At 45.0% G+C, this 57,671-nt stretch carries 57 protein-coding genes (2 of these 57 cut by a window edge); 34 read left to right on the top strand and 23 right to left on the bottom strand.

Translation table 11 applies throughout. The annotated features are described in order from the left end of the window. Both D0C36_RS06655 and D0C36_RS06660 read right to left on the bottom strand, forming a co-directional pair. Positions 1 to 928: the 5' portion of a DNA polymerase beta superfamily protein gene (locus D0C36_RS06655; protein WP_233524428.1), read on the bottom strand. Its footprint begins 140 nt before the window's first position; the window shows 928 of its 1,068 coding nt (coding positions 1–928); it begins with the start codon at positions 926 to 928; the stop codon falls past the left edge of the window. Continuing rightward, positions 925 to 1,677 (bottom strand): nucleotidyltransferase domain-containing protein, encoded by a 753-nt coding sequence (locus D0C36_RS06660; protein WP_147321944.1) that lies wholly within the window; start codon positions 1,675 to 1,677, stop codon positions 925 to 927. Before D0C36_RS06660 ends, D0C36_RS06655 begins: the two co-directional genes overlap by 4 nt. Before the next feature lie 92 nt (positions 1,678 to 1,769). On the opposite strand from D0C36_RS06660, the gene guaA reads away from it, so the two are divergent. The 4 genes from guaA to D0C36_RS06680 all read left to right on the top strand — a co-directional run bounded on the left by guaA (position 1,770) and on the right by D0C36_RS06680 (position 8,356). Then, positions 1,770 to 3,299 (top strand): glutamine-hydrolyzing GMP synthase, encoded by a 1,530-nt coding sequence (guaA, locus tag D0C36_RS06665; RefSeq protein WP_117390766.1) that lies wholly within the window; start codon positions 1,770 to 1,772, stop codon positions 3,297 to 3,299. After that, on the top strand, positions 3,256 to 4,512 hold the full coding sequence (locus D0C36_RS06670; RefSeq protein ID WP_117390767.1) for an ABC transporter substrate-binding protein: 1,257 nt from the start codon (positions 3,256 to 3,258) through the stop codon (positions 4,510 to 4,512). Before guaA ends, D0C36_RS06670 begins: the two co-directional genes overlap by 44 nt. Beyond that, entirely contained in the window at positions 4,509 to 5,708 is a 1,200-nt protein-coding gene (locus D0C36_RS06675; protein WP_117390768.1) for an RsmB/NOP family class I SAM-dependent RNA methyltransferase, read from the top strand. The genes D0C36_RS06670 and D0C36_RS06675 overlap by 4 nt, the downstream gene beginning before the upstream one ends. A 239-nt stretch (positions 5,709 to 5,947) precedes the next feature. Further along, positions 5,948 to 8,356, top strand: a complete 2,409-nt coding sequence (locus D0C36_RS06680; protein ID WP_117390769.1) for an ABC transporter permease — start codon at positions 5,948 to 5,950, stop codon at positions 8,354 to 8,356. A 172-nt stretch (positions 8,357 to 8,528) separates the two neighbouring features. Here D0C36_RS06680 and D0C36_RS06685 read toward each other — a convergent pair whose 3' ends face one another. From D0C36_RS06685 to D0C36_RS06695, 3 genes are all read right to left on the bottom strand, one after another. Beyond that, positions 8,529 to 9,098, bottom strand: a complete 570-nt coding sequence (locus D0C36_RS06685) for a MarC family protein (protein ID WP_117390770.1) — start codon at positions 9,096 to 9,098, stop codon at positions 8,529 to 8,531. A 3-nt stretch (positions 9,099 to 9,101) separates the two neighbouring features. Further along, positions 9,102 to 10,268 (bottom strand): MFS transporter, encoded by a 1,167-nt coding sequence (locus D0C36_RS06690; protein ID WP_117390771.1) that lies wholly within the window; start codon positions 10,266 to 10,268, stop codon positions 9,102 to 9,104. A 73-nt stretch (positions 10,269 to 10,341) separates the two neighbouring features. Further along, a complete protein-coding gene (locus tag D0C36_RS06695) occupies positions 10,342 to 11,859 on the bottom strand; it encodes an amino acid permease (protein WP_117390772.1) in 1,518 nt (505 codons plus the stop codon). 398 nt (positions 11,860 to 12,257) lie between these two features. Here D0C36_RS06695 and D0C36_RS06700 point away from each other — a divergent pair, with 398 nt between their 5' ends. Both D0C36_RS06700 and D0C36_RS06705 read left to right on the top strand, forming a co-directional pair. Next, on the top strand, positions 12,258 to 12,458 hold the full coding sequence (locus D0C36_RS06700) for a hypothetical protein (protein ID WP_117390773.1): 201 nt from the start codon (positions 12,258 to 12,260) through the stop codon (positions 12,456 to 12,458). Beyond that, the gene (locus D0C36_RS06705; RefSeq protein WP_117390774.1) at positions 12,459 to 12,716 is read left to right on the top strand and encodes a type II toxin-antitoxin system RelE family toxin; all 258 of its coding nucleotides are present in this window, start codon (positions 12,459 to 12,461) and stop codon (positions 12,714 to 12,716) included. It begins immediately after the preceding gene. 75 nt (positions 12,717 to 12,791) lie between these two features. Here D0C36_RS06705 and D0C36_RS06710 read toward each other — a convergent pair whose 3' ends face one another. The 4 genes from D0C36_RS06710 to D0C36_RS06725 form a co-directional block, all read right to left on the bottom strand. Further along, the gene (locus D0C36_RS06710) at positions 12,792 to 12,986 is read right to left on the bottom strand and encodes a hypothetical protein (RefSeq protein WP_147321945.1); all 195 of its coding nucleotides are present in this window, start codon (positions 12,984 to 12,986) and stop codon (positions 12,792 to 12,794) included. A 143-nt stretch (positions 12,987 to 13,129) separates the two neighbouring features. Beyond that, entirely contained in the window at positions 13,130 to 13,384 is a 255-nt protein-coding gene (locus tag D0C36_RS06715; protein WP_147321946.1) for a hypothetical protein, read from the bottom strand. A gap of 7 nt (positions 13,385 to 13,391) precedes the next feature. Then, complete coding sequence (locus tag D0C36_RS06720; RefSeq protein WP_117390777.1) at positions 13,392 to 13,727, bottom strand: hypothetical protein; 336 nt, start codon at positions 13,725 to 13,727, stop codon at positions 13,392 to 13,394. 65 nt (positions 13,728 to 13,792) lie between these two features. Continuing rightward, entirely contained in the window at positions 13,793 to 16,036 is a 2,244-nt protein-coding gene (locus D0C36_RS06725; protein ID WP_117390778.1) for a sodium-translocating pyrophosphatase, read from the bottom strand. A gap of 217 nt (positions 16,037 to 16,253) precedes the next feature. On the opposite strand from D0C36_RS06725, the gene D0C36_RS06730 reads away from it, so the two are divergent. From D0C36_RS06730 to D0C36_RS06760, 7 genes are all read left to right on the top strand, one after another. Next, complete coding sequence (locus tag D0C36_RS06730; RefSeq protein ID WP_117390779.1) at positions 16,254 to 17,684, top strand: APC family permease; 1,431 nt, start codon at positions 16,254 to 16,256, stop codon at positions 17,682 to 17,684. Continuing rightward, positions 17,677 to 18,039 carry a hypothetical protein gene (locus tag D0C36_RS06735; RefSeq protein WP_117390780.1) on the top strand — a complete coding sequence of 121 codons (363 nt, stop codon included), beginning with the start codon at positions 17,677 to 17,679 and terminating at the stop codon, positions 18,037 to 18,039. Before D0C36_RS06730 ends, D0C36_RS06735 begins: the two co-directional genes overlap by 8 nt. A gap of 60 nt (positions 18,040 to 18,099) precedes the next feature. Then, positions 18,100 to 19,491: a D-alanyl-D-alanine carboxypeptidase/D-alanyl-D-alanine endopeptidase gene (gene dacB, locus D0C36_RS06740; protein ID WP_233524430.1), complete on the top strand. Its 1,392-nt coding sequence runs from the start codon at positions 18,100 to 18,102 to the stop codon at positions 19,489 to 19,491. Between the two features lie 275 nt (positions 19,492 to 19,766). Beyond that, positions 19,767 to 20,618 (top strand): bifunctional helix-turn-helix domain-containing protein/methylated-DNA--[protein]-cysteine S-methyltransferase, encoded by an 852-nt coding sequence (locus tag D0C36_RS06745; RefSeq protein ID WP_117391393.1) that lies wholly within the window; start codon positions 19,767 to 19,769, stop codon positions 20,616 to 20,618. A gap of 3 nt (positions 20,619 to 20,621) precedes the next feature. Next, complete coding sequence (locus tag D0C36_RS06750) at positions 20,622 to 21,329, top strand: 2OG-Fe(II) oxygenase (RefSeq protein ID WP_117390781.1); 708 nt, start codon at positions 20,622 to 20,624, stop codon at positions 21,327 to 21,329. 43 nt (positions 21,330 to 21,372) lie between these two features. Beyond that, on the top strand, positions 21,373 to 21,585 hold the full coding sequence (locus D0C36_RS24855; protein ID WP_262512196.1) for an Ada metal-binding domain-containing protein: 213 nt from the start codon (positions 21,373 to 21,375) through the stop codon (positions 21,583 to 21,585). Between the two features lie 223 nt (positions 21,586 to 21,808). Continuing rightward, on the top strand, positions 21,809 to 22,366 hold the full coding sequence (locus tag D0C36_RS06760) for a tetratricopeptide repeat protein (protein ID WP_147321947.1): 558 nt from the start codon (positions 21,809 to 21,811) through the stop codon (positions 22,364 to 22,366). Here D0C36_RS06760 and D0C36_RS06765 read toward each other — a convergent pair whose 3' ends face one another. After that, positions 22,367 to 23,323, bottom strand: a complete 957-nt coding sequence (locus D0C36_RS06765) for an MBL fold metallo-hydrolase (RefSeq protein ID WP_117390784.1) — start codon at positions 23,321 to 23,323, stop codon at positions 22,367 to 22,369. A gap of 27 nt (positions 23,324 to 23,350) precedes the next feature. Here D0C36_RS06765 and D0C36_RS06770 point away from each other — a divergent pair, with 27 nt between their 5' ends. Then, positions 23,351 to 23,668 carry a hypothetical protein gene (locus D0C36_RS06770; RefSeq protein ID WP_117390785.1) on the top strand — a complete coding sequence of 106 codons (318 nt, stop codon included), beginning with the start codon at positions 23,351 to 23,353 and terminating at the stop codon, positions 23,666 to 23,668. A gap of 1 nt (position 23,669) precedes the next feature. On the opposite strand, the gene D0C36_RS06775 is transcribed toward D0C36_RS06770, so the two are convergent. Continuing rightward, entirely contained in the window at positions 23,670 to 24,764 is a 1,095-nt protein-coding gene (locus D0C36_RS06775) for an AI-2E family transporter (RefSeq protein WP_117390786.1), read from the bottom strand. A gap of 137 nt (positions 24,765 to 24,901) precedes the next feature. Between D0C36_RS06775 and D0C36_RS24665 the strand changes: the two genes are divergently transcribed. After that, a complete protein-coding gene (locus D0C36_RS24665) occupies positions 24,902 to 25,078 on the top strand; it encodes a DUF6496 domain-containing protein (RefSeq protein WP_199501972.1) in 177 nt (58 codons plus the stop codon). 38 nt (positions 25,079 to 25,116) lie between these two features. On the opposite strand, the gene D0C36_RS06785 is transcribed toward D0C36_RS24665, so the two are convergent. The 7 genes from D0C36_RS06785 to D0C36_RS06815 all read right to left on the bottom strand — a co-directional run bounded on the left by D0C36_RS06785 (position 25,117) and on the right by D0C36_RS06815 (position 32,784). Next, complete coding sequence (locus D0C36_RS06785) at positions 25,117 to 25,635, bottom strand: hypothetical protein (RefSeq protein ID WP_117390788.1); 519 nt, start codon at positions 25,633 to 25,635, stop codon at positions 25,117 to 25,119. 26 nt (positions 25,636 to 25,661) lie between these two features. Then, entirely contained in the window at positions 25,662 to 26,171 is a 510-nt protein-coding gene (locus D0C36_RS06790; RefSeq protein ID WP_117390789.1) for a hypothetical protein, read from the bottom strand. A gap of 15 nt (positions 26,172 to 26,186) precedes the next feature. Further along, positions 26,187 to 27,179 (bottom strand): Gfo/Idh/MocA family protein, encoded by a 993-nt coding sequence (locus D0C36_RS06795; RefSeq protein WP_117390790.1) that lies wholly within the window; start codon positions 27,177 to 27,179, stop codon positions 26,187 to 26,189. Between the two features lie 19 nt (positions 27,180 to 27,198). Beyond that, a complete protein-coding gene (gene ligA, locus D0C36_RS06800) occupies positions 27,199 to 29,214 on the bottom strand; it encodes an NAD-dependent DNA ligase LigA (protein ID WP_117390791.1) in 2,016 nt (671 codons plus the stop codon). Positions 29,215 to 29,348: 134 nt separating this feature from the next. Beyond that, complete coding sequence (locus D0C36_RS06805) at positions 29,349 to 30,194, bottom strand: endonuclease/exonuclease/phosphatase family protein (RefSeq protein ID WP_117390792.1); 846 nt, start codon at positions 30,192 to 30,194, stop codon at positions 29,349 to 29,351. A gap of 224 nt (positions 30,195 to 30,418) precedes the next feature. Further along, complete coding sequence (locus tag D0C36_RS06810) at positions 30,419 to 32,509, bottom strand: hypothetical protein (RefSeq protein WP_117390793.1); 2,091 nt, start codon at positions 32,507 to 32,509, stop codon at positions 30,419 to 30,421. Between the two features lie 17 nt (positions 32,510 to 32,526). Then, entirely contained in the window at positions 32,527 to 32,784 is a 258-nt protein-coding gene (locus D0C36_RS06815) for a DUF3253 domain-containing protein (protein WP_117390794.1), read from the bottom strand. Positions 32,785 to 33,417: 633 nt separating this feature from the next. Here D0C36_RS06815 and D0C36_RS06820 point away from each other — a divergent pair. Further along, positions 33,418 to 34,326, top strand: a complete 909-nt coding sequence (locus D0C36_RS06820) for a serine hydrolase (RefSeq protein ID WP_117390795.1) — start codon at positions 33,418 to 33,420, stop codon at positions 34,324 to 34,326. 42 nt (positions 34,327 to 34,368) lie between these two features. Here D0C36_RS06820 and D0C36_RS06825 read toward each other — a convergent pair whose 3' ends face one another. Continuing rightward, on the bottom strand, positions 34,369 to 34,854 hold the full coding sequence (locus tag D0C36_RS06825; protein WP_117390796.1) for a VOC family protein: 486 nt from the start codon (positions 34,852 to 34,854) through the stop codon (positions 34,369 to 34,371). 215 nt (positions 34,855 to 35,069) lie between these two features. Between D0C36_RS06825 and yihA the strand changes: the two genes are divergently transcribed. The 7 genes from yihA (at position 35,070) to D0C36_RS06860 (ending at position 41,413) form a co-directional block, all read left to right on the top strand. Then, positions 35,070 to 35,699: a ribosome biogenesis GTP-binding protein YihA/YsxC gene (gene yihA / locus D0C36_RS06830; RefSeq protein WP_117390797.1), complete on the top strand. Its 630-nt coding sequence runs from the start codon at positions 35,070 to 35,072 to the stop codon at positions 35,697 to 35,699. 99 nt (positions 35,700 to 35,798) lie between these two features. After that, complete coding sequence (locus D0C36_RS06835; protein WP_117390798.1) at positions 35,799 to 36,653, top strand: UbiA-like polyprenyltransferase; 855 nt, start codon at positions 35,799 to 35,801, stop codon at positions 36,651 to 36,653. Then, positions 36,641 to 37,243 (top strand): Crp/Fnr family transcriptional regulator, encoded by a 603-nt coding sequence (locus D0C36_RS06840; protein ID WP_117390799.1) that lies wholly within the window; start codon positions 36,641 to 36,643, stop codon positions 37,241 to 37,243. The genes D0C36_RS06835 and D0C36_RS06840 overlap by 13 nt, the downstream gene beginning before the upstream one ends. 149 nt (positions 37,244 to 37,392) lie before the next feature. Beyond that, on the top strand, positions 37,393 to 38,325 hold the full coding sequence (locus tag D0C36_RS06845) for an NAD-dependent epimerase/dehydratase family protein (protein ID WP_117390800.1): 933 nt from the start codon (positions 37,393 to 37,395) through the stop codon (positions 38,323 to 38,325). A gap of 108 nt (positions 38,326 to 38,433) precedes the next feature. Continuing rightward, the gene (locus D0C36_RS06850) at positions 38,434 to 40,134 is read left to right on the top strand and encodes a M3 family oligoendopeptidase (protein ID WP_117390801.1); all 1,701 of its coding nucleotides are present in this window, start codon (positions 38,434 to 38,436) and stop codon (positions 40,132 to 40,134) included. Positions 40,135 to 40,197: 63 nt separating this feature from the next. Next, a complete protein-coding gene (locus tag D0C36_RS06855; protein ID WP_117390802.1) occupies positions 40,198 to 40,686 on the top strand; it encodes a glycosyl-4,4'-diaponeurosporenoate acyltransferase CrtO family protein in 489 nt (162 codons plus the stop codon). A 76-nt stretch (positions 40,687 to 40,762) separates the two neighbouring features. Then, positions 40,763 to 41,413, top strand: a complete 651-nt coding sequence (locus D0C36_RS06860; RefSeq protein WP_117390803.1) for a hypothetical protein — start codon at positions 40,763 to 40,765, stop codon at positions 41,411 to 41,413. Here D0C36_RS06860 and D0C36_RS06865 read toward each other — a convergent pair. Continuing rightward, entirely contained in the window at positions 41,410 to 42,105 is a 696-nt protein-coding gene (locus tag D0C36_RS06865; protein WP_147321948.1) for a phosphatase PAP2 family protein, read from the bottom strand. The two genes, D0C36_RS06860 and D0C36_RS06865, sit on opposite strands and share 4 nt — an antisense overlap. Before the next feature lie 49 nt (positions 42,106 to 42,154). Here D0C36_RS06865 and D0C36_RS06870 point away from each other — a divergent pair, with 49 nt between their 5' ends. Continuing rightward, on the top strand, positions 42,155 to 43,885 hold the full coding sequence (locus D0C36_RS06870; protein WP_117390805.1) for an amino acid permease: 1,731 nt from the start codon (positions 42,155 to 42,157) through the stop codon (positions 43,883 to 43,885). Positions 43,886 to 44,161: 276 nt separating this feature from the next. On the opposite strand, the gene D0C36_RS06875 is transcribed toward D0C36_RS06870, so the two are convergent. Then, on the bottom strand, positions 44,162 to 46,129 hold the full coding sequence (locus D0C36_RS06875; RefSeq protein ID WP_117390806.1) for a KUP/HAK/KT family potassium transporter: 1,968 nt from the start codon (positions 46,127 to 46,129) through the stop codon (positions 44,162 to 44,164). Between the two features lie 192 nt (positions 46,130 to 46,321). Between D0C36_RS06875 and D0C36_RS06880 the strand changes: the two genes are divergently transcribed. The 10 genes from D0C36_RS06880 to D0C36_RS06925 all read left to right on the top strand — a co-directional run bounded on the left by D0C36_RS06880 (position 46,322) and on the right by D0C36_RS06925 (position 56,848). Then, positions 46,322 to 46,825: a T9SS type A sorting domain-containing protein gene (locus D0C36_RS06880; RefSeq protein ID WP_117390807.1), complete on the top strand. Its 504-nt coding sequence runs from the start codon at positions 46,322 to 46,324 to the stop codon at positions 46,823 to 46,825. Between the two features lie 79 nt (positions 46,826 to 46,904). Next, positions 46,905 to 47,516 (top strand): fumarylacetoacetate hydrolase family protein, encoded by a 612-nt coding sequence (locus D0C36_RS06885; protein WP_117390808.1) that lies wholly within the window; start codon positions 46,905 to 46,907, stop codon positions 47,514 to 47,516. Positions 47,517 to 47,691: 175 nt separating this feature from the next. Beyond that, positions 47,692 to 49,398 (top strand): M23 family metallopeptidase, encoded by a 1,707-nt coding sequence (locus tag D0C36_RS06890; protein ID WP_233524431.1) that lies wholly within the window; start codon positions 47,692 to 47,694, stop codon positions 49,396 to 49,398. Between the two features lie 3 nt (positions 49,399 to 49,401). Then, positions 49,402 to 49,869: a thioredoxin-dependent thiol peroxidase gene (bcp, locus tag D0C36_RS06895; protein WP_117390810.1), complete on the top strand. Its 468-nt coding sequence runs from the start codon at positions 49,402 to 49,404 to the stop codon at positions 49,867 to 49,869. A gap of 66 nt (positions 49,870 to 49,935) precedes the next feature. Further along, positions 49,936 to 50,490 (top strand): RNA polymerase sigma factor, encoded by a 555-nt coding sequence (locus tag D0C36_RS06900; protein ID WP_117390811.1) that lies wholly within the window; start codon positions 49,936 to 49,938, stop codon positions 50,488 to 50,490. A 51-nt stretch (positions 50,491 to 50,541) separates the two neighbouring features. Further along, positions 50,542 to 51,468 carry a hypothetical protein gene (locus D0C36_RS06905; protein ID WP_117390812.1) on the top strand — a complete coding sequence of 309 codons (927 nt, stop codon included), beginning with the start codon at positions 50,542 to 50,544 and terminating at the stop codon, positions 51,466 to 51,468. Between the two features lies 1 nt (position 51,469). Then, on the top strand, positions 51,470 to 51,964 hold the full coding sequence (locus tag D0C36_RS06910) for a hypothetical protein (protein ID WP_117390813.1): 495 nt from the start codon (positions 51,470 to 51,472) through the stop codon (positions 51,962 to 51,964). A gap of 150 nt (positions 51,965 to 52,114) precedes the next feature. Next, a complete protein-coding gene (locus tag D0C36_RS06915) occupies positions 52,115 to 53,308 on the top strand; it encodes an aspartate aminotransferase family protein (protein ID WP_117390814.1) in 1,194 nt (397 codons plus the stop codon). A 251-nt stretch (positions 53,309 to 53,559) separates the two neighbouring features. Then, the gene (locus tag D0C36_RS06920; RefSeq protein WP_117390815.1) at positions 53,560 to 55,839 is read left to right on the top strand and encodes a glycosyltransferase family 4 protein; all 2,280 of its coding nucleotides are present in this window, start codon (positions 53,560 to 53,562) and stop codon (positions 55,837 to 55,839) included. A 4-nt stretch (positions 55,840 to 55,843) separates the two neighbouring features. Then, the gene (locus D0C36_RS06925) at positions 55,844 to 56,848 is read left to right on the top strand and encodes a glycosyltransferase family 4 protein (protein ID WP_117390816.1); all 1,005 of its coding nucleotides are present in this window, start codon (positions 55,844 to 55,846) and stop codon (positions 56,846 to 56,848) included. Between the two features lie 2 nt (positions 56,849 to 56,850). Here D0C36_RS06925 and D0C36_RS06930 read toward each other — a convergent pair whose 3' ends face one another. Further along, positions 56,851 to 57,228, bottom strand: coding sequence for a hypothetical protein (locus tag D0C36_RS06930; protein ID WP_117390817.1), 378 nt, complete (start codon positions 57,226 to 57,228; stop codon positions 56,851 to 56,853). 11 nt (positions 57,229 to 57,239) lie between these two features. Then, positions 57,240 to 57,671 carry the 3' portion of a hypothetical protein gene (locus D0C36_RS06935; RefSeq protein WP_117390818.1) on the bottom strand. It continues 246 nt past the right edge of the window, so 432 of the gene's 678 nt are visible here — the last part of the coding sequence; its start codon lies beyond the right edge, outside the window; the stop codon is at positions 57,240 to 57,242.

Raw genomic sequence — 57,671 nt, forward strand, 5'->3', positions numbered from 1 at the left:
ACTCAAAAGCGCCGGAGCGTATCTTGAGGAGAAAATCCCTATCACGGCGATGAACACGAACTTCGTGATGTAAGGCAATTTCCTCTGCCATGTTTAGCAATCTGAAAGTGTGCATCATGTTTTTGGCATCGTAATTTTTACCATGCGTTAATGTACTTTCGTACCGGGCCTGGTTACGCTTCTTTTCCCATTCAACATATTCCCTATAATCACGACAGTAAACAGAATATGCATCCTTATTGAAATTCATTGTGGCTAAAGGGTTAAAACCTTTTGGGATAGAACTCAACTGAACATCATCAGCCTCCGGGCCCGAAACGATGCCTTTAAAACTAACATCCGTATTAGCAGATGCTGCATAGATAAGATATACGTCTCTAAAATGCTCGATCTTAGTCAAACCACATTGCTGCTGTAATAAGTCGTGTCTTTTAAGCCAGTCTGATAAGATTATGCTGCCGTTATCCTGTATAACGTAACAAAAATCGAGTACAGACTTACGTTCCTTTTCAAAAGGATTATTTATTTTTTTGTTTAAACCTTTAGCTTTCTTTATCTGTGTTTGTGCATACCCGGCAAATGTATCAAGGCACAGTTTTGACAGAAAATCTGCGGGCTTTATTAGCTCTAATACCGGATGCTTGTATATGATATGCTGCTTGGGCGTGTTTAGCAATTCAAGTATATTAGGATTGTTCTTCGTCAACAATTCCAGGAAGCGCTTTATTTCAAAATACACTTCGTCATTGGTACTATTTGCTATCTGATCCTGATAATTAAATCCGTACAGATCACGTTGGGGCGTTATGAATATGCCCTTTTTATCTATGTCAGAAGATGGCGTATTAAGATTGTAGGCTGTACTGCCGCTTACGCAATCTAAAAGTATAATATCCCGCCTTTGTAACAGCTGCCCGTAAGTCATCATTTGATATACTTTCTAAATACGCTATCAAGTTGTGTAGCATCATTACGGATAGATGGCAGATCATCTGTAGCCACTTTTAAATCACTGAGCGTAGCTTGTAACCAGTTGTCCAATACTGAAACGCGTTTTATCAGTGTCTTTTCATCGTTAACACTTTTCAACTTCAGCAGTTCGTCGATGCTGGCTTGCACTTCGGGAATATCTATCAATTTCCTCAACTCACCGAATACCATCGGCGGCACTTCTCTTTTATCCACTATCCATTTACAGGCAAGAGCAGACCTTAAAGCATAACAATAACGCTTTATCTTCACTTCATCGGCCTGCAGATCATTATTCACTGTATTTAAAGCCATCGAAAAATAATGATGACCACCTGCCCGCAGCGAATAATATTTCGGCATTAATTGTTTAAGCCCGGCAGCCAAATCCGAATCATCTTTATAAACGATAGGTGATTGCAGCCATTCGTATAGCGGAGAATTTGACTTCAGGAATAATTTAAGCGATTTCTTCAGGTCCCACCCGCCAATATCCAACAGATCATTGATCGGTATATCGAGTACATCCTTAGTTTCGATTATACTCAAATACACATCCTTATTATGTGCATATATAAAGCGGACATCAAAATCACTGTCGGGCGATGGAAAGCCCCACGCCCTGCTTCCCGATTCGCAAGCGTAAAGTACCTTTATATTATGCTCTTTCTCCAGTCGGGCAAGTTCGTTTATTATCGTATCAACCATATTGCTGCAATTTACGATATTAACAATTTCACCGGCTGTATTTTTCTCCAATCTCCTTCCCCACAATCCGCCCAAAATCAATATCTTTGCCCATGCAAGAAAAAATCCTTATTCTTGACTTTGGCTCGCAGTTTACCCAACTCATCGCGCGCCGTGTCAGGGAGCTCAATATTTACTGTGAGATCCACCCTTTCAATAAATTTCCTGAAGTTGACAGCAGCGTAAAAGGCATCATCCTTTCGGGCAGCCCTTATTCTGTTCGCCAGGAAGATGCGCCTCATTTTGAGTTTGCCAAACACCATAAAACATTGCCTATCCTTGGCGTTTGCTACGGTGCGCAGTATGTTGCCCATTTCAACGGCGGCGAAGTACTGGCATCAAGCACCCGCGAATACGGCCGTGCCAACCTGGATTACATCGAACCAAATAACGTCCTGTTTAAAGATGTACCGCAAGGTTCGCAGGTATGGATGTCGCACGGGGATACCATTGCACGCATTGCTACAGATTTTGAAATTATTGCCAGCACCGATAGTGTAAAGGTTGCGGCTTACCATATTACCGGTACCCAAACTTACGGTATCCAGTTCCACCCCGAGGTTACACACAGCATCGACGGAAAACAGATCCTGCAGAACTTTTTGGTTGATGTTTGCGGTTGCGCACAGGATTGGACACCCGATTCATTCGTTGAGACAACTATTGCCGAGCTAAAAGCAAAACTGGGCGACGACAAAGTAGTATTGGGCCTTTCGGGCGGTGTAGATTCGTCAGTTGCAGCGGTGTTGTTGCACCATGCCATCGGTGCTAACCTGCACTGTATATTTGTTGATAACGGTTTACTACGTAAGGATGAGTTCCAGTCGGTATTAGATTCGTACCAGCACATGGGCTTAAACGTTCGCGGTATTGATGCCAAACAACGTTTCTATGATGCACTGGCCGGACTGACCGATCCTGAGAAAAAACGTAAAGCGATCGGTCGTGTATTCATCGAGGTTTTTGATGATGCCGCGCACGAGATACAAGGTGTAAGCTGGCTTGGCCAGGGTACTATTTACCCTGACGTTATCGAATCGGTTTCTGTTAAAGGCCCATCAGCTACCATTAAATCGCACCATAACGTAGGCGGTTTGCCTGATTTTATGAAGCTGAAGGTAGTTGAGCCCCTTAACACGCTGTTTAAAGATGAAGTACGCAAGGTAGGTGCCGCCTTAGGTATAGACCAGAATATATTAGGACGCCACCCTTTTCCGGGCCCGGGTCTGGCTATCAGGATATTGGGCGACATTACGCCTGAGAAAGTTGATATTTTGCAGCAGGCTGATGCAATTTACATCAACAATTTACGCTCTGCCGGTGTTTATGATAAAGTTTGGCAGGCAGGCGCCATCTATTTACCGGTACAATCGGTAGGTGTTATGGGCGATGAGCGTACCTACGAGAACGTAATATGCCTGCGCGCAGTAGAATCATTAGATGGGATGACAGCCGATTGGTGCCATTTGCCTTATGACCTGCTGGCCAAGATCTCAAACGAGATCATCAACAACGTAAAAGGAATAAACCGGGTAGTATATGACATCAGTTCGAAACCACCGGCCACCATTGAGTGGGAATAAGTGGTTATTATTTGTTTTAGCAGCGGTAATTGGTGCATGTTCGCCCAAGGTGAATCCTGTATCTAAAAACGGCGGTAAAACAACAACTGAAAAGTCTCCGGATAAAGATAAAGCTGCAGAAAAGCCTCAGACCAAAGCGCCTGAGGCAAAAGCTTCTGTAGTTTCCCTCATCCTGCCGCTTGGCTTAGATCATGCCGCCGCGGGCCAAAGCTATACACCTGTAAAACTCAGGTCGGCAAATATGTCGGTAGAGTATTACCAGGGTTTTAAGCTGGCGTTGGATTCTGTTACGGCCAACGGCGCAAACTTCAAAGTACAGATATTTGATACCAAGGATGATATGGCACAGGCACACAGCCTCGGCCTCAATCCGCAGGTAAAAACCAGCGACCTGATTGTAGGTCCGGTTTTTCCTGAAGATGTGAAGGCTTTTAGTGCAATGATGACTGCGCCGGGCAAGGCTATTGTTTCGCCCCTGTCTCCCGCATCGCCGGCCACATTCAAAAATCAGAACCTCATCACCATGACACCGCCGCTGGAGTACCATGCACGCGGCGCGGCAGAGTATGTGGCAAAGCAATTACGCCCCAAAAAAGTATTCATCCTTACCTCTGGCTTTAGCGACGAGAAAGCATACAGTTCGCCGTTTAAACGTACTATAGATAGCCTGAGCAAACGTAAGATACAAGTGATCACCACAACGGTTACCCGTGGAAATTTAACGCCGCTGGTAAAACAATTGTCGCCGTCAGACCAGAACATTTTCCTGGTGCCGTCAACCAAACAGGCATTTTTGATGGTGACTTTGCGATCACTGGATACCTTATCAAAGAAATATCCGGTTACACTATTCGGCCATCCCAACTGGGAGAAATTTGCGTTCCTGAAATCGGCTTTGCTGCAAAGGCTGAATACGCACATCACCTCATCTGACAAGGTGGATTACAAGAACGGCGACACCAACTCATTTTTGCGCAGCTACCGTCGTGCTTATCGCGCCGAGCCGACTGATTTTGCCATAAAAGGCTTTGATGAAGGCCTGTACTTTGCCAAACTATTGGCTGATGGTGAGGATATGAGCAAACCCAAACTTGACGATTTTACAGGCTTGCACAACAGTTTCCACTTTGTAAAAGTACCGGGGCAGGGATGGGTAAATACGCATGTGGATATACTGCGATATGAAAATTTTGATTTAAAGAAGGTTAAATGAAAGCGGTAAACCAGTTAAAGACGTTTCAGCGGATATTGAGCGAGTACCCCGCCGACACGCCTTTAAGCAAATTTTTGCCGGGCTTTTATCGCCAGAACAAGCAAATGGGCTCTACCGACCGCAAGGTTGCGGGTCGTTTGATATATAATTATTTCAGGCTGGGCCGTGCCTTGCCCAACCTGCCTGCCGAAGACCGCCTGATGGTTGCCGAGTTTTTCTGCAACACGCAAACCAACTCTTTCCTGCAGCATTTTAAACCCGATTGGGCAGCCTGCGTTGGTTTTAATATTGATGAAAAGATTGCGCTGGTAAAAACCACCTATCCCGATTTTAAACTGGAAGATGTTTTCCCGTGGAGCAAAGAACTGTCTGAGGGCATTGACAAACAAGCTTTCCTGAAATCGTTCTTCGTACAGCCCGATCTGTTTATCCGTGTAAATAAAGGTTTTGAGCAACAGGTTAAAGCAGAGCTTACTAAAGCCGATATAAAATTTAAGGACGAGGGTAACAACTGCCTCTCATTACCGAACGGCACCCGTTTGGATGTAATATTCCCAAAACAACATTGGTTTGAGGTGCAGGATCTGTCGTCGCAACAAACGGCTAATTACTTTAAGCCAAACCGTTGGGATAGCTGGTGGGATGCCTGCGCAGCATCGGGCGGTAAATCATTGCTATTGCATAGCCTTCAGCCCGATATTAAACTGGTGGTATCAGACATCCGCGAGTCTATCCTGTCCAATCTTGATGAGCGTTTTCAGCAGGCAGGCCTCATGAAATACCAAAAAAAGGTAATGGACCTGATGCAGAACAACGAGCAGTTGCTGTATAATTATGCCTTTGACGGCATTATCCTCGATGCTCCTTGCAGTGGCTCGGGCACCTGGGGCCGTACGCCGGAGATGATCAGTCAGTTTGAACTGCACAAAGCCGACTTTTTTAAGCGCCTGCAGCAAGGCATCGCCACAAACGTTGCCAAACACTTAAAACCGGGTAAACCGTTGATCTACATCACCTGCTCGGCGCTAAAAGCCGAGAACGAGGATGCGGTTACTTACCTCACTAATGAGTTAGGCCTTGAACTGGAAGAGCAGCAGGTTTTGAAAGGTTACAGCCATAAGGCAGATACGATGTTTGTGGCGAGGTTGGTAGCCAAGGCCCCCCAGCCCCCTGAAGGGGGAGTTGAAGAGGAATAGTTGTCCTTTTTTATAATAATCATGTCATTTCGAACGAGCGACAGCGAGGAGAAATCTTCTACGCGCGATGCTCACGGTTGCTAATCCCCGAGTAGAAGATTTCTCGTCGCCCCATTGCGTGATCCCACCCTTCTGCTCGCTCAAAATGACTGGTTTTATTGTATATCCATTCGTTAAAAAATGTTAATCATTTCATTCCTCGTATAATACGTACTTACATTCGTGTAAACCGTAACCCTATGCTATACAACTACATCACCATTGCCTGGCGAAACATCCTTAAGAACAAGCTTTTCTCTTTCATCAATATCTTCGGGCTCTCGGTCGGGATAGCTTTTACCATGCTGATGGCGGCTTACGTTTGGCAAGAATGGAGCGTGAACCATGATTTGCGCAATGCAGATAACCAGTACATTATTCAAAGCAAGTGGAAAGACCCATCACAGGGCTACGAGCTTACGGCCATTGGCGATCTGCCGAAGGCTTTAAAAGAACAATACCCAAACCTGGTGGCCAATTATTACCATTGGGACGGCGTTAGCTCAACGGTATCCAAAGGCGACCTGCATTTCCGCGAAAGCCTGCAGGTGGGCGATAGTACTTTCCTGAGCATGTACGGGTTAAAAATGCTGCATGGCGATGCAAACACGGTCTTGAACCAACCATTTACTGCGGTGCTGACAGAGCAAACGGCTATCAAATATTTTGGTAAAACTGATATTGTGGGGCAAACCATCAGCATAGAGAACTTCAGCGGCAGCAAACACGATTTTATGATCACAGGGGTGATGGCCAAACTTGCCAAAAACTCAGTGACCAATGTTATAGAGACCAGCAACAGCACTATATTTTTGCCGGGCTCTGCAGCTAAGTACATGGGGCGTAACCTTAACGGCTGGAATAACACCGCGCTGGTGGGGTTACTTGAGCTTAGGGACGGTGTTAAACCGCAAGATCTTAATGGCCCGATGCGCAGTTTAATCAAAAAGAACGCGCCGGAAAATATCTCGGCAAATTTGACACCTTACCTGGTGCCGCTTAAATCATTCTACCTTGAATTTGGCAACGGCGCGGTAAAAAAAATGCTGTACACGCTATCTTTCATCGCCTTGTTTATCTTGCTGATGGCCATCATCAACTTTGTAAATATCTGCATCAGCCGTTCATCGCAAAGGATGAAAGAAATGGGTATCCGCAAGGTATTGGGCGGCTTGCGCAAGCAACTGATATGGCAGTTTTTGATAGAGTCGGTTGTGCTTGTATTTATTGCCACATTCCTTGCCTTCGGCCTGTATGCTTTAGCAAAACCCTACTTTGCTAATATGCTGACCGCCGAAATAGGCGGATTATTTTCATTCCCTCTATATTTCTATTTATTCCCGATAGCTTTTGCTTTATTGATAGGACTGATAGCCGGGCTATATCCTGCCCTTGTATTATCATCTTTAAAATCAGTCGACTCGCTAAAAGGGAAGCTGAACCAGGTTAAGGATAATGTATATTTCCGCAAGGGACTGGTCGCTTTTCAGTTTACAACGGCTTGTGTAGTGCTGATATCAGCCATTGTTATATCAAAGCAGATCAACCTGTTTTTTGGTAAGAACCTTGGGTACGATAAAGATTATGTAGTGTACGCCCAGATCCCGCGCGACTGGTCTAAACCGGGCGTGCAGAAGATGCAGGATGTACGTTACCGCCTTTCTCAACTACCGCAGATAAAAAGCATCACCATGTCATGGGAGATTCCCGACGGTGGGGCAAGCGGCGGCATGCAGATTTACAAAATGACGGATAATCCTGACCATGCATTCCCGGCAACTGGTTTACTTACCGATAATGCTTACGCCGAAACTTACGGCATCCCGATGAAAGCAGGTGAGTTTTTCCGCAAGCAATACTCACAAGCCGATTCTGCCCTTGTAGTGATCAACGAGGCTCAGTCAAAAGCGCTCGGTTTTAAATCGCCGGACGAAGCCATTGGCAAACAGTTCATGTCGGTAGGCGTACCTGCACCGGCAACCATTTGCGGCGTAACCGCCGATTTTGTTTTCGGGGGTATGGGCAGCAAAACAGGGCCTATCACTTTCATGAACGTAAATCAGGTTCCGTTTTACAGGTATTTCTCTATCAAGCTTCGACCGGGCAATATGGAGCAAAACCTGGCTGCCTTGCAAAAGAAATGGGCCGAAGTAATGCCAGGCGCACCGTTCGAGTACAACTTTGTGGATGATATGCTGGCCAAGATGTATAAAACAGAGATACAGCTCAAAAAGGCATCTTACCTGGCAACCGGTTTAGCCATCATCATTGTACTGTTGGGCGTACTGGGCCTCATATCGCTCAGCGTACAAAAACGTACCAAAGAGATTGGCGTGCGCAAAGTGCTTGGCGCTACTGAGAAAGATGTGGTGGTACTGTTTCTTAAAGATTTTATGACGACCATTGCCATAGCTGCAGTGGTGGCTTGCCCACTGGCTTACTGGATGATGCATACCTGGTTAAACAGCTATGCTTACAAGGTAACACTTACGCCGCAGCCCTTTGCCATTGCGTTTGCATCATTGATGATATTGACGGGTATATTGATAAGCCTACAGACGATAAAAGCAGCACTGGCTAATCCGGTGAAGAGTTTGAGGACGGAGTGAGCCCCCCAGCCCCCTGAAGGGGGAGCAGGAGTAATATCGAACACTGAATTTTGAATATCGAATGATGAAGTCCTCAGTTCGACATTCATCATTCTACATTCGGTGTTCGATATTAATTTTCAAGAGTCATGCTTTTAAAAAGTTCCCCCTTCAGGGGGTTAGGGGGCTTCTCCTACAGCCCCGAGTTACTCCTGAACAATTTTATCGCAATGGCCAGCAGTATCACCCCGAAAGCTTTGCGCAGAATGTGCAGGCCGGTTTTTCCTAAGAGTTTCTCCAGCCATTTTACATTTTTCAGCACCAGGTAAACAACAAGGGTATTCAGCAATATGCCGACTACAATATTCTGAGTTTGGTATTGCGATTTAAGGGATAGCAAAGTGGTCATGGTACCTGCACCGGCAATCAGCGGGAAGGCGATAGGTACGATAGATGCAGCCTCGGGCACTTCCTCTTTAAAAAACGTTACGCCCAGTATCATCTCAAGCGCGATAATGAATATCACGATAGAACCCGCTATCGCGAATGATGAGATATCCAGGCCGATGATGGCAAGCAGTTCGTCTCCCGCAAACAGGAAGCAGATCATCAGTATCAGCGCTGCAATGCTTGCTTTCTCTGATTGGATGTGCCCTACCTTTTGGCGCATCTGTATAATGATGGGGATGGTACCCAGGATATCGATGATGGCGAAGAGGATCATCGTTACCGATAAAATCTCTTTGAAAACAAATTGAGGCATAGCTTAGGATTGCTTTTCTTTCGAAATTAAACGAATACTAAACAAAAGTGCAATTAAAATATAGAATGCCGATAAAAAGAAAACGCTATGTACAGAAATAACAGTAACCAGCCCCGCTGTTACAGGCCCTAAAGTTTGTCCTATAGAGATGTAAGCCTGGTTTACACCCATTACCTCGCCGCGATGGTGCTCGTCGTTGTTATCGGCTATAATAGCGTTCAGCATGGGGTTACGCAGGCCATTGAACAGGCCGTAAATGGCAATAGATGTTGCAAACAATATGACACCTGTTGCAAAGCCTGTAAGCACCATCATCCCCAAACAAAATATAGTAGATACAAATAGAATGACCGATTGCTTAGGAATCACTTTCTGAATAGCTGGTACCAATAGCTGCATCAATATACCCGTAATGCCAAAGCCTGCATAAAATAATCCTGTTTGTGAGGTACTTAGTTTCAACTCATCCACGCTAAAAGTTTGGAAGCCAATGATCATGGAAAACTGCCCCATGGTGAGCAGGAAGCCGGTTACTATAGCCGTGCCTATCACAGGTTTTTTTAACACATTTATTAGTGACGAAACAACAAAGCCCCCGCCTTTGGCTTTTGCGTTTTTCAATTTGTTGGTTTCTTTCAAAAACAACATGGACAGCACCACGCCCAGCACCGCTATTCCGGCTGCAAAAAAGAAAGGCACTTTCATACCGTACCTGCTCAGCAAGCCCCCTACCGCCGGCCCTATTACAAAGCCAAAACCAAACGCCGAGCTCAATATCCCGAAGTTTTTGGCCCGCTCTTTTGGCGATGATATATCAGATACCATGGCTTGCGCAACAGAGATATTGCCGCCTGTTAAACCATCCAGTATTCGCGCAGCGAAAAGCATAATAATGCTGTTGGCCAACCCAAACATTACAAATGATACGGCAGTACCTATTAAGCTGATTACCAAGATAGGCTTGCGCCCCCATTTATCAGACAATGAACCCAGCACCGGCGTAGCCACAAATTGTGCTATGGAGAAAGCAGCTGTAAGCAAACCTATACTATGCTCGGTAACGCCAAACTTTTTGCCATAGGGGTACAGCAGCGGTATAATAATACCAAAGCCCATGCTATTGATAACGGCTATCAACACCAAAACCCAAATGATGCGGTTGGTCTTCATGCCTTTACAAAAGGCTTTAAAACAGAAAAGGTTCTGCCATGGCAGAACCTTTTCTTATATCGTAATTAAAAAATTACTGTTTCTCAAAGTCGATAGCAGTTGGCAGGATATCGCCACCTTTGCCCAACTTACTGTGGTTTTTACTGTAACCAAAATAGATCACCAAACCTAATATCATCCAGCCTAAAGCACTTAATTGTGTTTCGCTTGGTAAGCCAACGATCATACCGGCACAAACTATCATACCCAGGATAGGTACCAATGGCACCAATGGGGTTTTGAACGGACGTACAAGATCCGGGTCGCTTTTACGCAACAGGATTACACCCGCACATACCAGTATGAAAGCAAACAGGGTACCAATAGAGGTTAAGTCGCCCGCTACGCTGCCCGGTACAAATGCCGCAAATGCTCCTACAAACAGGAACAGGATCATGTTGCTCTTGTAAGGGGTTTTAAATTTAGGGTGCAGATCAGAGAATATTTTTGGCAACAAACCATCTTTAGACATGGTGTAGAATACCCTCGACTGGCCCATCAGCATCACCAGGATAACCGAAGAGAAACCGGCCAAAATAGCTACAGTAACCAGAGTTGATAACCAGCCGTAACCGTGCATGTAATTGCTGATAGCAAATGCTACCGAAGCTTCTTTACCCGATTTCATGAAGTCGGTATAAGGTGCAACCCCTGTTAATACCCATGAGAAAAGGATGTAAAGAATGGTACAAACCACTAACGAACCCAGGATACCGATAGGCATATCGCGGCTCGGGTTTTTAGCTTCCTGTGCAGCAGTTGATACCGCATCAAAACCGATGAAAGCGAAGAATACCACACCGGCACCGCTTATGATACCGCCCCAGCCGTGGTTAAAGAACGGCGCATAAGAATATGGCTTTCCGTTTTCCTGCATAATGTCAGGTGCATCAGCAGGGATAATGTATGGGTGGTGGTTAGCCGGGTTGATATACTGCCAGCCAATAGCGATAAACACCAATACGATGGCTACTTTAATGAATACGATAATACCGTTTACAGTAGCAGATTCCTGCGTACCTTTTATCAAAAGCAATGATAAAATAACAAGGATCAACAGCGCAGGTAAGTTAGCAATACCGTGTACGCTTTGCCCGTTTATCATTACCGATTCCATTGGAGAGTGGCACCACTCATAGGGTATCCCCCCGCCGAGGAGCTTGTTCAAATACTCACTCCAGCTTATAGATACCGTGGCCGCACCCAGCGCATATTCTAATATCAAAGCCCAGCCAATAACCCAGGCAACAATCTCGCCCATAGTTGCATACGCGTAAGTGTAAGCACTACCGGCAATAGGAATAATAGAAGCAAATTCAGCGTAGCATAAGCCGGCAAAAGCACAGCCAATAGCCGCTACAATGAATGATAAGGTTACCGCCGGGCCAGCGTGTTCGCCCGCAGCAGCAGCAGTCCTTACGAACAAACCGGCACCAATAATTGCACCAATACCCAATGCAACAAGGCTACCCGCCCCAAGCGTTCGCTTAAGGGTTTCGCCGTCGGTCTTGGCCGTTAATTGTTCAATAGATTTCTTTACAAATACCTTCATTTTAAATCAATAAGATCAGTTTAGTAAATTTTAAAAACACTTAGCCCAAACGTAGTTAATTTAATTGAAAATTTAAAGAACAGAATGTAACAAGGGTATGGCAGTTTTAAACAGAATTAAAGTGCGGTAGCGTGGCACTTTTGAGGTGTAGGTTTATTATTGGGCGGCCCTACCTTTTAACGTTACGGGCGTTCCCTACGGTCGGGCTATCCGTTCATACGCCTGCCCCAAAGGGATGCCTATGGCACAGGCCTTAGGCTCAGGGCCGGTATCCACTCCTATCCCTAACGCAGATTGTCCGGATCAGGAATTTCAGAATTTTAAGATGAACAGAATGTAAGGGGAAAGTTTGTAAAAGCATTAACGTTTTGGTAAATTTATATTTCAAACGATTCGCCATGTCAGCAGAAGTAAAACCACAATACATAACCGATGAAAACGGTAAGAAAATATCAGTGATATTGCCGGTAGAGGTTTATGAAAATATGATAAGCGAACTGGAAGATGCTGAAGACGTAAAGCTTTACGATAAAGTTAAGAGCCTTAATGAACCATCTGATTCTTTCGATGACTACATAAAAGGCCGCTCCTCAAAATAAATGGCGTCCTACAAGATCACCATTTCTAAAACTGCTCAAAAACAGTTAAACAAAATACAGGACAACATCGCCGAAAAACTAATTCCTGCGATATACGAACTGGCTGATAACCCTCGTCCGTACGGATGCAAGAAGCTAAAGGGCCGTGATGCATGGCGAATCCGTGTGGGCGATTATCGCATTATCTACGAGATACACGATGGCATCTTGCTTATCGACATCATTGCACTTGGGCACCGCCGCGACATTTATAGTTAAATAGCATCACACCCTGCGCAAGGCATTCACTGTTGATGCCTGTGAAAATTTGTCAACGCTTCAGCCACCCAAATTCTAAAATATCTTTTGCGGCCCGCCGCGCTCCCGCTGCTCGTGCACCTTGCGCTGGTACTCCTGCGCATCAAAAGGCTTTTCCTGTTCAGGTGCAGACGTTTCGCCGATATTAAAATCGTAGTCGTTTTCGCGTAAAAAAGCGGCGATGGCCTCTTCTTCATGCTCGTTTCTTGGGTTAATGGTTATTACTCTCATATTCTGGTTTTTGTTATTAAGTGTATCAACAAGTCTATTTCCGCAGTTCATTGCGGGGTACGAAGCAATCTCCGAATTATACAAATCCGCTTGTCCTAAAGAGATTGCTTCGTTCCTCGCAATCACGCGTAGTTTACCCCCCCTTATGGCAACGCTCTCCATATAAACCATGGTGTTAAAACTACATTCAAGATAATCATAATCAATCCCAACTTTTTATCGCCCAGCCTGCGCAATAAATAACCCAACACCAGGCCACCAAACAATAGCATAGCGGCATCAAAATACATCAAACCGCCTGCAGTAGGCGGCACGATATCGACCTTCAGCAACGCGAAGATATCATCCAGATAAAGGTAGATATCGTAAAGGCAAAGGATATAAAGAATTATACGCATGTTAATTTTATCTCCCTTTGCCATACTGCAAACTTTGATAGTTGGCTATTATTTGATTCAAAGATGCAATACCACTCATATTTAGTAATTCTAATAACGATGATAAGGATTCCATTTTCCAGGCATCAAATCCAGGAGTCATATCAGCGACTCTATCTGTTACTACCTCAATGGTAATTTCTTCGGCGTTCAAACTTGATTTTAGTTTTGATAGAAAATCATTTAACGATTCAACGGGAGTTGGCCAGTCGTTTATGGCAGCTAATAGTAACTCCACTCTTTTTCTATCATTACCAGTAATTGCCCGTTCTTCCAACACTGTCATCAATTGTTCAATATCCATATCAAATAAAATCTAATGTACAAAAAAGCCTCCGCCAGTCGGCGGAGGCTTTCACTATTCAGCTGTTAAACTTTCTTATCAGCCTTCATAACATGCGTCGTGGTATTCATCGACTGGATCTTGATCTGATTCTGGATATGCTTGTTGGTGGCTACCTCGTGGTTTAAATGCGGTGCAATAACCAGCGATACGATAGACATCAGCTTGATCAGGATATTCATCGAAGGTCCTGAGGTATCTTTGAACGGATCGCCCACGGTATCACCTGTTACAGAAGCTTTGTGCGGTTCAGATTTTTTGTAATAGGTTTCTCCGTTTATCTCCACGCCTTTCTCAAATGATTTTTTAGCGTTATCCCATGCACCACCTGCGTTGCTTTGGAAAATACCCATCAACACGCCTGATACGGTTACACCGGCTAACAGGCCACCCAATACTTCGGGGCCAAAGGCGAAGCCGATAACCAGCGGGGTTACCAGCGCAATTAAGCCTGGCGCGATCATCTCGCGGATGGAAGCCTGGGTAGAGATAGCCACACATTTTTCGTACTCGGGTTTAGCTTTGTACTCCATAATGCCCGGTATCTCGCGAAACTGGCGACGAACCTCTTCTACCATCGCCATAGCCGCACGGCCCACCGCCGAAATAGCCAAAGCCGAGAAGATGAACGGGATCATGCCGCCCACAAATAAACCGGCCAGTACGTTGGCTTTATAAATATCAATATGCTCAATGCCTGCCACACCCACAAAGGCAGCAAACAGCGCCAGCGAAGTCAACGCAGCAGAAGCAATAGCAAAACCTTTACCGGTTGCAGCAGTGGTATTCCCCACAGCATCCAGGTTATCCGTACGGTGACGAACCTCTGGTGGCAACTGGCTCATTTCGGCAATACCACCCGCGTTATCGGCAATTGGGCCGAAAGCATCGATAGCCAATTGCATAGCCGTAGTGGCCATCATACCGGCAGCAGCAATAGCCACACCGTACAATCCCGCAAAGAAATACGAACCATAGATACCCGCGGCCAATACCAGGATAGGCAACACGGTTGATTCCATACCAATAGCCAAACCACCAATAATGTTGGTAGCATGCCCGGTTGATGATTGTTTAATAATGCTCAGCACCGGGCGTTTACCCATTGCCGTATAGTACTCGGTAATGATAGACATCAGCGTGCCTACAACCAAACCTACCAGGATAGAACCAAATACGCCGTTCTTGGTAAACACCAGTGAACCTGCTTTGATAGCACCGCTTTCGTCCAAATCGCGTTTAAGGTGCATTTCACCGCCAGGTAACATCCATTGTACTAAAAAGTAAGTAGCAATAGCAGTTAGCACGATGGATGCCCAGTTACCTATGTTCAAAGCGTTTTGTACGCTATCTGTCTCGTTTTTAATTTTCACGAAGGCAGCACCTACTATTGAGAATATCAAACCTAAACCGGCAATTACCATCGGCAATAAAACCGGGGCGATACCACCAAAATTATCAGCAGATACTATCTCGCGGCCAAGTACCATGGTGGCCAGCATAGTAGCCACGTAAGAACCGAACAAATCGGCGCCCATACCGGCAACGTCGCCTACGTTATCACCTACGTTATCGGCAATGGTTGCAGGGTTACGCACATCATCCTCGGGGATACCGGCCTCAACTTTACCTACAAGGTCGGCACCTACGTCGGCAGCTTTGGTGTAGATACCACCACCCACACGGGCAAACAATGCGATAGACTCGGCACCTAATGAGAAACCAGCCAAAACCTCAAGGGCTTTTTCCATCTCCAGGCCGTTAACATCGCCACCTGTATTCTTTACATAAATAGTATAAAAAACAATGAACAGTGAGCCTAAACCGATGATGGCCAAACCTGCTACACCGAGGCCCATTACCGTACCGCCTGTAAACGATACTTTAAGCGCTTTAGCCAAACTGGTTTTAGCAGCTTGCGTAGTACGCACGTTGGCTTTGGTTGCTATGCGCATGCCTATAAAACCTGCAAATGCCGAAAGGAAGGCACCAATCAGGAATGATACTGCGATTATCGGGCTCGAAGTTTCAACAGTTGTGCCGCTCCATGCCAGCAAAATGCCTGCGATAATCACGAAATAGCTCAATATTTTCCACTCGGCACGCAAAAATGCCATTGCCCCATCGGCAATGTAACCGGCCAGTTGGTTCATCGATGCATCGCCTGTTTCCTGTTTGGTTACCCATGCAGATTTACCGGCCATAACCAGTAACCCCACAATACCCATAACAGGGATCAAATAAATCAAGTAAGTGTTCAAAAGATCCATATAATTAGTTTAGTTATTAAAGTGTGCGTACTAAAAAGCCAGAGGGCTTGTTTACAATTGGTTGCTGCAAAATAGTAAATAAATTGACTATACAATAGGATGACAATTTATCTTTCTAAAAATTGATATTAAGAAAGTATTCTTTCCACACAAACCATTCCCCTTTCGAGTAAACGATATTTATTCCTAACTTAAGCCTTTAAAACTAAAATCCTAAATGGCTAACGATTCCTCTTCTTCAAAAATGAAACACGAGCTGAGCTTGCTCGATGGCACCATGCTGGTATCAGGCTCCATGATCGGTTCGGGTATATTCATTGTAAGCGCCGATATTATCCGTAATGTGGGTTCATCAGGCTGGCTGATAGCCGTTTGGCTCATCACCGGTTTTATGACGCTTACCGCGGCCCTAAGCTACGGCGAACTGAGCGCCATGTTCCCCAAAGCAGGCGGGCAATACGTGTACCTTAAAGAGGCTTATAATAAACTCATCGCCTTCCTTTACGGATGGAGCTTTTTCGCCGTGATACAAACTGGCACCATTGCTGCCGTGGGTGTGGCTTTTTCAAAGTTTACGGCTTACTTGATCCCTGCTGTGAGCGAAGATCATATCCTTTTTACCTTAGGCTCTTTAAAGATCAGTGCGGCGCAGATCGTTTCTATCGTGTTGATCTTCTTCCTTACTTTCATCAATACAAAGGGTGTGAAGGGTGGCAAGCTTATCCAAACTACATTTACACTCACCAAACTGTTGAGCCTTTTCGGTTTAATTGGCTTTGGTTTTTTAGCCTTTAAAGGAGATATCTGGAACGCTAACTGGACAAATGCCTGGGACTTGCACAACCTGAATAAAGACGGTAGTGTAACCGCTTTAACCCTGAGCACCGCATTAGGCGCTATCGCAGCTGCCATGGTTGGTTCAATCTTCAGCAGTGATGCCTGGAACAGCGTAACCTTTGTAGCCGGCGAAATGAAAAACCCTAAGCGCGATGTTGCCCTAAGTATGATGTTCGGCACGCTGATCGTTACGGTTATTTATGTGTTAGCAAATATGGTTTATACCGGCGTGCTGTCGTTACACGATATTGCTACTGCCGATAAAGATCGTGTAGCTGTTGCCGCTTCGCATGTGATATTTGGTAATGTTGGTACGTATGTAATTGCTCTCATGATCATGATATCTACCTTTGGTTGTAATAACGGACTGATACTTTCAGGTGCGCGCGTTTATTACACCATGGCTAAGGATGGCTTGTTCTTTAAAAAGACCGCCGAGCTGAACAAAAATGCCGTGCCCGAGTTTGGTTTATGGATACAGGCAGTAGTGGCTTCGTTGCTTTGCTTAAGCGGTAAATATGGCGACCTGCTGGATATGATATCATTTGTGGTGGTGGTATTTTATGTGCTTACTATCATTGGCATCTACATCCTGCGTGTTAAACGCCCTGATGCCGAGCGCCCGTACAAAGCCATTGGTTACCCTGTTTTGCCTGCCATTTATATTTTAATGGGTGTTGCTTTTTGCATTTTGCTATGCGTTTACAAAAGCGATTACGTTAAATATGGGTTAGGCATTGTGCTAATAGGTATCCCTATTTATTACATCTCACAACGAAACATTAAATCAGGTCCGGTTATTAATGACTGATTTTCAAAAATATGGCATGTCAATTTCTATGGGACCGCTGCTAAGACAATATGTTGAAAAGCAATTGATACAAGATTTGAATTACTATCAGGAACTTAAAGAGAGCTTACACTTTGATTGGTCTGATAGCTGTATTGAAGGACAAAGCGCAAAATACTTAGACGGAGTTTTAGAAAACTTTTCAGGCATCTCAGTATTAAATGAGCAATTACAAATTGTTGCACACGGTTGGATGGAATTTGTTTTTATGGATACACCAGTTATTTATTGGGATTTATTGACCATAAATTCCACTGAGATGAAAAACAAACCAGGCTTACCTAAGCACATTTCAGACAGACTGACTGCCGGGTAAAGACTATTATTAGAAAAAAACGAATTGAAAATAAATAGAATAATAAACTGCACCGCTTTCGTGTTATTGTTCGTCTCAGAACAATTGTATGCACAAACTTCTTTACAAAAGCGGCTGCAAACCGCTTTTACTCGTTTACAAACGGATGAGCAATGCAAGTACGGCTCGGTATCGGTAACCGTATTGGATGCCAAAACCGGCGAGATGATCTTTGGTGGCAATCCCGATATGGGCCTTGCTCCTGGGTCTACGCTAAAAACCGTTACCAGTATCACAGCTTTTAACCTGTTAGGGAAAGATTTTCAGTTTCAGACGCAGGTAGGTTACACCGGCACACTGACTGCGGATGGCACCCTCACCGGCGACATCATCATCAAAGGTGGCGGCGACCCTACCCTGGGCAGCTGGCGCTGGAGCACTACTAAAGAGAACGTGGTGTTGAACACCATGGTTGCTGCTTTAAAAAAGGCGGGCATCAAGAAAATAAACGGTCGTGTTATTGGCGATAACGGGCTGTACACCAAACAATCTATCCCAGATGGATGGATCTGGCAGGACCTGGGCACCTATTATGGCGCAGGCATTGCCGGGCTTTGCTGGCGCGAGAACCAGTTTGATATCCTGCTGCGCACCGGCAGCATAGGCAATACTATTGGTATTGCCGGCACCAACCCCGAAACCAATTACCTGCAATACAAAAGCGAACTTACCAACGGTGCCGCCAAAACCGGCGACCAAGCTTATCCCTACCTGCCGGCCTTTGGCAGCAAAGTGATGTACCTGCGCGGCACTTACGCTATTGACCAGAGCAAAAAACGTGTATCCGCCGCCATTCCCGATCCTGCTTTTGATGCAGCTTTACGTTTGACCGATACCCTTAAACGCATCGGCATTACGGTAAGCGGTGAGCCGCAATCGTCCATTATGCTGGCAGAGAAAAATCAAACTGTTACCCCGGCTACAACCAATTTAACTAACATCCTATCGCCCAACCTCAGCAAGATAGTTTACTGGCTAAACCAAAAAAGCGTTAACCTTTACGCCGAGCAATTACTGGCCGCCATATCCCTTAAAACAGGCAAAACACCAACAGCTACAGATGGCGTAAATGTTGTAAAAGCTTTCTGGGAACAAAAAGGTATCGATAAGCGCTCGATGAACATTTTTGACGGCAGCGGACTCTCGCCCGAGAACCATATTACTACCTCAACCATGGCGCATATCCTGCAATCGGCGCGTAAGGAAGCCTGGTTCGATGATTTCTTTGACAGCCTGCCCATCTACAACGATATGAAGATGAAAAGCGGCAGCATCAACAGTGTGCAAGCCTACGCCGGTTTCCAAACGCACGAAGGCCGCCAGCTGTGTTTCTCTATCATGGTGAACAACTACAGCGGTGCGGGGAGTGCTATCAGGGAGAAGATGTTCAGGTTATTGGATGAATTGAAGTAGGGGGAGATTCAAGAGGCAAGAGTCAGGAATCAAGAATTAAAAAACTACCCTGTCATTTCGAACGAGCGACAGCGAGGAGAAATCTTGTTACTCTTGCAAGTTTTCACTGGCATGTAATAACAGGATTTCTCACTATCGTTCGAAATGACAGAATGCATGCTGGATAAACGGGTCGCTACGCTCCTCGCAATGACACGAGGGATATAAGAACAGCAAGTTTCGGGTTTCCTGCCCGCCCTGCCCACGGTACTTTTGTGTTGTTAAATATGAAGATCATGAACACACAGGAAAACATCAATTACCAACGTATTGCCGAGGCGATAAACTACATAAGGCTCAATTTTAAAAATCAGCCCAACTTGGATGAGGTGGCCGAAAAGGTAAACTTAAGCCCCTTCCATTTCCAGCGAATATTTACGGATTGGGCAGGTATCAGCCCAAAAAAGTTTTTACAATACTTGAGTATTGATTATGCTAAAGGCATTTTAAAAGACCAGCAAGCTACCCTGTTTGAGGTGGCTTACGAAACAGGCCTCTCAGGCACCAGCCGCCTGCACGATCTGTTTGTGAACATTGAAGGCATGACACCTGCCGAATACAAGAACGGCGGCAAAGCCCTTACCATAAACTTTAGTTATGCAGAAACACCATTTGGGAATATCCTGGTAGCATCAACCCCAAAAGGTATTTGTTATATGGCTTTCGCCGATGACAGGGATGAAGCTTTCAATGGCCTTTACGATTTGTTCCCAAACGCCAGTTACCACCAGGTGGTTGATATGTCGCAGCAAAATGCGCTGCACATTTTCAGGAAGGACTGGAAAGAGTTATCGAAAATTAAACTGCATTTAAAGGGTTCAGATTTCCAGTTAAAAGTTTGGGAAACGCTATTGAAAATCCCGATGGGGGGATTGAACACTTATCAAACCATCGCCCAAAAAATCGAGATGCCCACTGCCAGCCGTGCGGTGGGTAGCGCGGTGGGTGCTAACCCGGTTGCGTTTCTTATTCCCTGCCACAGGGTAATTAAATCAACTGGTGAGTTTGGTCAGTACCATTGGGGCACCGATCGCAAAACAGCAATGATAGGCTGGGAAGCAGCGCAGTTAAACACTACAGAAGCTTAAGTTATGGACATACAACAAAAAATTGCCAAATTAGATTGGGCTGCCATAACCCAAAGCATGAATGATAAAGGCTATGCATCTATTCCCGGTGTATTATTGTCAGAGGTCTGCGATGAACTGATAGCCAATTATTCATCGCCCGATATCTACCGCAAAACCATTGTAATGGAGCACCACGGCTACGGGCAGGGGCAATACAAATATTTCAACTATCCCTTGCCGCCTATAGTGCAACAATTGCGCGAGGCCGTGTACCCAAACATTGCCCCTATTGCCAATAGCTGGATGCAGGTTTTAGGGATAGATACGCGCTTCCCTGAGAGCTTTGCAGGACTGAATGAACTTTGTCATCAGCATAACCAGCTGCGCCCAACACCGCTAATACTTAAATACCAGCAAGGCGGTTACAATGCCCTGCACCAGGACCTGTATGGCGACATCTACTTCCCCATGCAACTGGTAATATGCCTCAGCGAGCCAGGCGAGGATTTTGATGGCGGCGAATTTGTGCTGGTTGAACAACGCCCACGCATGCAATCGCGACCAATGGTGCTAACGCCGCGCAAAGGCGATATGCTGCTGTTCACCACCAACTTCAGGCCGGTGATGGGTAGCCGTGGATACTACCGCGTAAACATGCGCCACGGCGTAAGCGAGGTTACCAAAGGCGAACGATATACGCTCGGTATTATCTTCCATGATGCGGCATAGCGATATCAGCGGAGAAGGTTTTGCCCGCAGCAGGACATTGAAGATGTTGATAGATTGCAAACAGATAACCTTTGGTGGCAATCATAAACTGAAGATTTTCGGCACATTAAATTGTAGCTCGGGCAGGCGGATGAAAATTGCCAATCGTGTATTCTTTAAAAATGAGCAGGAAGCATCTTCGGCTGGGTATCGGCCCTGCGGGCATTGCATGCGGGCTGCATATCAAAAATGGAAGCTGTTAAACGCCGATTCATAAAGATTCGCTTTTAAATCCGTCCCATGAATGAGACGGCAATGAATAGACTATCATTGCCGTTGGCTTCAGCCAACGGATTAAGGGAAAAATCCAATACAGCTTTAGCCAAAATCCGGGACAGATTTCTTAAGATCTTTTGGATACTTAAACTCAAGGCAAAAAAATCAGTCCAAAAACAAAAATAATTAAGCGCTTTTGCGTTTTGATATGGATATTAGTTGATATGATGAAAAAACTGCTGTTTGCCTTATGCCTGTTATTCGCCGTGAGTTTTGCCCATGCACAAACTGCCGAAGAGGTATATTCAAAATACCTCGACTTTAACCTGGCGCGCATGCAGCAGGAAACAGATAAAGCCCTTGACCTGGGTGAAGATATATTACCCAACGCAGATAAATTGACAGCAGGCGCCCGCAATAATTTTTATTACAGCGTTGGTAATCTGTATGAAAACAATAGCCAGTCGGTAAAGGCCATTGAGTGTTACGAAAAAGTGGTTGCTGCCGTGCCCGATTATTATGTAGCACAGCGCGGTTTAGGCTATTTGTACGCCAAACAGGCCGATGCCCTCAAAGCAACAGGCGGTGCAAATTACATTGCAGCCGTGCGCAAAGCCCTGCCTCATCTTGAAAAAGCGCAGGCCTGTGACCCCGATGACGACACGCTAAAGATGATTCAATATTTTTACAAAGCTATCAACGATAAAAACGGCTTAACTACTTTGAACGACCGCCTAAAATCGCTTAAGAAAAATTGTATCGATCTGCTTGATGATAAATAATTAAAACAGCAACGCTTTACCCTGCCCGGGATAGGTAAGTTTTACACCCAAAGTATTACCTGCTTTTAGTTGCTGTTTGATCTTCAGGATGTTTTTGTAGGGTGGTTTAAGGTGGGTTATCACTACATTCAGTCCTTTTATAGATGTGCCGGCTATCTTTTGCAACAGGCCCAACTCATTCATCAGCAATTTTGGAGTAAGGTGCCCAAAAAGGCTTTTGTCAGGTTGCTCGTTAGGGAACGATACCTCTATCATCAGCGCCTTCAACCGCCCCATTTTTACCAGCGGGCCAACGGCTTCCCAAAGTTTGTTGAGGTTTTGGCTTTTCTCAATGGCATCGGCGCCGGTATCGCCTAAGTATAAAACATAATCTTCGCCGCTTTTAATCAGAAAGGCAGTACTTGTCAAATTAGAATGTGCCAGCGGGAAGGCTGTAACCAGCATGTCGGTATTCTCAATAGGTTGTTGTTCTGTTGGGGTAAGTATTTTGTAGTGATATTTTTTGAGCTGAGGTGCGCCACCATCGTCGGCAAAATTGGCCCAGCTCTCCCAGGTAAAGTAATGCGTTTTGAGGGTTTCTATAGTCGATGCCAGTCCGTATACATTTTTCACCGTATCCTCGGGCGAGTTGATCACCATACCGGCCAGGTGATCGAGGTGTGCATGCGAGATGAAATAGCCTTTGATATTATGCTTCATCACCTGCTCTGCCGATGATCTGAAAACTTTATTATCTACAGCTTTCTGTAACCCGTAATGGATGGTACCGGCATCCAGGCAGATGTATTGAGCAGAGCCAACCGGCGCCAGCATATACGCCGACATATTGCTCTCATCTATCCCGCCCAAAACACCCAGCGGAACTATCTTAAACGATGGCTTTGTTTTTACCTGCGCAAACAGTGTAATCGGCAAAGACAGGAATACGGTAAGTATGATTTTCGGCAGACGATTCATTACTGCAAAATTACTAATTTGGCCGCCATGATAACCAGTAAACTTGTAGCCAAAACCATTACCCGCTTATTTCTTGTGTTACTAATGGTGGCATTGGCTTTTTTGATGAATGATAACAACAAGCTTGACCAAGTTTACCTGGCAAAAAACCAGATCTGGGCTTTTATTCCGCCAATCTTATTGATACTGGGCTTTATAAGCCTGCTTATTATCTGCACGCGCCAAAAATATACCAAACCAGATATGAACTGGCTGCTGGTAGTGAATACCGTTGTGCTGATGGCATACGGCGTTACGCTTTTCATCCGCATTAATGAGATGATAGCGCAAGTACCGGCACACTAACTCACTCGGTCTTCATTTTCTCTTTGGCCGATTCCTTGTACTCGTAATCGCCACCAAGCAGGTAGCCCCATGGTTTAAGGCTTTCAATACGGTCAAACACGATCTTCATAATGGCCATCACCGGTATAGACAGGAACATGCCCGAAAGGCCCCATATCATCTCGCCAACGATGATACCTATAAAAGAGATCAAAGCATTAAGCCTTACTTTTGAGCCTACAATAGCCGGCAGCAAAAAGTTAGCATCAATAGCATGTATACCAATTACTGCAAGCGCCGTAGTTAACGTTTGGCTGATGTTGCCGGTAGCAAAAGTAACCAGCGTACTCAGCAGCAATGCCGTAAATATCCCGATGTAAGGGATTATATTGAAAAGGCCTACTATAAGCCCCAGCAATACCGCATATTTGATACCGATGATCCAGAAAATGGCTATTGACATGGCCGCCACGATAACCATTTCTATCACCAAACCAAAAATATACTGGCGCAATATTTTCTGAATATTCTCCACAATATCCATTACTATCGCCTTGTTTTCATGATTAAATACCCAAGTGATAAAGCGAAGCAATAAACGGCGGTAAAACAGTAAAAAGAAGGTGAAAATGAGTATAAAAACATAGAACAAGGCCAGCGATGATACCGCGCCAAACGTAGTACCCAATACCTCGGTACCCGATGCCATTATTTTTTGGGCTGTATCGTTCACATATACCATTTGCTTATCGGCATTTATATGAAAGGTTTGCTCAACCCAAATATGCAGATCAGATACTGATTGGTTAACCTGGTTTTTTAGCATAGGCCAATCGTTGGCTATGCCTGATATCTGGTTACCCACCAAATACAATACGCCACCTACAAAACCAACCAGTAAAAGTATAGACATGAATGAACTTGCGCTGCGAGGTAACCTGCATTTGCGCTCTAAAAAGTTTGATACCGGCAACAGCAGTATGGCAAACAGCAAACCGAATATCAGCGGATCAAGCAGTTCTTTAGCTACGATAACGAGGTAACCAAGGGCGCATAAGCCTATAAGAATAAGCGCCAGGCGTTCATAGAACGGGGCGATAAGTTTTTTTGTGGGCATGGGGTATTTGTAAAAATTTCCTCACCTGCTCAACAGGCTTTTTAAGCTAATGTTTTAGGAATATGTGATTTATAAGTGGGTAAATCACTCTCCCAAGTTTGGCCGGTGCTTTGCTTCATAAAACTAAACAAATTACCATGGCAAAGTATTCAGAAAAAGCAAGCGAAAAGGTTGCAGAAACCATGCACGAAATGAAAGAGGGTAAGCTTAAAAGCGGCAGCGGCAAAAAGGTTACCAGTAAAAAACAAGCCATAGCTATAGGGCTGTCTGAAGCCCGTAAAGAGGGCGCAAAAGTACCAAAGAAAAAAGATTAGCATATAATATAAAAGCCTCTTACATAAGAGGCTTTATATTATGATTTGTAAAAATTCTCTTTCATCCAGCTGTTAAGCTTTCCGTTTTTATTTGCCTTTATCATCTCTTCCATCTTACTGTTTTTTTGGCGTGATGGCTCCTGCTCATATTTCTCTGCCATGGCCTTCAAGGCAGCTTCATTAGCCGCTCGGGGGTCTGTGTTATCTTTATGTTCCAACGTATATTTAGCAAACTGCCCCATAAATATTACCAGTAACGGGGGATTTTTGTCTGTTAAATCAATAAGTGGTTTATCTATATTTAAGGTTACGGCTTTGGTGCCTGTTAACCACGCTATCAAAAAGGTATTGGCTTGCTTCGCTTTAGCCTCGTTCGCAGTCCATGGGTTTTGCTGTAACCAATCTACTGTTTTAATAACGTCGGCTTCGTATTTAGGGTAATCATCTGCGGCAACAAGAGTGTAATTAACCGGCACTTCATAAGTTTGTTGGGCAAATGAACTTAAAGATAAAGTTAGCAGAAACAAGAGGCCGGCGCCTGTGATCCATTTTTTCATGTGATTTTGTTTAGGTTTATATTAATTTAAAAAGAAAAATCGGTCTTCACCCAAGTTTCCAGTTCGTTGGCTTTGTCAATATCTACGAGGCGCTCAACCTGGGTATCGTGCTTATGGGTAGGTTCTGCCTGGTATTTTGCAATTACTGCCCTAAGTGCATCAATACTGGCCCTGTTGGTATCAAAATTTTTAGGATGTTGAATAGCGTATTTGCAATACTGCGCCATATAAATAAAGCCTAACTGCGGGTTGGCATCAGATACATCCATAACCGCCTGTTTTAACTCAATTACAATGTAGGGTACGCCTTGCGCCCATTTTAATACAAACTGCGTTACAGCATCTGTCTTCTGCGGTTCGGTACCCCAGTGGGTTTTTTGTAACCAGTCGGCAGCTTTTATAATATCGGGTTCGTATTTGTGGTAATCTGTTTGTTTATCAAAATGATAACCCTTCGGCACATCAAAACTTTGTGCCGATGCTTTGAGGGTAAAGCAAATTGCAGCAAAAATAATAGCGCCGATTACCTTGTTCATGTTATTGAGTTACAGCTAAGATAAATCTATTTTTTGAGAGATTGTAAATGCATCCATTATTTTCATGAGCACAACTGCCTCATCTATAGTGCATGGGTTTGGCCCTTCGCCTTTAAAATAGCTTACTATTTTAGTGATCATGGGTTGCTGGATATGTTCGGGCTGTACAAATTCCACTGTTTCCTCTTGCTCGCCAATCTTGCAGGTTACAAAGTTGCCAAAGAACGGGAAGGTAATTTTACCCTTAGTCCCCACTATCTCGCAACGATCTGTGATCTCGGTTTTAGCTACATTAAAGCACCAGGAGCCATCAACCACTATCTTATTTTTAAAGATGATCTGCCCGGTAACATGATCATCCGCCGGACTAAACCCGCCCTGGTTTAAGCTATAACCGCTGTACACAGCAGGTTCGCCAAAAAAGTACAGCATCAGATCTAACTGGTGCGGAGCAAGATCATGAAAGTAACCACCGCCAGATACATCGGGCTGCAGGCGCCAGTTGGGCGCATTCTGTTCAACCAGTTTAGGTCTCTCCGATTGCCACATACGTATCTGCACTGTACGGATGTCGCCAATGGCATTAGTATCTATTAGATGCTTTACATGCAAAAACATTGGCAATGCCCTACGGTAATGTGCTACCGTAAGTTTGGCGTTGGCAGCATGCACAGCATCGGCCATGGCTTGTGCCTCGGCAGCGTTACGGGTAACGGGTTTCTCTACGTAAACATTTAAACCTTTTTCTATTGCGCGTTTGGCATATTCCAGGTGCGAATCGGGCGGGGTTGCTATCGATACCGTGTTTACTTCGGCATCGTTCAATAGTTCTTCGGCATCGCTGTACCAGCGGTCAACATGGTGGCGTTGGGCGTAGTCGGCGGCCTTCTCGGCATCGCGGCGCATTACGGCAACCAATTTACTGTCGTCAATTTTATTGTAGGCTTGTCCGCTCTTTTTTTCGGTTACGGCACCGCAGCCTATGATGCCCCACTTTATAGCAGTCATGTTTGTTTTTGGGTAGATGTTAGTTTAATAAAGCCATCAGCTCTTCATCGCTGATGATGGGTATGTTTAGTTTGGTAGCCTTTTCCAGTTTAGATGGCCCCATGTTATCGCCGGCAACCAGGTAGTTCAGTTTGGCAGATATGCTGCTCAGTATCTTACCACCATTTTGCTCTATGATATCCTTCAACTCATCGCGCGATCTTTCAAACGTGCCCGAGATGATAAAGGTTTTACCGGCCAGTTTATCGCTTGCCAGTACCACTTCTTTTTCCTCGGCAACAAACTGTAAACCTTTTTCTCTCAGCTTTTCAATTTCCTGTTTGTGTACAGGATCGGCAAAATATTCGGTGATGCTTTCTGCAATGCGGCCACCAATTTCCTCGGCAGCGGTCAATTCCTCAACAGAAGCCGTCATCAACCTGTCGATAGTTTTAAAATGTGCCACCAGCTTAGCGGCAACAGTTGCCCCTACGTAACGGATACCGAGACCGAACAACACTTTCTCAAACGGTTGCTGTTTTGATTTCTCGATACCATCCAGCATGTTGTTGATGGATTTCTCGCCAAAACGGCCCATCTGTTTTAATTCAGCGGCGTGCTCGCCAAGACTATACAGATCACTTATATGGCTCACAAAACCCTGGTTGTAAAAAGTTGTGATGGTCTCATCGCCTAAACCATCTATATTCATAGCCTTACGCCCAATGTAGTGCTGTATCTTGCCAACTATCTGCGGCGGGCAGCCTTCATCATTAGGGCAGTACCATGCGGCCTCGCCTTCGGTGCGCAGCAGTTTTGTATCACAGGCAGGGCAATGGGTAATATATTCAATGGCTTTTGCGCCGGGTTTGCGTTTATCCAGGTTTACGCTGATGATCTTCGGGATGATCTCGCCGCCTTTTTCAACATAAACGGTATCGTGTTCGTGTAGTTTCAAACGTTCGGTTATCTCGTCGGCATTGTGCAGGGTGGCGCGTTTAACGGTGGTACCCGCCAGCAATACCGGCTTTAAATTAGCCACCGGCGTAACCGCACCTGTACGGCCAACCTGGTAAGTAACTTCAAGCAGTTCGGTCTCTACCCTTTCGGCTTTAAATTTATAGGAGATAGCCCAGCGCGGCGATTTGGCAGTAAAGCCCAGCTCCTGCTGCTGCGAGTAGTTATTTACTTTTATAACAATGCCATCAATATCATAGCTTAAATGATGGCGCTCTGTATCCCAATGGGCAATAAAATCCAGCACACCATTGATGTCGCTACACAATCGACTATGGTCATCTACATGGAAACCCCATTCTTTTACCGCCTGCAGGCTTTCCCAATGGGTTTTAAAAAGTTGTTTCTCGGTGTATAATCCGTAAAGGAAACAATCCAGCGGGCGGCGGGCCACCTCGGCAGAGTCCTGCAGTTTCATGGTGCCCGATGCAAAGTTGCGCGGGTTGGCATACGTTACCTCGCCGTTATCAGTACGCTCTTTATTTAAACGCTCAAAGGCTTTGCGGTGCATAAACACCTCGCCGCGGATCTCGAACAGTTCAGGATAATTGCTACCAGCTATTAATTTCTTTGGGATGCTGTGGATAGTGCGTACGTTGGTGGTCACCTCATCGCCCTGGGTGCCGTCGCCCCGGGTAACGGCACGGGCCAGTTTACCATCCTGGTAGGTAAGGCTCATAGATAGGCCATCAAACTTCAGCTCGCATACGTACTCAAAATTATCACCTATGGCCTTGCGGATGCGCTGATCAAAATCTATCAGCTCCTGCTCGTTATAAGTATTCCCTAACGAGAGCATTGGCCAGCGGTGCTTAACGGTAACAAACTCTTTAGTTACCTCGCCGCCTACACGTTGCGTTGGCGAATCCGGGTCGGCATAGTCTGGAAATTCTTTTTCAAGCTTGTCCAGTTCCTTCAGTTTATGATCGAAATCAAAATCCTCAATGGTAGGCATGGCCAGCACATAGTAGTTGTAGTTGTGCTGTTTAAGTTCGGCAGTAAGCGCCTGGATACGTTGTTTTGCTTCAGTGGGCGACATGCAACGAAGATAGATGTTTTAGTTAATAGTTCATGGTTGATAGTTCATAGATCCTGGCTCTTTGTTGATCTTATAAATTGCGAACCACGGTCTATCGGCACTTATCTATTAACCACGAACTATCAACCATGATCCTAATACGTCATCACCGCTTCAACCGGGTAATGGTCTGATGGTGTGCGGCCATGGTAGGTATTGGTTAAGATACCATAGCGCAGCACTTTAAAGTTTTTGGTGACGAAGATATGGTCGATACGTTTATCGCCGGCGGTGTTGGCATCAAAATCATTAAAAGTATTGTTAGGTGCCATTTTCATAGGAGCCAGTACGTAGGTATCTTTCAACACACCCGAATCATTGATGACGGCGTAACTGTCTGATGTTTGGTCAACATTGAAATCACCTGTTAAGATGGTGGCCGTATTACCTGCCATTGCTTTTACTTTTTGCAGGATAAGTTTAGCGCTCTCACGGCGGGCAACTATACCGATATGATCCATGTGCAGGTTAAAGAAGTAGAACGTAAAACCTGTTTTTATCTCTTTGAATTGTGCCCAACTGCATATACGCGGCAAAGCGGCGTCCCAGCCTTTGTTAGGTTTATCGGTAACAGTCGACATCCAAAAATCGCCGTGTTTAAGTACCTGAAAACGGGTTGATTTGTAGAAGATAGCCGAGAACTCGCCCGCCAGTTTGCCATCATCACGACCTGCCCCAAGCCATTTGTAACCAGGCAAACTATCAACCAGGTCAGTAATCTGATGATGCTTCAGTTCCTGCGTACCAAAGATGTCAAGATCCTGAAACAGGATGAGTTTTGCGGCCCATGGATAGCGTTGCCCCCAGCCATTGCCGGCGGTTGAGTCGCCTTTATTGGCGTTACGTAAGTTATATGTACCGATGTTTAACTGACGTTGTTGCCCGTAGCTAAACGCTGTAATTAGCACGAATGCGAAAAGAAGGGTTAATGTCTTTTTCATAGTATGCAAGTATAATAAAAACCGGCCTGAGTGAAAGTTAAGGAATGTTTAATATAAAAACACTTGTCATTTCGAACGAGCGTCAGCGAGGAGAAATCTTGTTAGATAAGACAGGTACGCGCGCTTAGCGTTAATAACAAGATTTCTCCTCGCCCTGCATGCTCGTGCCCACCCTTCCGCTCGTTCGAAATGACATATTGGTTTGATTGTTTTGACTTCAGGTTTTACACCTCTCCCGCTCTCTTCCTCAAAAACCATTCAACACTTGCTAACGCCAGCAGCAGGAAAAACACCCATTTCATGTCAATGAGGTCATTGTAGCGTTTATCCTCATAAACAACCGTTTTGATGTTCTCGTTCTTTTTGATCAAATCTGCCAGTTGGTTGATCTGTGATGGATAAAGCATTTTCCCACCCGATTGTTGTGCCATCTGCCTCAACAACTGATGGTCGGCAGCACTTTGGCGGGCTTCTAAATTCAATGGCTTTACAGTGAGTTGTCCATCAGCTTTAAAGGCTTGTTTGCCTAATGTAGCCGAAGCCGACCAGGCATAAGTACCCACAGGCAATGTGCCTGCATTAAGCTGGTAGCTTTGACCGCTGCGGGTGAACAAAAAACTAAAGTTCTTGCCCGCCTGGTCTTTCAGGTTTATCTTCACATCGGGCGTGTTCACCAATTCCAGGGCATCATTATATAGCTCGGCGTTTAGCAATACGTTCTCGCCTTCGTCAAAAATATTCTTAGCGGCATATACTCTGAAACGCTGCCTGTTGGCATTGGCAGTTAAATATTGCACCGCCTGACTCAACAATTCTTCTGTTGCTGAGTGATTGCCATACTCGCGATATTCAGCCAGTTGCCAGCGCCATAAACCCTCGCCGGAAAGCACGGCTACCTTCCGCCCACCGTCATCTCCGAAGGCCAAAAGCGGATAATCTGTAGCTACGTTGCCTATCTTCTGTTTTAACAGTATCTGCGCGCCGTTGCCCGTTTTATAGCTTCCGTAGGGCGCTAACAAAGGCGGCAATTTTTCTAATTTACTGCGGGTTGAGTCACTCAGCGTAAAGGCAGAAAAGCCCGGTACCACCTGTGCAAACACTTCCTGGCTTTCGGCGCGAGTGGCAGATACACCTAATACTTTCTGATGGTTGTTCAGATCCTGCAGATCGGCCTGCGTACCGGCCACAAACCATAAAGGCATTTTATTTTGTGTGATAGCCTGTAGTTTTGCATAACTGCCCGCCTGCAATTGATAAAGGATAGCGAGGGTATAATCGGCTGGTTTAAGTTTAGCTATATCGCTTGTCAGCGTAGTTTTCACCTCGAAGTTGCGGTTACTCTCGATGGCCTGCTTCAAGACCGTGATATCCGGGTGCGGGGCATCGTAAACTAACAATATTTTCTGCCGCGCATCCAGTACCTCTACATAAATGGTTTCGGTATTGTTATCGTACGACAGTTCATTATCCAGATGCGACAGGGATATCACAAACTTGCGGATGCCCTTTTTATCGGCACTGAGTTTAACGGGGATGGTTTTCCTGAACACATCTGAGTTAATATCGATATTCTGCTGATGAACATTGCGTCCATCTTCAATTACAGATAACTGCGAGCGACCGCCTTTGCTTTGATAGGCTTCCACAGACACTTCTATCTCAAAATCGTTCCCCAGAAAAGCGGTTTTGTTATAACTCACATTACTGATGAGCACATCTTTGCGCGCCGTTGTATTGCCCATAGCAATGGTGTAAATGCCCGAGCGGATATTCTTTGCTTCGTATGACGGATCGGCACCTGTGTTGTAAAGCCCATCGGTAGCCAGCACCACTGCGCCGATGTTCTGATTCACAAAGCGGTCGTTCAGTTGCTTTAGCGCGCCGGAGATGTTGGTTTGTTTGCCATTGAAGGTGTTGGAAAGGCCATCTTTAAGGTCTTTATCAAAATTGAAGGCATGCACCTCGTAATCATCGCCTAATTGTTTTTGGAGCGCTAACAGTGAGTTAGCCCCCTCTAAATCTCCCCCGTCAGGGGAGACTTTATTTTGCCCACGAAACAACTTTATCGATTCTGAATTATCCTGCGCTATCAATATCAGCGGTTTCTGCGGTTGATAAGTAACCGACTTTATCAAGGGCGACAGTAATAACAAAGCCAGCAAACTCACCACTATCGCGCGGAGCGCAAACAAGCCATACCTGAAGCTTTTTTGTAGCTGCACAGGTTTGCGGTACATGAGCCATGCATACAGCAGGCCAAGCACTACACACAACGGCAACCACCATCCGGAAACGGAACCCCAGGTTAACGACATGCCTGCAAAATGCAAAATTATTGCGAGCGGCGAGATATAAATTTTATCCTCACCGGCCCTTTTATGCGGTCTACATCAACAGGCTTGCCTTTTTGGGTTATGGTCACTTCGCCGGCCTTTTGCAGCTCAATAGCGGCTACCCTTACCTCGTCCATGTGTTTACGCCAATCCTCAGGAAACATGGCGCAGGCAATCTCACTCGGGCAAACGGTTTTGTAGGGTGCGCGTTGGGCTGCCATGGTGAGGATGGTTTGTTTGATGGAGTTGGTGGGCATGGTTATTTAACGATTATCAAGCTTCGTTGTTAGTTCTTCGTTAGGAATGGCTGTGTTTATTTGATCACAAGTGGATGTAACTTTCTTTTCTCTCAAAAGAAAGTCACCAAAGAACCGAACGATAGTGAGCTCATTGATACCAACAAAAAACAAACAATAATCAATAAAAGTCGCGGCTACGGTAACGCGCTACAATGTTTCTGCCGTTGCAATGCCTGTACTACCCGCACGTTACACTATGCCGCATTTTTTGGTGGCCTTCTGCCTGTGATTTTCCTTCTTTCATTATTTTTTCTCCTGTCAGCAAAAAAGCTTCGGGCGAAAGCGGGCAGAACAATGGTGGGCGGTGTGGTGGCAAGGGCATAGCGGAATCTATTACAGAAGTCGGGCCTGAGTTGCAGGGTAAGAGATTTCCAGCCCGTGGTTCTGACAGCTTTGCAGAGTAAAGGCTTGTGCGGCAAAGAAGCCTATTTGCAGACTTGAATTTTTGCTTCTTTTGTTTCAAGACAAAAGAAGTAGCCTCTGCGGCAATGAGCAGACTGACGTTTATCACAGCACAGACCTAACCAAAAGAGATTGCCACGCTATCGCTCGCAATGACGCACGGAGAGAAAATTCTTCCTAAATTTAAATATGAAACGCATTCTCACCTTTCTCTTCACCATTACCACCCTCTGCAGCTTTGCCCAAACCGATGCAAGATTAACGGCGCAGTTGCAAAGCCTGATAAAAAACTTTCACGGGCAGGCTGGCGTTTACGTGCATAATTTAAAAACCGGTAAAACAGCAGCTATTAATGCGGATACGCTGTTCCCTACGGCCAGCATGATAAAAGTGAGCATACTGAATGGCGTGATGGATAAAATTGAGAAAGGCGAACTTCAGTATAACCAGAAACTGGTTTATCGCGATTCGTTATTGTATGCGGGCGAAGATATCCTTGGATCGTTCAAAAATGGTGATACCATACAGCTGAGCAAAGTGACCATGCTGATGATCACCATGAGCGATAATACGGCCAGTTTGTGGCTGCAGAAATTGGTCGGCGGCGACTATATTAACAACTGGCTGGCGGCAAATGGCTTTAAGGTGATGCGGGTAAACTCGCGTGTGGCGGGCCGCGAAGCTATGCGGAATATCTACGGCTGGGGTGTTACCACGCCTTTTGAAATGTGCAGGTTATTTACGCTGATACATGATGGCAAGGCAGTTAGTCCCGGCGCAAGTGAGCGTATGGCCCGTACGCTCAACCGTATTTATTGGGACGAGAAAGCACTGTCGCAAATACCACCTTATGTGCAAACCATGTCAAAACAAGGCGCGGTGGATGCCTCGCGCTCGGAGACTGTCCTGGTGAATGCCCCGCACGGCGATTACGTTTTCTCCGTTATCACCAAAAACAACCAGGACCAGCGCTGGACGGCCGACAATGAAGCCGGCATCCTCATCAAAAAAGTATCGGCCCTGTTATGGCATTATTTCGAGCCGCAAAGCAAATGGCAACCGGCTGCAGGTGTAGATAAATACATGCTAAACGAGTAGATCAGTGTCAAGCCTAATCTCTGATCACCAATCTCTAATCTCTTAATCCAACTCCGCCAATAAGCCACGCACATCCAACTGGCGGGTGTACATGGTCAGATTGCCCTGCCCATCCAGCGGCCATTTATCCCTCGGGCGATCCCAGTAGAGCTCAACGCCGTTGCCATCAGGGTCATCAAGGTATAGGGCTTCTGATACGCCGTGGTCTGATGCGCCGGTTAGCGGGTAGCCTTTATCCATCAGTCTTTTAAAGATGGCAGCAAGGTCTTTTCTTTCGGGATACAAAATGGCAGTGTGGAACAGGCCCGGTTCGTACTCCGGTGCTGGTGGGGCACCTTTGCTTTGCCAGGTGTTTAACCCTATATGATGATGGTAACCGCCTGCCGATATAAATGCAGCCTGGTCGCCATACATGGTCACTAACTCAAAGCCCAACAGATCGCTGTAAAAAGCCAGTGATTTTTGCAGATCGCTTACTTTTAAATGCACGTGGCCTATTCGTGTTTGGGCAGGTATTTTGTAGTCCATTGTTGGAATGTTGAAAGGTTATAATGTTGTAAAGTTAAAGGATATCTAAAAGAAATGTGTCGACCTATTGTAAAATACATGTTTAAACATTTAATTACAGATGATAACTTTCAAACCTACCAACTTTACAACAACCACCAACCTTACAAGTCTCTCAAAACATTCCAACTTTTCAACGTTCCAACATTCCAATCAATAAACCGTATCTTTGCTAAATGGTTATCAAAACTGCCGATTTCATTTGCAGCAACACGCAGATCTCCAAACTGCCGCCGCCGTTAAAGCCCGAGTATGCTTTCATCGGAAGGTCAAATGTGGGCAAGTCGTCGCTTATTAATATGCTAACGCAAAAAAAGGGACTGGCTAAAACTTCGCAAACGCCGGGTAAAACACAATTGATCAATCACTTTCTCATCAATGAGGATTGGTATATCGTCGATCTGCCGGGTTATGGTTATGCGCGTATCTCTAAAAGCAAAAAGGAAGACTGGAACAAGTTTATCCGCAGCTATCTGGATAAGCGCGAAAGCCTGCAGTGCGTAATGGTGTTGATAGACAGCCGCCTGGAGCCGCAGAAGATAGACCTGGAGTTTTGCAACTGGCTGGGCGAAAAAGGCCTGCCTTTTATTACCATATTTACCAAGGCCGATAAGCAGAGCAGCATAAAAACCGATCAGAACATTGCCAAATTCCGCAAAGCTTTACTGGCATCGTTTGAGGAAGCACCGCAGTTTTTCATCACCTCGGCAGAGAACCTTTTGGGTCGTGATGAGGTGCTGAATTTTATCGATTCCATTAACCAGAGCTTTGAGAAGCCGCTGTTTGATGATGAACACTATAAGTAAGACAAGATAATATCGAACACCGAATTTCGAATGATGAATATCGAAAGGGAAAATTCATCATTTTGAAGGGAAAGTGCGATATTCGTTTTTCAATTTAAGATGAAAAAATATTTCTCGCTCGTTACGTTTTCGCATACCATATTTGCCATGCCGTTTGCCTTTATTGGCTTCTTTTTGGCAGTTACCACTACCGATCATAAGTTCGAGTGGCAAAAACTGGTAATGATGCTCTTGTGTATGGTGTTTGCCCGTAACTCGGCCATGGCGTTTAACCGCTACCTTGACAGGAACATCGATGCCAAAAACCCGCGCACCAAACAGCGCGATATCCCGGCAGGGCGCATCACCCCTACCGCTGCTTTAACTTTCACACTAACCAACTGCGCTCTGTTTATATTGACAACATGGTTTATTAACCCGCTGTGCTTTTATCTATCGCCGGTGGCACTATTGGTAGTATTGGGTTATAGCGCAACCAAACGCTTTACAGCACTTTGCCACATGGTATTGGGGCTGGGCCTTTCGTTAGCGCCTATTGGTGCTTATTTGGTGGTTACAGGCGCATTCGCGTTAACGCCTGTTTTCTTCTCGCTATCGGTACTTTTCTGGGTTAGTGGTTTCGACATTATTTATGCACTGCAGGATGAAGATTTCGACCGCGACCAAAAGCTGCACTCTATCCCTGCATGGTTGGGTAAGGTGAATGCTTTGCGCCTTTCAACTGTACTACACATTTTTTCGGCAGCATTTATTGTGATGCCGGTTATTTATACCAACGTTGGCTTGTTATATTATGTAGGCATCGCGTTCTTCTGCTGTATGCTGGTGTACCAACACCTGCTGGTTAAACCAAACGACCTGAGCCGTGTGAACATTGCCTTTATGACAACCAACGGTATTGCCAGCGTGGTATTTGCCTCTTTATTTTTGTTAGACAGGGTATGGATGCGCTAAACAGCCAACAGTTAAACCAGTTTCGTGAGCAGATAGCTGTTTACGTAGAGTTTAACGAGGCTGAGTGGATCGTGTTGATCCAGCATCTATCCGTAAAAAAACTAAAAAAGAAAGAGTACTTTATTGAAGTTGGTGAGGTGTGCAAAAGCGTGGGTTTTGTACTATCCGGCTCCGTAAGATATTATCACGTTATTGATGGTAAGGATGTCACCAACTATTTCAGTTTCGAGAACGACTTTGTAAGCTCCTACAAAAGCTTCCTCACCGGCGAACCTTGCATCAGTTACATACAGGCGCTCGAGCCATCTGTTATCCTCACTATCAGCAAAAAAGCCTGGGATGAGATGTTGAACAACCCCATGCTGGCCTACAAGATCGAGCGTTTTGGCCGCCTCATAGCCGAGCATTATCTCATTTGTTACGAAGACCGCGTAGCCTCATTCATCACCCAAACACCAGAAGAGCGTTATCTTAAATTACTCGAGAACGGCAAAGAAGTTATCCAACGTATGCCACAACATTACATAGCCAATTTTTTGGGCATAACACCTGTTTCGCTATCGCGGATAAGGAAAAGGATATTGGTATAGCCTCACCCAACCCTCTCCAGAAGAAAGGACTTTAAGATCACTCTCTCAATCTCTGATCTCCAACCTCTAATCACTAATTTGTTATCTTAAGTTAACGTTTTCATCATCAGGCTTTCTGCAAATTTGTATCATACCAAAACAGAAAAACCATGATACATACCATATTAGGTGCAGGTGGCCCGGTGGCCAATGCCCTTACTGATGAACTGATAAAGAATAATAAAACCGTGCGCCTGGTTAGTCGCAGGCGGGTTGATATAAAGGGCGATAATGTTACCTGGCAAAAGGCTGACCTTCTTAAGCTGGATGAATTGCAGCAAGCCGCCAAAGGCTCTGATGTGATATACCTTTGCGCCGGCCTAACTTACGATGCTGATATCTGGCGCGAACAATGGCCCGTTATTATGCGTAACGTGATACAGGTTACCAAAGAGAATAACGCCCGTTTGATCTTCTTCGATAACATTTATATGTACGGCCTTGTGGATGGCCCTATCACCGAGGAAACGCCTTACAAGCCCATCAGCAAAAAGGGTGAGGTGCGTGCCGGCATTGCCGACATGCTGATGAACGAGGTAAAAGCAGGCAACATAAAAGCAACCATAGCCCGCGCGCCTGATTTTTACGGCACTACCAGCACCAATGCTTTCCTTGATATGATGGTACTGGCCAAATACGCCAAAAAGCAAAGTGCGCAATGGATGGGCGACCCAAACAAGCTGCACAACTTTATTTATATCCCCGATGCCGGCAGGGCCATGTATCTGCTTGCGCAATCGCTGGAGAGTGATAACCAGATTTGGCATTTACCTACCGCACCGGTGATGACAGGTCACCAATTTCTTGAACTGGCAGCACGTATTTACGGCGTAAAATCAAAGTTTATGCGCATCCGCAAGTTTATGCTTTGGCTACTGGGTTTGTTTAATAAACTGATTGCCGGCACCGTTGAGATGTACTACCAAACCGATCACGACTACATTTTTAACAGCGACAAGTTTGAACGCGCCTTTAACTTTAAGCCTACAAGTTATGAGGATGGGATGAGGGAAGTAGCAAGCACGATATATAGGCCGGAATAAGTAAAAAGTCTTTAGTCTGAAGTCAGAAGCCTGCAGCAAACATTTTTTTGACTTTTTACTTATGACTTAGGACTTCAGACTTTACACACTTATCTGCATATTTGTTATATGATCCACAAAAAAACACGTACCTATATTCCGGCTGATCTTGAGATAAAATGGGAAACGCTGGAACCGATATACAAAGAATTATCAGAGCGCCCCATCAACTCTGTTGAAGAATTGGAGCAATGGCTGCGCGATGGCAGCGAACTGCAGGCCGCTTTAGAAGAAGATTTTGCATGGCGCTACATCCGCATGACCTGCGATACCAACAGTGAAGAATTACTGCAAAGCTTCCAGTACTTCGCTACCGAGATAGAGCCTAAAACAGCGCCGTACAATAACGAGCTGAACAAAAAACTGGTTGCCAGCGAGTACGTTGATCAACTGAACGAAGAAAAATACTTTATTATGCTGCGCAGCACACGCAAGCAACTGGAGCTTTTCCGCGAGGCGAATATTCCGTTGCAAACGCAGATACAGGTTGAGCAGCAAAAATACCAGTCAATAACCGGTTCTATGTCGGTACACATTGGCGATAAGGAATATACCTTGGAGCAGGCATCAGTATTTTTAAAAGATACCGATCGCGCCAAACGCCAGGATGTTTGGGAGAAGATAACCGCCCGCCGCCTGCAGGATAAAGGTGTGTTGGATACTTTATTTGACCACCTGCGTGGCCTGCGCCATGAAGTTGCCGTGAATGCCGGTTTCGAGAACTTCCGCGATTATATGTTCCAGGCATTAGGCCGTTTTGATTATACGCCGCAGGATTGCTATGCTTTCCATGCTGCCATCGAAACCGAAGTGGTGCCTTTGCTGCGCGATTTTGCTGAGCAACGCCGCGAGGCTTTGGGTGTTGACGCTCTTAAACCGTGGGACATGGATGTAGATCCACACGGTCGTGCGGCTTTGAAACCGTTCAATAATGGCGGCGAGCTGATTGAGAAATCTATCCAGTGCTTCAGCAACATTAACCGTTACCTGGGCGAGCGCCTGGAGATAATGAAGGATAACAACCTATTTGATGTGGAAAGCCGCAAAGGCAAAGCACCGGGTGGTTACAACTACCCACTGTCTGAAACAGGAGCACCGTTCATTTTCATGAACTCGGCCAATACCTTCCGCGATCTGACCACCATGGTACACGAGGGCGGCCACGCGGTACATACCTTCCTTACTGCAGATCTGGAACTGAATGATTTTAAACATTGCCCAAGTGAGGTTGCCGAATTGGCATCTATGTCGATGGAATTGATATCAATGGATAACTGGGATGTTTATTTTGATAACGAGGAAGACCTAAAACGCGCCAAACGCGATCAGTTGTACGACGTATTGAAAACCCTGCCATGGGTAGCCGTGGTAGATCAGTTTCAACACTGGATCTACACCAACCCTGATCATACCGATGCCGAACGCACAGAAGCATGGTTAAAGATCTACGAGCCATTCGGTGCCGGCTTTGCCGACTGGAGTGGCCTTGCCGAAGCAGAACAAAACCTGTGGCAAAAGCAACTGCACATTTTTGAGGTGCCGTTCTACTACATCGAGTACGGCATGGCACAGCTGGGAGCCATTGCAGTTTGGAAAAACTATAAAGAGAACCCTGAGAAAGGCCTGCAGCAATACCTGGATGCCTTAAAACTGGGTTACACAAAAACCATTAAGGAGATATACGAAACAGCCGGTATCAAATTCGATTTCAGCGCAGCTTACGTAAAAGAGCTGGCAGAATTTGTGAAGGCCGAAATGGATAAGATATAAAGCCTCACCCTACCCTCTCTACCCTCTCCTAAAGGAGAGGGTTTTTTATTTGTATGGCTACCAATGAACCAGTTTATCAACTTCTTTTGGACAATTATCTGTTTTGCGCCGGTGCTTACCTACTGGTTTAAGGCTTTTGATGTGATGTGGTTGATTATTGCTATCGCGATAAGCCTTGTATCGCTGCTCATCCCCGGCAGGGTGCTGCAACTGAGCTATCGGCCTAAGTTTTACGAAAGGCTTGGCATCAGGTTCATCCGCAAATTTGTGCAGAATGGAGATTGGGCTAACCGCCTGTCGCGCATTAAAGATCCTCAGTATAAACATATCCGTAATCGCAGCCTTGCGCCGGCATATCATCACACAATTGTGATGTATGAACGCTTCCATTTTATGTGCTTAGTGCTGTTCTTTTTCACAGCAATATTGGCGTTTGCCGATGACTTTTATTGGCTTTCGATACAGATCATTATCACCAATACCATATACAATATAGCGCCAATACTGCTGCAACAATACAATAAAGCAAGACTGTTAAAAATCAGTAAATAAGCAACTTATAGTCATAATAATGCAACTAATTTAATATATGTTAAAACCTATATGTATTTTATAGGTTAATAATATTATGAAAAAGTTAATTGCATTTATAGGTTCGGTGCTGATTGCCGCAACAACGTTTGCTCAGGCACCGGTGCCATTGAAAGCGGTAAAGGTAGATAGTTTAGTAACTATCTCATTGCCGGCTAAATACACAAAGAAAGATACCCTTGGTCAGTCTATATACAACGCTAACGGTGCTTATGGGTTTATGACAGTTATACGCGCTCCTAATGAAAGTAAGGAACCGTTAAAAAAAGAGAAAGACCTTAACAAGGTTTTGCAAGACTACGTTAAAGGCATTAAGGGACAAAGCAACGGCGATGTTATGAACCTACGCGATACCACCGTTGGCCACCTTAAAGCAAAAACGTTTACACTTGAGGTTGATGAGGGCGCCGGTGTACAGGCACGTAATTTTATTATTGTGTATACACAGGATGTTACTTACACCATTGAGTATTTCTACGAAGGATTAAGGAAAGACCTTGCGAAAAACGAGTATAAAGAGTACTCGGCATCGTTAAAGATCTCTCCAGAGTTGAAACGTACCGATCAGTATTTAACCAACGCCAAAGGCATGTCAACCATAGCTAAGGTGGGTATTTTTGGCGGTGCTGCCGTAGTACTTATTGTTGCAGTGGTATTGGTTACCCGCAAGAAAAGAGCTATAGCTTAATCTTTTGAACTTTTTAACAGCCCGCGGCACCAGCCCGGGCTGTTTATAAATTTGCGGCTGTCTAAATAGGTAAGCCACACCAGCGTAACAAAAACGCCTATGGCTGACCCAGCCATCACATCCTCAAAAAAATGCTGACTCAGGTACATTCTCGAGTAGCCAACCATCATGGCGAAAATCAGCATGGCGAAACCCCAATTTTTATTTTTCACCAGATAGGTTACCACCATAGCCATTGAAAAAGCAGTAACCGTATGCCCCGAGGGGAAACTATGCACCGCCAGTATATACAGCCCTTTTACAAAGTGTATTTTATCTAACTGGTCTTCAAAATATATCCGCGGGCGGGGGAAATCGAATAAGTATTTTAACACTTGCGCGGTAAGTGCTGTAACGGCGTAACTGGTAGCAGTTAAAAGCGCTGCGCGGTAACTGAATAATAACAGTATAGCAGCCAGCACTATCATCGTCCAGCCATCGCCAAGGTGGGTAACGTAAGGTTCAACGGTGTCTAAAAAATCGGTATAATGCCTGTTTACCGCGAAATAGATCTCAGAGCGGCTGTATAGCAGTTTGATGATGAGGCAGGCGCACAGCAAAAAAATGTAGGGAATAAAAAGGGTACGTACCCTGTGTAAAACGTCTTTAGCGCCGGTGTTCATCGGCACAAAGTAAGGTATATACTTCTTCAATGCAAAAAAATGGTTATGTTTGATGGTAAAGAAAAACTGACCTCAATACATGTCGAAAAGTATATTTCGAAAAAAGTCCGTATCAAAAATATTGGCCGATGTAGCCAGCGGATTCAGCGATAGCGAGCATCCCGGCACAGCGTCGCATCTCCAGAAAGCACTTACTACCAAAGACCTTACCCTTATGGGTATTGCGGCCGTTGTGGGCGCAGGTATATTCTCCACCATCGGCGAAGCCTCTTTTAACGGTGGCCCAGGTGTTACTTTATTGTTTGTTTTAACAGCTATTACCTGTGGTTTTTCGGCCATGTGTTATGCTGAGTTTGCATCGCGCATACCTGTTGCAGGTAGTGCCTACACTTATGCCTACGCATCTTTCGGCGAGCTGATCGCCTGGATCATCGGTTGGGACCTTTTGATGGAGTACGCCATTGGTAACATTGCCGTGGCCATTTCATGGAGCGAATATTTTGTGAACCTGTTAGAAGGTTTCCATCTCCACCTTCCGGCATGGGTTACATTAGACTATTTTTCGGCCTTCAGGGCGCATGAGCAGATACAGGAACTTACCGCAAGCGGCCATACTGCTGATATTACCGATCGCCTTCGCCATGCGGCTGAGGCATGGGCAAACGCACCTGGTTCGGGTAATTTTAAGCTGATAGCGAACATCCCTGCCCTGTTCATCGTAATTATTATTACCTACCTGGTTTATATCGGCATTCGCGAAACCAAGAAGGCCACCAATGCAATGGTTTATCTGAAGATAGCGGTAGTGCTGGCGGTGATCATCATTGGTTTCTTTTACGTTACACCTGCCAACTGGCACCCTTTCTTACCTAATGGTTTTGGTGGGGTGATGAAAGGCGTATCGGGCGTGTTCTTTGCTTACATTGGTTTTGATGCCATATCAACCACTGCCGAGGAATGCCAGAACCCGCAGCGCGACTTGCCGAAAGGTATGATCTACTCGCTGGTGATCTGTACCATACTATATATCCTGATAGCTTTGGTGTTAACCGGTATGGTGAATTATAAAGACCTGCAGGTTGGCGATCCATTGGCTTTTGTATTCTCAAAGGTTGGTTTGAAAAACATCAGCTATGTGATATCGGTTAGCGCCGTTATTGCTACCGCGAGTGTGTTACTGATCTTCCAATTAGGTCAGCCGCGTATATGGATGAGCATGAGCCGCGATGGTTTATTGCCTAAAGCATTCTCGCGCATCCACCCAAGGTTTCATACGCCGTCATTTGCTACGGTAGTTACGGGTTTTGTGGTGGCTATCCCTGCCTTGTTCTTAAACTTAACCGAGGTAACTAACTTAACCAGTATAGGTACGCTGTTTGCGTTCGTATTGGTTTGTGGCGGCGTGCTGTTATTACCACGAGAGGCTGCTGTTAAAGGCAAGTTCCATCTGCCGTATATCAATTCACAGTTTATTGTGCCTGCATTGTTCATTATCGGCGTATTTTTGGGCCGCCACTGGATAGCCAACTTATTTGTGGGCGATGCGCTGCACCAGAAGTTCCCATACTTTTTATTCCTGATATTATCTTTCACCCTTACGGTATTCGCGTTTATCAAAAAGCTATCGCTGATACCGGTTTTAGGCCTGCTGAGCTGCTTTTACCTCATGGCCGAGTTAGAGTACGAAAGCTGGATCCGTTTCCTTGCATGGCTTGTAATTGGCCTGGTTATTTACTTCAGCTACGGTTACAAGAACAGTGTGCTGGGTAAACAGAAATCTGAAGCATTATTTTCGGATAAGAAGGAATAGTCGTCTGAACTCGAATTTGAGGAATTAGAAGAGAATTTTTGGAATTACTTTTCCGCGTGGTTAGAATGCCCGCATTTCTCCACGCGTCATTGCGAGGTACGAAGCAATCTCCTCAGGACAGATATATGCTTTGTATACGAAACTTACTTAAAGAGATTGCTTCGTACCTCGCAATGACGCGGTGGGCATAAAAGAGAAAACCCGATGCTCACGCATCGGGTTTTCTCTTTTATAAAGTCTCCCCTATCGGGGGAGATTTAGAGGGGACTTGGGGCCTTAAGATTTTACCCTTGTTATGCTTACTGCATCAGGCGAGGTAAGCATCAATGGCACTTTCTCTACCGTTACAAAACTCAGGTCGAGGCCAAAGTTGCGCTCTTCTGAAAGACTTACCTTCTTCAGTTGCCCGTAGATAAACATTACCGCTTTCTCGTACAGCGACAGGTTATGCGAGCGCGACATTACTTTCTCTATCACCACAAAACGGAAGTCGCCTACAATTTTGTGTTTGTTGAGTGATTGATATTTGCTGGTGATATCAACCTCGCCGTTCTTCACCAAATCTTCTACCACCTTGCGGAACAATAGATTGATCTGTTGTTCAACACGGAAACCAAGTTTAAAGTCGATACGGATAAGTTTGCCCGGTACCAGAAAATCAACCTCGTATTCGCGTTTGTAAGGCTCATCCACCACATCAACGTGTACCAGCCAGTAAACATCGGCGCGTTTGGGTTGCTTTTGTAATATGGAGTAGATGATCTTTGATTCTATCTCGGAGTTGAAATTGGCACTGGTTAGGTAAACCAACTGAGAGGCGTATTTAGGCACGGTCTCATCCTCGCTCATCTCTTTGATGATGCTGAAGTAATCATCGATCTCAATAAATTTAACGTAACGGTTCTTGATCTTGCGGGCAATATGCCATGTCCACATAATGATGAACAAGATCAAACCTATTGATAGCGTAAACCAGCCGCCGTGTACAAATTTCACAAGGTTACCCAATAAGAATATACCTTCTATACCTAAATAGATCACAAAGAATGACACGATAATATAGGTAGGCACCTTACGCCTTTGCAGGAATTTGGATACCAGTATGGTGGTCATCAACATGGCAACGGTAATACTTAAACCGTACGCCGCTTCCATCTTGCTTGAGTGGCGGAACAACAGCACCACGCCTATACAGCCTGCACAAAGCAGCCAGTTAACGCTGGGTACATATAATTGCCCTTTTTGCTCTGACGGATAATTGATCTTCACTTTAGGCCAAAGGTTCAAACGCACAGCCTCAGCTATCAGCGTAAATGAACCGGAAATAAGCGCCTGACTGGCAATAACCGCCGCAATGGTGGCTATACCAATACCGTATATCAGGAACCAATCGGGCATTATTTTATAAAAAGGGTTATTAACGCTCAGATCGATGACCTTACCTTCGCGTTGTAATAACCATACCGCCTGGCCCAAATAGTTCAACACCAAACAAGATTTTACGTAGATCCAGCTGATGCGGATGTTATCGCGACCGCAGTGGCCAAGATCTGAATACAATGCTTCGGCACCCGTGGTACACAGGAAAACGGCACCTAATATGATAAAGGCGTCGTAAGTGTTTGAGGTTAATAGCTCGAAAGCGTAGTAAGGGTTAAGCGCTTTGATCACCATTGGCATTTGCACAATGTATGATATACCCAGCACGCCCATCATGGTAAACCAAAGGAACATGAGCGGCCCGAAAGCTTTACCCACCAATGAGGTACCAAACTGCTGAATGATGAACAGCACCGCTATAATGGCGATAACGATCTGCACCGTTGGCAAATGCGGATAGTACACCGTTAAACCTTCAATTGCCGATGATATGGTAATTGGTGGTGTAATAATACCATCGGCCAGCAGCGCGCAGCCACCTATTACGGCGGGCACAATGAGCCACTTGGCCTTGCGGCGTACCAACGAAAAGAGCGAGAATATGCCACCCTCGCCCTTGTTATCGGCACGTAATGTTATTACTACGTATTTAAGTGTTGTTTGTAAGGTAAGCGTCCAAAAAATGAGGGATACGCCACCCAATACAAGTGCCTGTGTTAGTGGTTGTGAATTGGATGAGTGCTCTAACCCTACTATTGCCTTGAACACATACAGAGGTGATGTACCTATATCACCGTAGATTATTCCTAAACTAATGAGCAGCCCTGCAGCCGATAGTCGTTGTAGATCTTTATGACTTGACACTGTTATTTTAAAATCGATGCAAAACTAATTAAAAAAACAATCATAACTTAAACTATAATTGAGCGTATAAGTCTATTAATCATACAAACTGATAAAACTTGTTTTTGTTAAAATTTGTTAAAAGTATTATTTATCTGTATTGATTATAAATTGATGCAGAGTTTATTTATACTTTTGCAACAATAATGTTATATGGTGAAAAGATCTACTTACGTTAATTCCTGGCTAACCGTGCTTGTGCTTGCAATAGCGGTTAACTTTGCGCTTGCCAGAGGGGTTAACGCTCAAAAGAGCGATTCATCATACCTGCGTGCCATCCGCGCCCGCCAATCAAAGTCAATTCTTAAGAACGGCTTGCACCTGGCATTGCCGCCATTAAAGCCTGCTGCTACATCAAACGCCAAAATAAACCTGCCGCGTGCTGATGATAAGCTGTTGAGCAACGTACAAATATTCCCTAACCCGGTTACCGATATTATCAATCTTAAATATACGCTATCGCGCAATGCTTATGTAAATGTTAAGGTGATGGATATTTTAGGTAACGATGTATTAACGCTGGTATCCCAACGTGTGGAGACCGGCGACCAAAGCCTTACTTATAACGTAAACAACAAGCTTAGCAAAGGCTTTTATTTTGTACGCGTTGTGGTAGGTAATGAATCGGTTAATAAGAAAATACTGGTGGTTTATTAATTGCGGCCCCGCTTCTCTCCTCTTTTTTCTCTTTCATTTTTTTAGGATTTAGCTTCCATAGTTTCTAATTTGCGCAGCTATGAAGATAATTGCTATTGGCCGCAACTATGCGGAGCATGCTAAAGAACTGAACAACCCTGTGCCAACTACACCGGTAATTTTCATGAAACCGGATACCGCACTGCTAAAAGATAATAAGCCTTTTTATCACCCCGATTTTTCGCAGGATGTACACTACGAGATTGAGCTGGTATTAAAAATCAGTAAAGAAGGTAAACACATCAGCGAGAAATTTGCAGGTAACTATTTTGATGAGGTTGCATTAGGTGTTGATTTTACGGCCCGCGACATCCAATCGAAACATAAAGAAAAAGGCCTGCCATGGGAGCTGGCCAAAGCTTTTGACGGCTCGGCACCGGTAAGCAACTTTGTACCTAAGGCAAACTTTGCCGATATATACAATATCAACTTCGGTTTAAACATAAACGGCGAAACCCGCCAGCAAGGCAATACCAAAGATCTGCTTTTCTCGTTCGAGCGCATTATTGCCTTTGTATCTCAATACATCACCCTAAAAAAAGGCGACCTCATTTTCACCGGTACGCCCGAAGGCGTAGGCAAAGTTGCCATCGGCGACAGGTTGGAAGGATTTTTGGAAGGGGAAAAGCTTTTAGATTTTTATGTTAAATAATAGAACTACAAATACTAATAAAAACATGTCATTTCGAACGAGGAACGAGGAGAAATCTTCTACAAGCGATACTTGCGACGTAGAAGGTTTATCTTCGATGAGCTCCACTTCGTTCCGGTTCTCTTCGCTGTCGCTCATTCGAAATGACATAAGGGATATGGTTCGAAATGACAGGGTGATAATACTTTTTGTGTTGATGCTTTTTGCATCCATAGCCACGCACGCGCAAGACGTTATCCAAACCAAACAATACCCAAAAGGTGATTTCCGCTACCCTATTGATCTGCCGCCATCTACTGCAGGCTCTTTCGGTGAGTTGAGGCCGAACCACTTTCATTCGGGGTTGGATTTCAGGACCAATCAGCGGATAGGTTTCCCCGTGCATGCTGTTTATGACGGGTATATATCAAGGGTACGCATACAGTTTGGCGGGTTTGGCAAGGCATTGTACATTACCCATCCAAACGGATATACCTCAGTATACGGCCACATTAATAACTTTACGCCCGAGGTGGAGAAATATATCCACGACTGGCAATACAAAAACCAAAGCTTTGAGGCGGATATTGCTATCCCCGCAGGCGTATTTCCGGTTAAAAAGAGCGATGTGGTGGCCATATCAGGTAACCAGGGTGCATCGGCAGGCCCGCACCTGCATTTTGAGCTGAGAGATACCGTAACCCAGGAAACCATTAACCCGCAATTATTTGGCTTGACTATTCCTGATGAAATTGCGCCTACCATTACAGCCCTTGGCGTTTACCACTTAAACGGCAACCCCTTCAGCGATAAAACACCTAAAGACTTTTTAGCTGTAAGCGGTGCAAATGGCAGTTACCATCTGTTAAAACCGCAGGTATTAAATCTGAGTGGCAACACCGGCTTCGGCATTTCGGTTACCGACAGGAACAGCGCATCAGCCAACAAGAATGGCATCTACTCTATCGAACTAAAGCTGGATGGCGTTACCATGTACACTTTCTCGGTTGAGCGTTTTGCTTTTGATCAGACCCACGCCATTAACGCGTATATCGATTATCCGGCATTCCTTACCTCGCACCGTTGGGTGCAGAAATGTTTTATACTGCCCGGCAGCCGCATAACGTTGTACCCGCAATCTATAAACCGTGGTATAATGGCTTTTAATGACGACAAGGTGCACGATGTTGAATTTGTGGTGAAAGATGTAGCAGGTAACACATCAACCCTTAACTTAAAGGTACAGTCGAACACTTCGGCAAATAACCTTGCCCCTGCTAAGCCCGAGGGCACATTATTGCGTTATGACCGCGAAAGCAAATTCGCCAACAGCAAGGTGAAGGTTGTTATCCCGGCAGGTAACCTGTATGACGATCTGGATTTTACCTATTCAGAACTCCCTGCAAAACCGGGAGCATTCTCAGCAACCCATCATCTCCACAATAAACTCACGCCAATTCATGATAGCTATGATATCTGGATAAAACCCGATATCAGTTTGGGTGATAATGCAGATAAAGCCGTAATTGTAAATGCCGCTACCGGCGCCATCCCAAGTACCTGGGAAAACGGCTGGGTAAAAGGTTCGGCCCGTGCGTTTGGTGATTATTACGTTAAGATAGATACTACGCCGCCGGTCATTACCCCTATCAACATCCGCAACGGAGCCAATATGAAGGCGCTGCATTCTATCAGGATGCGCATGAGCGATAACCTGTCGGGCGTAAAAAGCTACGCGGGCAAGATAGATGGCAAGTGGGTACTGGTAGAGTGGGATTATAAAACTAAGGTATTAAGTTATACCTTTGATGATAGCATCGCCCCCGGGAAACACTTGTTTGAATTTACCGTTACCGATGCTAAAAATAACGCATCTACATTTAAAGCAGAATTTATCAGATAAAACATGGCAACCCAACTAAAAGCCGGCGATAAAGCCCCTGATTTTACCGCAAACGACCAGAACGGCAAACCCGTTTCGTTATCAGACTATAAAGGCAAAAACGTAATTCTTTATTTTTACCCAAAGGATGATACCCCGGGCTGTACTGCTGAGTCATGCGATTTCAGGGATAACTACCAATCATTGCTGGGCCAGGGTTTTGAGGTAATTGGTGTAAGTGTTGATGATGAAAAATCGCACAAAAAATTTGAGACCAAATACCAGCTGCCATTTACCCTGATCGCCGATACCGAACACAGCATTGTGGAAGCCTACGGCGTTTGGGTGGAGAAAAACATGTACGGCAAAAAATATATGGGTACCGCCCGCACCACTTTCATTATCGACGGTGACGGCACACTTACCCACGTTATTGAAAAAGTTGATACAAAGGCTTCTTCGCAACAGGTATTGGAATTACTGAGTAAATAACCGTCAGTAAAACATATCTGAAACAAAAACGCTTTATTCTTATTTAAAGAAGATAAAATTTAATAAATGGCCATACAGGCAGAAGACGAGGAAATACTAAGCAAGTTCAGGGACGAGAAAACCCGTAACGAGGCTTTTAACATGCTGCTGAAAAAGTATCAGCAAAAAATATACTGGCATGTGCGCCGTATGGTAATAGACCATGACGATGCCGACGATGTTACGCAGGATGTGTTCATCAAGATCTGGAAAAACCTGCCGGGCTTTCGTAATGATGCGCAGCTATACACCTGGATGTACCGCATTGCTACCAACGAGTGTATCACGTTTCTGAACAAAAAGAAACAAAAAAATAACGTACCGCTTGACGATGTGGACTATGAACTGTCTGATACATTAGCCAGCTCTGACCAGTTTAGCGGCGATAAGATACAAATGAAGCTGCAACAGGCTATTTTGACCTTACCCGATAAACAGCGCCTTGTGTTTAACATGAAATACTTTGATGACATGAAGTATGAAGAAATGAGCGATGTTTTGGGTACCAGCGTTGGCGCTTTGAAAGCCTCTTACCACCTTGCGGTGAAAAAGATAGAGAGCTTTATACTATCAAATGATTAATTTTTAAATTAGCATTAAACCTTTTGAAAGTTTATTCATCTATAAGAGTGTATGAAAAGCGATATGGAGAATAACGAATGGGCAGGTGAAGAAATGTCACTTCAACGGTTTTCGAGAGAAACGCCGTTTGCGGTGCCTTCCGGCTATTTTGAAGAGGCCGGTCAGCGCATATTATCCCTGGTAAATATTGAGGGTTTAAAAACTGATGATACGGCACAAGGTTTTGCCGTGCCTGCAGATTATTTTGAAAATTTAAGCAATAACATCCAAAGCAGGATAAATATTGAGGCCGCCGCCGATACAGACGGGCCTTCTTTTGCTGTACCACAAGGTTATTTCGATCAGCTTAGCGCTAACATACAAAGCCGTATTGCAATAGAGGATGCTGCCTCTGCCGATGCTCCTTCATTTGCCGTACCGGAGGGTTATTTTGACCAGCTTAGCGCCAACATACAAAGCCGCATTGCTATTGAGGAAGCGGCAAATAAAGAGGATATAGGTTTCAGCGTACCGGCGGGTTATTTTGAGAATATGCAACAGCAGATCAACAGCCGCATAGCTGTTGAGGAGATACTGCAGAAAGAGCCGGTGTTTGAAGTACCTGATAATTACTTTGAAACACTTAACAAGAATATATTAAGTAAAACCGTTGGCGCAGGCCGCGAAGAGGTTATCCGTAAAACCATTGTACGCAAGCTTTGGGCATCAAATACATTTAAATATGCTACTGCAGCATGTTTAACTTTAATTATAGGTGCAGGTGCGTTCTTAAGAAATGCGCAGGTACAGCCGATGGCACACACCAAAACGCTTTTGCATCAGCAGCTATCACAAATACCTGCCGATGAAATTAAAGATTACCTGGAGTTGCACATGGATGCTTCTGAAAGCCGTGAGCTAATGGAGAACGACAACGAGAAACAAATAAATACCGATGCCCTGTCGCAAGATCTGCAGGACTATATGGATATTAATTAAAATGACTAAGCTTTTTAAATACATATTTATTACCGTTTTGGCAGTAGCCGGGGTTGATGCCTTTGCACAGGTAAGCAACCTGCGTGCAGGTTTCAGGAGCCAGGCCGCCCCAAACGCAAGATTCAACGCCCCACGTACAGCCAAGGGTAAAAAGATATTAGAAGCCCGCAACAACTTCATCAGTCAGCAATTGAATTTAACTGATGATGAAGCACACAAGTTTTGGCCGCTATATAACCAGTACCAGCAAGACCTGACTGCTATACGTTTATTGAAACGCGCCAATAACTCAAACAAGTCTGCCAACGGTACCGAGCAGGTTGACAAGGAAATTGCCTACGACAAGCAAACGGTTGAGATACGCCAACACTACCGCGATGAGTTTATGAAGATACTCCCGGCAGAAAAGGTAAGCCTGCTCTACAAAAGCGAAGTTGAATTTAAAGACGAGCTCATCAAACAACTCAGCGAACGCAGCATACGCGCGGGGAATTAAGTTTAATAAGTGATGGATGGAATGAGTGAAGAAGAGAATACAAGCGGATAAATGAAGATGGAACAAAAGCCATCTTTTTTTATTTTTGCCTTGTCGGGATGAATGAGCATCACTCATTCACAACTCACTCATTCACTCATTATCCACGCCATGCTTACCCTTCGCCAACTCTTCCTTAATAATAACGCACAAACCACGCATTTTCCGTTACTGCTGGAGTTTGACCGTGCCGAAGGTGTTTATATCTACGAAGAGAGCGGCAAGGCATATATCGATCTCATATCAGGCATCGGTGTAAGCAACCTTGGGCACAGCAACCCAAAGGTTATACAAGCCGTGAAAGACCAGGTTGATAAATACATGCACCTGATGGTGTACGGCGAATATGTGCAGACCCCGCAGGTGCGTTTTGCCGAAAAGTTGGTAAGCATCCTACCCCCGTCGTTAAATTCGGTTTATTTCACCAACTCGGGCGCCGAGGCGGTTGAAGGGGCCATTAAACTGGCCAAACGCTACACCGGCAGGCCAAATGTATTAGCCTTTGAAGGATCATATCACGGCAGTACCCACGGTGCACTCAGCATAATGGGTAACGAGGAGTTTAAGCAGGCCTATCGCCCGCTCCTACCCGGTGTTGGCTTTATGCGTTTGAATAACATTGATGATCTCGAACTCATAGATAACCAAACATCCTGCGTTATCCTCGAGACCGTGCAAGGAGAGGCCGGCATCCGCGTACCCGACTATGATTACATGCAGGCCCTGCGTAAGCGTTGTTCTGAAACCGGCACCCTGCTGATACTGGACGAGATCCAGGCAGCACTTGGTCGTACGGGCAAGCTGTTTGCCTTTGAGCATTTTGATATAGTGCCCGATATTTTGCTGATGGCTAAAGCCCTTGGCGGTGGCATGCCTGTTGGGGCGTTTGTATCATCTATTGATATCATGTCGTCGTTTAAAGAGAACCCTATTTTGGGGCATATCACAACCTTTGGCGGTCACCCAGTTTGTTGCGCAGCAGGGCTGGCAGCGCTTGAAGTTTTGCTTAATGAAAAGCTGATAGATGAAGTAGCCGAAAAGGAAGCCATCATCCGCAGCGAACTGCAACATCCGGCCATTAAAGAGATCCGCGGTAAGGGTTTGATGCTGGCTGTAGAATTTGAAAGTTTTGATACTAATAAGAAAATTATAGACACCTGTATACAAAATGGTGTAATCACTGATTGGTTTTTACACTGCAGCAACTCCATGAGGCTGGCCCCGCCTTTAATTATTAAGAAAAATGAGTTGATTAACGCTTGCCAAGTCATTCTTTCCGCAATCACACAACACACAGAAATATAAGCAGTTACACAAACAGCTTCCTGTTTTTGTTATCAAATTGGTAATAAATGTTGTTATAAATGCTTAAAAGCGCATTTTTAGCGGTTTTGTGGTATACTTTATGCACATAGGTTACTGCCTGCATAATTTATGCGTCCCCCACTGCTGTAAAACCCTGTTTAAAGGTCAGCACTGCATAGTTTTCGGGTCAATGGGTGTCTTAAAAGGCATCCTTAAGCATAAGCAGTAAAAACGGTTCTTCTACATACACTATGAAAATTGCATATATATCAACCTACCCACCCCGCGAATGTGGCATTGCTACTTTTAACCACAACCTGATGAATGCTATCAACAGCAACTTTCCGGATAGGAAAGACCCACTGGATGGTGGATTTGTTGTTGCCCTTAACGATTCTGAAGATCTGCAAGAGTATGAATACCCTTCGCATGTAAAGTTCGTTATTCGCCAAAACCATCAGAAAGATTATATCCGTGCGGCAGGTTACATTAACACCAGCAATGTTGATGCGGTGATATTGGAGCATGAGTTTGGCATTTACGGGGGCGAAAGCGGTATTTATGTGTTGCCGTTGATAAACCGTTTAGAGAAACCGCTGATCTCTATCCTGCATACAGTATTAAAAGACCCAAGTTATGTGCAGCGCATCGTTATCCGCGAGATCGCAGAGCAATCAGCAAAGATCATAGTAATGAGCAAACGTGCGGTAGAGTTCCTAACAACTATTTATGATATCCCGGCAGAAAAGATACAGATCATAGAACACGGCGTACCGGATCTTGAAGCACCAGAACCAAACCCGGTTAAGAGCCTTAGTCAATTCAAAAATCGCCGTGTAATGATGACCTTTGGTTTACTGAGCCGTAACAAAGGTTTGGAGACCGTGGTAAAAGCCTTGCCAAAAATTGTTGAAAAGCATCCTGATGTAATGTATGTTATTGTGGGTAACACGCATCCCGGCGTTATCAAAAGCTCGGGCGAAGAATACCGCGACCACCTGAAAAGCCTTGCTGCCCAACTGAAAGTATCGCAGCACCTGGCCTTTATCAATAAATTTGTAGCCGAGGATGAGCTGATCAACTATTTGACGGCAACTGAGGTGTATGTAACACCATACCTGAATGAAGCGCAAATAACCAGCGGTACACTGTCGTACGCCGTTGGTGCAGGTGCTGCTGTTATATCAACCCCTTACTGGCATGCTACTGAACTGCTGGCCGATGATCGCGGCTGTTTATTCGACTTTAAAGATGCGGAAGGGTTAGCTGATACTGTTAACCAACTGCTTAGCGACGATACACAGTTGAAAGAGCTTAAACAAAACGCCTACGAATACGGCCTGCACCTGCGCTGGCCTGTTATTGGTGCCGAGTTTATTAAAGTGGCCCAGGAAGCATCGGCAAGGCATGATTTCAGCGATAAGATATTAAAGAACAGCATTGTTGACCCTGAGATACTTCCGAAGTTTAGCTTAGCCCACGTGCTGAGACTTACCGATGATACCGGTATTGTTCAACACGCTAAATATGGTATCCCTAACTTAAAAGAGGGTTATTGCCTGGATGATAACGCCCGTGCCTTGATTATGGCATTGATGGCCTACCAGCGCAATAAAAGTGCTGAGGCGCACCGCCTGCTACCAATATACCTCAGCTATATTCACTACATGCAAACGGACGATGGCAACTTCCGTAACTTCCTGAGTTTTGACAGGCGTTACCTGGATGATGTGGGTTCAGAAGATTCATTCGGTCGTACTATTTGGGCTTTGGGCCATTTGATAAGCTGTGCAGCAAGCAACTCATATCGCGAGTTTGCACTGGAGTTATTTCATAAGTCGTACCCGCACTTTAGGGCCTTAAGATACATTCGTGGCCAGGCTAATACTATTATTGGTATTGCGCTTTACCTACAGGTTTACCCTACTGATGAGGGTATGGTAGCAGAGTTGATTCGTTTAACACAGCCACTGATAGATGCCTACGAACAAACCCGCTCTGATGACTGGGAATGGTTTGAAGAAAGCATGACCTATGATAATGCCATATTACCATTAGCATTGCTGCATTCATACGAAATAACCGGTAATCCTAAAGCTAAAGAAGTAGCTTTGAAAACCATGGCTTTCTTAGACCAACTAACCTTATCAAACGGTTATTTAAGCCCGGTTGGTAATGATGGCTGGTACTACCGCGGCGGTACTTTCCCAACCTTCGATCAGCAGGCTATCGAGACCATGGCTATGGTACTGATGCATTTCCAGGCATACCAAACCTTCCGCCAACCAGAGTATATCGAGAAAATGTTCCTGAGCTATAAATGGTTCCTGGGCGAGAATACACTACGCGCACCGCTTTACGACCACGAGACCAAAGGTTGCTGCGATGGCTTGTTGCCTACCGGTATTAACCGTAACCAGGGCGCAGAAAGCACGCTGGCCTACATGATATCTCATTTAACCGTATTGAAAGCTTTTGAACTGGAATACGAGTACAACAAAATAGCCGATCAGAAAATAAAGATTTGCTAAGCTGATGAAAGCAGCAATTTTAGCACCCGTTGCCTGGCGCACACCGCCCAGGCATTACGGGCCTTGGGAGCAGGTAGCCTCAAATATCGCAGAAGGCCTGATAAAGCTTGGCGTAGACGTGACGCTGTTTGCCACCGGCGATTCTATCACCGCAGGTAAACTGGAAGCCATCTGTAAACAAGGCTATGAAGAAGACCGTTCGCAGGACGCCAAGGTGCTGGAGTGCCTTCACATCAGTAACCTGATGGAGAAGGCAGGTGAGTTCGATATCATCCATAACAACTTCGATTTTCTGCCGCTTACTTATACAGGGCTGATCAAAACGCCTGTGATAACCACTATACACGGTTTTTCATCGCAAAAGATCATTCCGGTTTATAAAAAATATAATCAGCGCGGGCATTATGTATCCATCAGCGATGCTGACCGCAGTGCCGAACTGGATTATATTGCTACCGTATACAACGGTTTGGATACAGCCGATTTTAAGCTTACTGAGAAGCCGCAGAACTATCTGCTATACTTCGGTCGTATACACCATGATAAAGGTGCTGCAGAAGCCATAGAAATAGCCAAAAAAGCAAACAAGCAATTACTGATAGCAGGCATCATACAGGATGACAACTATTGGCGCGAAAAGATTGAACCTCATTTAAATGACCAGATCGTTTACGTCGGCTCCGCAGGCCCTGAGAAACGGAACGAGCTTTTGGGTAATGCCCTTGCCCTGCTCCATCCTATCAACTTTGCCGAACCATTCGGTATGAGCGTGGCTGAGTCAATGCTTTGCGGCACGCCTGTCATCGCCTTCAACAAAGGTTCGATGCCGGAGCTGATAGAGCATGAACAAACAGGATTTTTGGTGAATACAGTTGACGAGGGGGTAGATGTGATCAACAACATCCCATCCATCAACAGGCAATATTGCCATGATTCGGCGGCATCAAAATTTTCAAAAGAGAAAATGGCCGAGGATTATTTTAAGCTGTATGAGCGGATATTGGGGTAATATTATTTAGAAAATATTTGAATGTCGGCAGCTTTACGTATCCTGATAAAGGAATCAAGTTCGGCAACCCGCTCTATCCTACCATACACTTTAATCTTTTTCCCTTTAACATCCGCCGCTAAAAGCCCTTTTCTATTTTCGTATTTACTCCATATTTTAAACGGAATTACTACGCTGACACCCAATTCAGTAGAGTCTGAGGCGACAAATATCGACATATCTCTACTATAGCCCGGACCGGCAACGTTTACTATTTTTCCAATTACATACACCTCTTTGCCGCCGTATCTATTTGCGTCCTTTGCGGCAATTATCTTTTGCGCCAATGCGGGTCGAGCAAAAAAAACGAGTAAAATAATTAGCAGAGACCTGATATTCATATTAAATTATTTTAGTCGCTATGTAATCTTTTAGTGCCGTAGATAACACCCTGGCTTGCAAAAAACTTCCTTAACAGTTCGTATTTGCCATCGCAGTATATGATGTTATTAACTTTTGATGTGCTCCAATAATGGCGCTGGCATCCAAAACATATCTCGAAATAATATTTCACCTGATCGTTTTTATCTAAGAACACCACTGCGTTATGTGGTTCGTAACATTTATACCCGGGATCTCCGGCAAACTCACCTTTCCACTTAACAGGTGTGTAACCGTAGTTATATAAGATGTTAGTCAATGAATCTGTTCCAGCTGTACTTAATCTTTTTTGCTCCTTTACTTTTTTCATATCAATGGCAAATACCCCCTTCTCTATCGGGGTAAATATGGGCACGGTATCTGTCGGGGGGGATATAAGCGCGCCATCAACTCCAAATATCTC

It is taken from the genome of Mucilaginibacter conchicola (assembly GCF_003432115.1).
In the GTDB taxonomy this organism is placed as follows: Bacteria; Bacteroidota; Bacteroidia; order Sphingobacteriales; family Sphingobacteriaceae; genus Mucilaginibacter; species Mucilaginibacter conchicola.

What these genes read in the sequence shown, in the direction of transcription:
- D0C36_RS06750 (WP_117390781.1), top strand. Translation starts at nt 20,622, where the DNA reads ATGGACATACAACAAAAAATTGCCAAATTAGATTGGGCTGCCATAACC.
- D0C36_RS06855 (WP_117390802.1), top strand. Translation starts at nt 40,198, where the DNA reads ATGAACCAGTTTATCAACTTCTTTTGGACAATTATCTGTTTTGCGCCG.
- D0C36_RS06915 (WP_117390814.1), top strand. Translation starts at nt 52,115, where the DNA reads ATGCTTACCCTTCGCCAACTCTTCCTTAATAATAACGCACAAACCACG.
- D0C36_RS06695 (WP_117390772.1), bottom strand. Translation starts at nt 11,859, where the DNA reads ATGAAGGTATTTGTAAAGAAATCTATTGAACAATTAACGGCCAAGACC.
- D0C36_RS06820 (WP_117390795.1), top strand. Translation starts at nt 33,418, where the DNA reads ATGAAACGCATTCTCACCTTTCTCTTCACCATTACCACCCTCTGCAGC.
- D0C36_RS06745 (WP_117391393.1), top strand. Translation starts at nt 19,767, where the DNA reads ATGAACACACAGGAAAACATCAATTACCAACGTATTGCCGAGGCGATA.
- ligA (WP_117390791.1), bottom strand. Translation starts at nt 29,214, where the DNA reads ATGTCGCCCACTGAAGCAAAACAACGTATCCAGGCGCTTACTGCCGAA.
- D0C36_RS06845 (WP_117390800.1), top strand. Translation starts at nt 37,393, where the DNA reads ATGATACATACCATATTAGGTGCAGGTGGCCCGGTGGCCAATGCCCTT.
- D0C36_RS06760 (WP_147321947.1), top strand. Translation starts at nt 21,809, where the DNA reads ATGATGAAAAAACTGCTGTTTGCCTTATGCCTGTTATTCGCCGTGAGT.
- D0C36_RS06670 (WP_117390767.1), top strand. Translation starts at nt 3,256, where the DNA reads ATGACATCAGTTCGAAACCACCGGCCACCATTGAGTGGGAATAAGTGG.
- D0C36_RS06700 (WP_117390773.1), top strand. Translation starts at nt 12,258, where the DNA reads ATGTCAGCAGAAGTAAAACCACAATACATAACCGATGAAAACGGTAAG.
- D0C36_RS06870 (WP_117390805.1), top strand. Translation starts at nt 42,155, where the DNA reads ATGTCGAAAAGTATATTTCGAAAAAAGTCCGTATCAAAAATATTGGCC.
- D0C36_RS06815 (WP_117390794.1), bottom strand. Translation starts at nt 32,784, where the DNA reads ATGCCCACCAACTCCATCAAACAAACCATCCTCACCATGGCAGCCCAA.
- D0C36_RS06810 (WP_117390793.1), bottom strand. Translation starts at nt 32,509, where the DNA reads ATGTCGTTAACCTGGGGTTCCGTTTCCGGATGGTGGTTGCCGTTGTGT.
- D0C36_RS24855 (WP_262512196.1), top strand. Translation starts at nt 21,373, where the DNA reads ATGTTGATAGATTGCAAACAGATAACCTTTGGTGGCAATCATAAACTG.
- D0C36_RS06735 (WP_117390780.1), top strand. Translation starts at nt 17,677, where the DNA reads ATGACTGATTTTCAAAAATATGGCATGTCAATTTCTATGGGACCGCTG.
- D0C36_RS06905 (WP_117390812.1), top strand. Translation starts at nt 50,542, where the DNA reads ATGAAAAGCGATATGGAGAATAACGAATGGGCAGGTGAAGAAATGTCA.
- D0C36_RS06770 (WP_117390785.1), top strand. Translation starts at nt 23,351, where the DNA reads ATGATAACCAGTAAACTTGTAGCCAAAACCATTACCCGCTTATTTCTT.
- D0C36_RS06850 (WP_117390801.1), top strand. Translation starts at nt 38,434, where the DNA reads ATGATCCACAAAAAAACACGTACCTATATTCCGGCTGATCTTGAGATA.
- D0C36_RS24665 (WP_199501972.1), top strand. Translation starts at nt 24,902, where the DNA reads ATGGCAAAGTATTCAGAAAAAGCAAGCGAAAAGGTTGCAGAAACCATG.
- D0C36_RS06840 (WP_117390799.1), top strand. Translation starts at nt 36,641, where the DNA reads ATGGATGCGCTAAACAGCCAACAGTTAAACCAGTTTCGTGAGCAGATA.
- D0C36_RS06720 (WP_117390777.1), bottom strand. Translation starts at nt 13,727, where the DNA reads ATGGATATTGAACAATTGATGACAGTGTTGGAAGAACGGGCAATTACT.
- D0C36_RS06685 (WP_117390770.1), bottom strand. Translation starts at nt 9,098, where the DNA reads ATGCCTCAATTTGTTTTCAAAGAGATTTTATCGGTAACGATGATCCTC.
- guaA (WP_117390766.1), top strand. Translation starts at nt 1,770, where the DNA reads ATGCAAGAAAAAATCCTTATTCTTGACTTTGGCTCGCAGTTTACCCAA.
- D0C36_RS06880 (WP_117390807.1), top strand. Translation starts at nt 46,322, where the DNA reads ATGGTGAAAAGATCTACTTACGTTAATTCCTGGCTAACCGTGCTTGTG.
- bcp (WP_117390810.1), top strand. Translation starts at nt 49,402, where the DNA reads ATGGCAACCCAACTAAAAGCCGGCGATAAAGCCCCTGATTTTACCGCA.
- D0C36_RS06705 (WP_117390774.1), top strand. Translation starts at nt 12,459, where the DNA reads ATGGCGTCCTACAAGATCACCATTTCTAAAACTGCTCAAAAACAGTTA.
- D0C36_RS06710 (WP_147321945.1), bottom strand. Translation starts at nt 12,986, where the DNA reads ATGAGAGTAATAACCATTAACCCAAGAAACGAGCATGAAGAAGAGGCC.
- D0C36_RS06910 (WP_117390813.1), top strand. Translation starts at nt 51,470, where the DNA reads ATGACTAAGCTTTTTAAATACATATTTATTACCGTTTTGGCAGTAGCC.
- D0C36_RS06725 (WP_117390778.1), bottom strand. Translation starts at nt 16,036, where the DNA reads ATGGATCTTTTGAACACTTACTTGATTTATTTGATCCCTGTTATGGGT.
- yihA (WP_117390797.1), top strand. Translation starts at nt 35,070, where the DNA reads ATGGTTATCAAAACTGCCGATTTCATTTGCAGCAACACGCAGATCTCC.
- D0C36_RS06825 (WP_117390796.1), bottom strand. Translation starts at nt 34,854, where the DNA reads ATGGACTACAAAATACCTGCCCAAACACGAATAGGCCACGTGCATTTA.
- D0C36_RS06835 (WP_117390798.1), top strand. Translation starts at nt 35,799, where the DNA reads ATGAAAAAATATTTCTCGCTCGTTACGTTTTCGCATACCATATTTGCC.
- D0C36_RS06680 (WP_117390769.1), top strand. Translation starts at nt 5,948, where the DNA reads ATGCTATACAACTACATCACCATTGCCTGGCGAAACATCCTTAAGAAC.
- D0C36_RS06805 (WP_117390792.1), bottom strand. Translation starts at nt 30,194, where the DNA reads ATGAAAAAGACATTAACCCTTCTTTTCGCATTCGTGCTAATTACAGCG.
- D0C36_RS06925 (WP_117390816.1), top strand. Translation starts at nt 55,844, where the DNA reads ATGAAAGCAGCAATTTTAGCACCCGTTGCCTGGCGCACACCGCCCAGG.
- D0C36_RS06795 (WP_117390790.1), bottom strand. Translation starts at nt 27,179, where the DNA reads ATGACTGCTATAAAGTGGGGCATCATAGGCTGCGGTGCCGTAACCGAA.
- D0C36_RS06790 (WP_117390789.1), bottom strand. Translation starts at nt 26,171, where the DNA reads ATGAACAAGGTAATCGGCGCTATTATTTTTGCTGCAATTTGCTTTACC.
- D0C36_RS06785 (WP_117390788.1), bottom strand. Translation starts at nt 25,635, where the DNA reads ATGAAAAAATGGATCACAGGCGCCGGCCTCTTGTTTCTGCTAACTTTA.
- D0C36_RS06775 (WP_117390786.1), bottom strand. Translation starts at nt 24,764, where the DNA reads ATGCCCACAAAAAAACTTATCGCCCCGTTCTATGAACGCCTGGCGCTT.
- D0C36_RS06765 (WP_117390784.1), bottom strand. Translation starts at nt 23,323, where the DNA reads ATGAATCGTCTGCCGAAAATCATACTTACCGTATTCCTGTCTTTGCCG.
- D0C36_RS06715 (WP_147321946.1), bottom strand. Translation starts at nt 13,384, where the DNA reads ATGCGTATAATTCTTTATATCCTTTGCCTTTACGATATCTACCTTTAT.
- D0C36_RS06860 (WP_117390803.1), top strand. Translation starts at nt 40,763, where the DNA reads ATGAAAAAGTTAATTGCATTTATAGGTTCGGTGCTGATTGCCGCAACA.
- D0C36_RS06660 (WP_147321944.1), bottom strand. Translation starts at nt 1,677, where the DNA reads ATGGTTGATACGATAATAAACGAACTTGCCCGACTGGAGAAAGAGCAT.
- D0C36_RS06920 (WP_117390815.1), top strand. Translation starts at nt 53,560, where the DNA reads ATGAAAATTGCATATATATCAACCTACCCACCCCGCGAATGTGGCATT.
- D0C36_RS06730 (WP_117390779.1), top strand. Translation starts at nt 16,254, where the DNA reads ATGGCTAACGATTCCTCTTCTTCAAAAATGAAACACGAGCTGAGCTTG.
- D0C36_RS06885 (WP_117390808.1), top strand. Translation starts at nt 46,905, where the DNA reads ATGAAGATAATTGCTATTGGCCGCAACTATGCGGAGCATGCTAAAGAA.
- D0C36_RS06690 (WP_117390771.1), bottom strand. Translation starts at nt 10,268, where the DNA reads ATGAAGACCAACCGCATCATTTGGGTTTTGGTGTTGATAGCCGTTATC.
- D0C36_RS06675 (WP_117390768.1), top strand. Translation starts at nt 4,509, where the DNA reads ATGAAAGCGGTAAACCAGTTAAAGACGTTTCAGCGGATATTGAGCGAG.
- D0C36_RS06900 (WP_117390811.1), top strand. Translation starts at nt 49,936, where the DNA reads ATGGCCATACAGGCAGAAGACGAGGAAATACTAAGCAAGTTCAGGGAC.
- D0C36_RS06930 (WP_117390817.1), bottom strand. Translation starts at nt 57,228, where the DNA reads ATGAATATCAGGTCTCTGCTAATTATTTTACTCGTTTTTTTTGCTCGA.